We start from the raw sequence: 57,671 nt of genomic DNA, 5'->3' as shown, positions 1-57,671 counted from the left end.
TACTGTATAGCCGGATAACGCCAGTAAGAAATTTTCCTGCGGGCACATATAGCGTTCCACCACATTCTCTTAACTGGTCTGCAGCCGACTGCAACGCACGAGTGTTAAGAGTCATGCCATCTCCGATGCACCCTTGTTGAGAAATATCGATCTGCATAAAATTTGACTGAATTAATTACCGAGAAGCTTAAGCCAATTTGTGTATGTTCTCCTTTGTGATCGCATGCAGCACGGCTTCTCCTTTCAGAAAACGGCGACACTCCTCCATAGCCAAGCGCCCCATACGGCGGCACTCGTTACCCATCGATCCAGCGATGTGTGGCGTCAGGAAAACATTAGGCAAAGAGTATAATGGAGAGTCCGCAACTGGGGGTTCGGGCTCCACGACATCGAGGATTGCTGTCAGATCCGGACGCGCCGTCAGCACTTCGATCATGGCAGGTTCGTCCACAACAGCTCCGCGTGAGGTATTAATGAAAGTCGCACCGAATTTCATGGATTGAAAATGCGACAGCCCAATCATCCCAGAGGTATTTTCGAGCAAAGGCGCATGCAGGCTCACTACGTCGCAAGTTGCAAAAAGCTCATCGAGTGCTGCTTTGTGCGCCCCAACTTGGAGCATGTCCTCGTCACTCACAAATGGATCGTAAGCATATGCCTCAAGATCGAGCGTTTTGAGACGCTCACAGACCATACGTCCGATCGCTCCAAGAGAAACGATACCAACCTTGGCCCCGTAATAGCAGCCGGAAACATCAAGATCCCGCTCCCAAGCCTTATTCTCTTTCAGCCTGAAAACATACTGCCAGGTTCGTTTGAGTGAGAGTATAATTTGGGCAAAGGTATATTCGGCCACCGGTCGACCGTTTGCAACATAAGAGCTGGTCAACAGAATCTTCCGGCTCCACAGCTCCTCGGACACGATGTTTTTCACCGTGCCTGCTGCGTAGAAAATGGCACGTAATTTTGGCAATCGGTCCAACAAGACTTTATCGAATTTGGGTGCACCCCAACCGGAAAAAACGATTTCCACATCGCTGAGATCGACGTCAGGACAATGAGCAAGGTCGACAGGATCCGGATGGATATTCGCCAGCTTAGCGATGGCATCGCGCTCATCCGCGCCATAGATTTTATTGAAAGACTCGGCTTCAATTAGGTAAATGGCCTTTGGTTTTTTCATAGTGACGACAGAAGAGTAGATTCGGCCAGATTTAGCCCTTTGGGCCCGATTGCTCTCCGATTCTCCAAGAATGGTTTCGGGCAGTTACTGGACTTGTCTTCACATTTGAAGATCAGGATGGATAAATCAAAACCCGCGAATTTCTAACATTAGAATGCGCCTACGGGATCCTAAACAGGAAGTATAACTCAACCGATTTCGAACTACAACCTTCTCGTAATTATATTGATAGAATTATGGGGAAAGTAAATTCGTTCGCGCCGAGGTTCTGATTCTTACAATCATGCAAAACACATTTCCAGCCTAGCTGACGTCGAAAAGAAACTTCACGTGCATTCCCCAAAAGCTGGAGTCCCCCCCCCCTCACGCACTTTTCTATCCAGTCTAGATGCAACCCCTTTCAACGAATGAATCCCTCCACCACCGAATCAGAGCAAACCACAAAAAAAGTGCGTTGGCGCGTCGGCACACTTTCCTACACAACAGGAGGCATCGTTGTCCTGTTTTTCTGGTTACTTCTGGGTGACTTCTCCTGGTCGATGCGAGACCGCTCCGTTGCGCCAATGGCACAATGGTACCTCGACCACCTGAATGTTTCGAATCTGATTTTCGGACTATTAATCAGTTCATTTCCAGCGCTGGTTGGTTTAATTTTAGGGCCAATCATCAGTGTCCGGTCCGATCGCCACCGTGGCAGGTGGGGGCGCCGCATACCGTATTTGCTCATCACAACACCACTAGCGGCAATGGGGATGCTCGGGCTAGCCGCGACTCCGTTGGTCGCAAAATGGGTCCATGGATTCATGCCCGAACAAAACGAGCAACTCGTTGCCCTAGTTTGTTTTGGGTTCTTTTGGGCTGCCTTTGAATTTGCCACCATTGCAGGACAATCGGTTTTTGGCGGTTTGATTAATGATGTAGTCCCATCGACATTGCTTGGACGGTTTTACGGTCTCTTCCGAGCGATCAGCCTGATTGATGGAATGATCTTTAATTATTGGATCATGGGCATGGTACCGGACTATTTCACCCTCATCCTCTTAATCGTCGGCTTGTTTTATGGGGTCTCCTTTATGATCGTTTGCTTCAAGGTGAAAGAAGGCGAGTATCCCGCCCCACCTCCGAAAGATGAGTCCGCCGTGGGTGGTTTGAAATCCTGGTGGCGCGATATACGCCAATATTTCCGGGAAAGCTTCACCAATCGGTACTACCTATCGATCTTTCTAATGCTGATGCTTTCGCTTCTGTCGTTCTATCCGGTAAATATCTACGCCCTCCCCTATGCGCGCAGTTTGAATATCGATATGGGCACCTATGGCAAATTCCTCGCATTGACTTACTTAATCTCGCTCTGCTTGTCTTACTTTCTTGGTTGGATTTCGGATATATTGCATCCGCTCCGGGTCTCCATGGTGGCACTGTTGGGATACTTTCTCGTCTCGGCTTGGGGGATGATCTATGCGAAAACGCCCGATATGTTTCTCACCGCCTGGGTGGCTCATGGCGTTCTGTCCGGCTGCTATTTCACTAGCTCGGCATCGTTGACCATGCGGCTATTTCCACGGAATAAATTTGCCCAGTTCGGATCAGCTGCGGCGATCTTTGCGGCCCCGGCCACAATGGCAATCGCACCATTAACCGGTATGGTCATTGATGTTTCGGACGATAGCTATCACTTGGTCTTTGCGCTCGGAAGTGCCCTGGCACTCAGTGGATTCCTGCTTGGCATCTATGTTTATATTCAATTTAAGCGGCACGGTGGTCCAAAAAATTATGTGGCCCCAATGGTGCCCGATGAGTTGCCCTGAAAAAGCTAAACCCATACCGCATGAAGTAGTTAATGATTTGATATGGGTTAAATCCGAAGTCAGCCACGAGGACTTCTATTGTTAGAAAATCGACACGGTTGCAAAAGAACCAATCAGCGAAAAGATTACCAAAAAGATAACTTCACCCCAAACAAAATAGCACTATGTCCAAGTTACCAATCCTACAATATCTCTCTGCAACCGCATTGCTGACAGCGCCCCTAATGGGAACAACATTAGTCAACGACAACTTTGCGAACGTCACGGTCAATGGATCGGGAGCGACTCAAACGGCGTCCTCATCCGGCTATACCTACCAACAGGTCTCTGGCAGCAACCTCTACTCGAATACAGTGGATGACAGTGGCGCATTATCCATAAGCGGTGCGAATAATATCGTCGGATATATGTCCTTTCAGCAAATCACACTCGCCGAAACGGGCGATTACATTAGTTTGAGCTTTGATATTAACTATCCGGCAGGTCCTACTGATACTAATAGCGGTTTGCGCTATGGTCTTTATACAATCCTGAACAGTATTGACACCGCGATGGGCAGTAATGTTACGGCCAGCCCCGATTTTGACACAGCCACCGGCTACTATCTCTCGATGAACCCTGGTGGAACAGGTGCCGCATGGTCTCAAGGCTCTTCAAATATTAACAAAGACCTCGGAAATCAAACGAGTGCATGGATTGCCGTGACAGGGGGGAGTGGCACGACTACCGTCGGCAGTCATGCGTCCGCGACCACTTTTGGAACAGAGACTCAAACGGCAAACTTCACCGTTACCCGAACCGAGTCAGGTGTGACCATCTCCAATAGCATTGTTGGCGAGTTTATTTCAAACAACGATACGTCAGGGGCATATTACACTTACGATACGTTTTTCTTTGGAACGGGTTCTTCCAGCGGTGCCTGGGATATGGGCAACCTAACGATTGAAACCAATGTCTCGATCCCCGAACCAAGTACTGTCGCCATACTGGCCGGACTAGCAAGCCTGTGCGTTGTTGTAATCCGTCGGCGCATTCGGTAACCCTCGGCAAATAGCGCAGGCAGCAAGGTATATTCGACGACGTAAACTAGTTCTATTCAGTTAAATCGATGCCAACCGATGTAGCTGTTGGCCACGGACTTGTTGCCTCAAACAGTCTCAACTGTTTGAGGCAACGACATTCTCCTTAAATAAAAACTAGAGAAAGTTTCATAGCACGTCTGAGCGTAGCACTGACATACACCATCAAATCTCAGCACAACTCCATCGCAACGATCTTTAGCTAAATTCCACGCAGCTCTATAGTTCTATCCACAGAATTCTGGTTGCATTGGTCTATGTAAGAAAAGATCACGAAAATATCCGACAATGAAAGATTGCTCACAGCTTCAGGCGAAGGACCAGTTCTTGCCTGTGAAATCTCCGCCGAAGCTTACACAGGGTGATACGATCGTGCTAAAATGGAAACACGGGAAACAAGCCGTTCTGATGCTATGCTTCGACGATAGCGCACCAACCCACCTAGACTATACCATCCCTGCGCTAACGCATCGAAGGATCACTGGCACCTTCTACATAAACCCAGGAAATGGCCCTTATCGCAGCAGACAGAAGGAATGGGATAGCGCAGCGAGCGCACCCGGTATTGTGCTAGCAAATCATACCTACAGCCATATCGGCGGCATGACGGAGAAGGAGTTTGAAAGAGAGATTGCTCTGGCCAACAATGAATTGGACCGGATCTATCCTACGTTGCCGAAAAACAGATTGCGCAGTTGGGGGCGACCAGGTGTCCCGGACGAGCAATGGGGTATTTCCGAGCCCCAAATCAATCGAATATTAAAGCGTCACCTGATGATCGAGCGTCCTCCGTTTCAAGGCCCTCCATTCACCATGAATGGCTTGGAGGAAATGGAAGCATTTATCGGAAAGCTACTGCAAGATAACGAAGCGAAGCCATTGGTCTTCCACGGAGTCGCGGGCGACTGGCATAGTGTTTCTCTGAATGATTTTCTTTCTTTGCTGGATTACGTAGAAGAGCGCCGAGACCAGCTCTGGCTCACCGATCCCCTAACTTGGCATTGCTACAAGACTGAACGTGAAAGTGCTCGAGTCGTGCTGCTGGATTCGCACTCCGACCAGATCAGATTATCCCTGATCTGTGACGAGGACACTAACTTGTACCATGAGCCGTTGACGCTCATGACCGGCCTACCAGAATTCTGGCAAGACGTGTATGTCTGGCAGGACGGACACCCGCTGTATCTCGAAAAAATGGATGGTTGCGTTCTATACGATGCCGTGCCCGGAGGAGGCGACGTGATACTGTCCAACCAACGACAAAATGACTGAAACCTTTAGGCCGTTCATTGCGATTGAATCCGTATCTTTATTTTTTACCACCCCATTTAACAAAGATGAAATACTTCACCAAAACCCTCACCGTTATCCTGTTGGCGACAAGTTTGAACGCCGCCGAAAAGACTTTGATCAATGACTCCTTCGACCAAATCAAGATCGTGGGATATGGAGCCGAGCAACAGGCGGAATCGTCTGGCAGCACCTACAAGGAGCTCGTCCAACAAAACCTTTTTGGCGCAGGCAGCGGTAGTCTGTCCTTCTCCGCACAAGACTACTCTCAGGCGTATGTAGAATTTCCCGAGGCCAGCCTGACGATGCCCGGAGATTACATTGAAGTCTCGCTGACAATACGTTTTCCGGATGGACCCTATGATAGCAACTCAGGCGTGCGTCTTGGCCTGTACGACATCAAAGGCGATATTGCTACAGCAAGCTTCTACAACCCCGACGTCAATTCAGTCGGGGATACGGCAACGGGCTATTTCATTTCATTCAATCCCGGTGCCTCCGGTCCGAAATGGAGCAACGGCAGTATCGGCTTGGGCAAGGACTTGGGAAACAAGGCCATTACACAGTATAATGCAGTCTTAGGCGGCCCCGCCAACGCAGTTAAATCAATGGGAAGTTTCGAACGGACAGGCACCTTCGGAACCGAAGCGCACACTGTCACCTTTCGCGTTACCCGCACCACCAGCGGCATCGAAGCCTCAGGAATGGTGGATACCGACCTCTTTAAAACCTCGGACGCCACGGATACCGTTCTGACCTATAACACGCTTATATTCGGCAATGGAAAAAGCCCAGGTCCTTGGGAAATCGAATCCTTGAAAATCGTCTGCGGCACGGCAAACTAAAGACCTTGTCTGACGTCTTTTCCAAGAAGCAGATAATCGATATATAACGGCTGGCCCGCCTTCCTAATGCCAGAGAGCTGTCTCGCGCCATGGGTGCTTCTTTTTGAAAATGGATGGTTGTGCCCTTCAGAGTTTCCTTGCCGAAACACAAAGACTCCACCTCCTTCTAACATTAGAAAGTTTTAATCTAACACGGCAATTCCCTTGAAAAAAGCCCGCACTACAACTAATAAAGCTAGTCATGGCGCTTAAAGGGTATGTTCGGCAAAAAGATATTGCACGTGAGGCGGGTGTTCATGTCACAACAGTTTCCATGGCGCTTAAGGATGACCAACGGCTCGCCGAATCGACCCGTAAGCGCATCCGTGCAATTGCCGAAAAGATGGGCTATCGGCCCGATCCGATGTTGTCGGCCATCACCGTACATCGAAACCAGAGCAAGCGGTCCCATCACCAAGGCACGCTAGCGTGGATAAATCCCGTAAGCAGCGAAAATACCGATAAAATCGCCTTTCCCGAATACTTTCGCGGAGCAAAAGATCGCTGTGAAGAACTGGGCTATAAGCTGGAACCTTTGTATTTTCCCGATCTCGGTGGCCAGCGCCTACATGGCGTCTTGAAGGCGCGTAACATACGTGGCCTGCTCATTCCTCCTCAAACGCACAGTCGCTTTCATCTCGAATTTGATTGGAGCGATTTTTCTTCCGTCTGCTTTGGCTTTACTCTGAGTTGGCCGCTCCTGCATTTGGTCACCAACGCACAGTACCACTCCACACGGTTGTCGATGCGTCTCCTGCTCTCGCGGGGCTATCGGCGACTGGGCTTTATCACATCACGTGAGACCGACGAACGCACCGACCAGAACTTTCTGGCTGGTTTCCTCGCCGAGCAGCAAAACCTGTCCAGAGAGCAATGCCTGCCGCCCCACATTCTGGAGGAAACAACCATCAACGAGGAGCCTAAGCGCATCCGGCAGTGGTTCGACAAGCATAAGCCGGACGCCATCATTTATCACTTCGACACCCTGCCCGTCTTTCTTGAAAAAGCGGGTATTTCCGAAGATGCCTGTGGTCTGGCCTCTCTGAGTCTGACCGATCGCGACAAGGGCGTGGCGGGGATTTTTCAGAACGATTTTCTTATTGGCCGCAAAGCCGTAGATGTTGTCGTCGATATGCTTCATCGCAACGAGCGTGGCATCCCAGAGCATCGTTTTCATTTTCTAGTCGAGAGCGATTGGGTGGAGGGGCGCACCATCCGAAATCCTTATAGCTGACGGCCTTCCCGATCATCAACTACGATGGTGCGCTGGAAGCTCATTATATTTGAATTTCAATTGATAGAATAGCCGACTACTTGCGGCCTTTGGCTCGTGAAAGCTAGCTTAGGACAAGAGTAAGTTTTCATCTACTCATCAACCCTTATTCCCTGTCTACATGTTGAAACTCCTTTGTCCCACCCTACTCATCTCAAGCTTTCTGGTATTGAATGCACAAGCCGAAACGAAATTAAACATCGTCACCGACCGTGCTGATGCCGTCTACGCCACGGGCGAAACAGTGACTTTTCAAATTTCCCTGCTACAAGACGGCAAACCTTCTGGCGATGAATCGGTCGACTGGACGATAACCAAAGACGGCGTGCCTCCCATACACAACGGAACAGTGAAGCTGAAGGACGGGCGAGCCACAGCCATCGGTACACTAAACGAGCCAGGATTTCTCCAATGCAAGGCCGTGACGCAAGTTGACGGCAAGCGTCTGGAAGCCACCGCCGGAGCGGCCATCGACCCAGAAGGGATTCAGCCGAGTATGGCCTGCCCAGACGACTTTGACGAATTCTGGAATGATCAACTCGCCCGCTTGGACAAAGTGCCTCTCAAGGTTAAACTGACGCCCGTCCCTGCACCGCCAGACAGGCCAGGCATCGAGTGCTTCGACATCGAGATCGACTGCATTGGCAAGCCCGTGCGCGGCTATTACTCCCGCCCCATTGGAGCAAAACCGGGCGAATGTCCCGCGCGTCTCTGCGTAGATGGTGCCGGAGTCCGCAGCACGGACTTACTCGCCTCCGCACGCTGGGCCCAGCGCGGAGTGATCTCCCTAGCCATCAACGCTCACGGCATTCCAAACGGTCAACCATCATCCTACTATGCCGACCTCAACGGTGGAGAGTTGAAAAACTACCGCATCGATGGCCGAGAATCTCGCGAGACTTACTACTTTCTCAATATGTTCCTACGGGTTCAGAGAGCCCTCGACTTCCTCTGTGAGCAGCCCGAGTGGGATGGCGATATCCTTATGATTGAAGGCGGCAGCCAAGGAGGTGCCCAGTCCATGATGGGCGCTGCATTTGATCCGCGCGTATCGTTCTACACGGCGATGGTCACGGCAATGTGCGACCATACCGGCATGGTAGCCGGACGTGTGGCGGGTTGGCCAAAAGTCGTGCCCATCCTCAACGGCCAGCCGGACACTCAAGTGCTAGAAACTTCCCGATATTTCGACATGGTTAATTTCGCGCCACGGATTCAGGCCGAAGGCTACTTCTGGGTCGGCTTCATCGACACCACCTGTCCGCCGACCGGAGTTTATGCCGCCTACAATCAATTGACGGCTCCAAAGACTATGGTCCACGCCACGACCAGCAGCCATTCGTTGGATGGTTCCAAGCTCTGGCCTGCAGTGGCCAAGGCGCAGCAGGATCACATCAACCAAATGCAGGCCAAACGCGCCCTGAACAAATAGGCCGCACTCTTTTCTCCCGCACTCATTCATTGTGCAATTTGTTTTCTATGAAACCTATATTCCCCCGATTCCTCAGCGTTGCTTTTCTCTGCACGCTGGGCCAACTCAACGTCGCTCAAGCCACCCTTGATTTTTCCAATGCAGGCTTTGAAGACAATTTAACAGGCTGGTATGCCAGCCCTGAAGATAAAAGCCTCGGGCTAAGCCAGCCCCTGCCCGAGGCCGCCCACAGCGGTGAGATCGGCCTTCGGGTTACTCAGCAGGGCACTGCGGGTTCTTGGCTGCAAAGCCCGCGCGTAACGATTCAGCCAAACCAAGATTACCGCCTTAGCTTTTGGGCGCGAATACTCGACACTAGCGGCATCGGCGTTTGGGTGCAATTCTACGGCGACGATGGCCGGGTTATCAAACCCGCTGGCGGCGACCTGTCCCTACAGTTGCCCCCCAAACCCTCCGACTGGAGCAAACACACACTCGATTTCCACCCACCGACCGGAGCCACTGCTATGACCGTAGCCGTCCACGGATACAGCAAGCATAAGGTAAAAGCAGATTTTGATGATTTCTCGATCACACCGGTTGATCCATCTGCGAAGCCCAAGCTCCACCACGCATTGATTCCCGATCCGGCTCGTGTCGATGCCATCGCCGCCAGCCTGCCCGCCATACCAGATGGCGTGGCACCGTCGATTGACGACCGGGCTCTCTGGGAAACGCTGAAAAGCGACGATCCGCAACTCGCCAAACGCATCATGACACAGGCCGAGCGCTTTTATCTACAGCCCCCCCCCGAACTCAGCCTCGAAGCTTATCAGGCTTCGGTTAAGAGTGGTGACCGCCAAATCGACAATGTGACCAGTCACCGCCGATATCGTTTGGTCATCCTTGTCCTAGCCGAGGCCATGGAAAACCAGGGGCGCTTTTTGCCTGCGATTAACAGCGAAATCAAAGCGATTTGTAGCGAACCCAGTTGGATCCTCTCTGCCCATGTTCCGTTTTCAGGTGATCGCAACGACTTAGGCACAGCCATGACCGCCTGGAACCTTGCCACCGTCTATGATATCTTAGGCAACCGCCTCAATCCCCAGACACGGGAGCTTATTAAAAAGGAGGTCAAGAGCCGCGCGCTCTCGAAGTATCTCGCGACTGTCCGCGGTGAAGCCAAGCCGGAATGGTGGAGCCTCGATCCGAACAACTGGAATGCCGTCGTCCACGGCGGACTGGTCGGTAGCGCCATCGTTTTCTTAGACGACCCACACGAACGTGCCGAAGTCATCGCTGGGGCCGAGCTTGGAGTGAAGCGCTACATCAATAGTTTCCCTCCCGACGGCTACTCACTCGAAGGTATGGGATATTGGAAATATGGCTTCGGGCACTACATCCTGCTGGCTGAAACGGCGTATCAATCGACCAACGGCCTAGTCGATCTCTATACCCCGGAAAACTGTCGCCTGATCATACTCTTTCCCTACCGCTTCGAAATGGACCAAGGGCTCTTCCCTGCCTATGGCGACGCTATGCTCACTGAGCCGTCCAGCGGATGGCTGAACCACATCATTGACAAGCGCTTCGGCTTGGAGGCAGGCACCGAGCGAGTCTGGGCACCAGACCCAACCTATAGCGCCTTCCTCTACAGCTACGGAGTCAACCTTGCCTTTGATGACAATGAGCCTCCCCTAATCAAAGCCGACTCCAGCATGTTGAATGGACATCGCCTGCACGATTGGTTTGATCTCAGCCAAATCTACGTCGGTCGCCTGCCCGAGGGCGTGGACGGCCTCAGCTTCTCCTTCAAGGGAGGCCACAATGGCGTCAGCCACGGCCACAATGACATCGGAAGTTTCGTGGTTGAACTCGGAGGTGTGCCCGTATTAGTCGACCCAGGTGTGCCAGTTTACAACGCCGCCTCAATGGGTCCAAACGCCTACCAGCACCATGTAAAAGCTTCCTACGGGCACCCCGTGCCATTAGTCGCCGGCCAGTGGCAAAAGCACGGCTCCGAATACAAGGCAATGGTGCTCGAGACAGACTTTGATGAAGCGGGCGACCACATCGTCTTGGACATCGCACAAGCTTACAGCTTACCAGTAGTGAAGAGCCTGATCCGGAGCTTCGACTTCGACCGCACTGGCGCGGGTAAAATCACTGTGACCGATACAGTCGACTTCGACAGCCCTCAAAGCTTTGGTACCGCCCTCCTGACCTACGGCGAGGCCAAGGAAATCTCTCCAGACGTATGGGAAGTCAGCAACAAGGGGCAAACCGTACGAGTCCACATCGAAAGCAGCGCCGCCTACACCGTAACCAACGGCTGGCTGAAAGATGAATCCCGCGAAGGCAAAGTCCGCCGCTTAGGTATCGACCTCAACGAACCTGCGACGGCAGCCACCATTTCTCTGAAAATCACACCGGTTACGCACTAAGTTGTGTCTGATTGATTCTGATGGTAACAGCCCAATCAGATTCTCTCCTGCAAAGGAAATATCTGTTACCGCTCCAAAGATACTGGTAGTGAGGTGAGATAAACAACGACTGTTAGTTTGGATTTACTGAAACGAAAAGACGCCGAGGAGATATTCCCTCGGCGTCGTTCGTTTGCCAGCCTGTTTCATCCAGCCGTCAAAGGCAAGTTTACGGGAACCAAACCTGCCTGGTCTGTGAGTTTAGCCCGGGATCGGTAAGGTTGACGACATTGCCATACTGATAGTTCGAGTTGGGATCGTTATCATAGCACCAGTTGGCATAAGACCAGTTCGTAAAGCCCGCATTGTTCCAATTGGAACCCAGGATACCTTCGTCGTCACAGTCATGCACGATGTTCGACTTTACATAGACGCCGCTACCAAAAAATACGATGCCTCGATTTTTACCCGTCAACCCACCAGAGATGTTATAGACTAGGTTATTCTCGATCCAGATATATTGCGGAGCCGGCAGCACATAAACAGAAGTATCGTAGCCATTCACCACAATAGCGCCCTCGTTGGATTGAGTCGAAGTGCCCGGGGCAATGTCATGAATCACACAACCACGGATCGTAGAATGACTAACGCCAGGCTTATAATCGACGGCCTCTCCGTTACCAGTATTGTAGATTTCGACGCCCTCGACCCAGATATGACTACACAAATCGTAGGCTGAACCGGAACCCGCATAAACGCCTTCTCCCCACTGAGGATTCAACAACCCGGTATTATAAATCTTACCGCCGCGAACATCCACATAATGTGAACTGAGAATATGGATGCCTTCTTGGCCAACCCCCGTGAATGTGCAGTTCTTGAAAATGATGTGATCGCAGTCGACGACAATTGCGCCTCGCATGCCACCAGTAAAAGTGAAGACATCGAAGACAATGTAGTCGCAGTTTTTCAGCCAGAGGGCGTTCTCATAGGGTTCGTAGCTCTTGATCGTGGCTCCGCCCATAGAACGAATGATAATGGGGTCCGTTTCCGTTCCGTTCTTATCGGCCAGAACCACGCGACCATACTCGCCGGGATAGACCATAACGGTATCCCCAGGATTCGCACTGTTGAGTATCGCACCTAAATCATCTCCAGGATGAACGTAGGTAGTAGCTGCCGATAGGGAGCAAACTCCAGTGAAAATTAACAGGACCAACAGGTTCCGGACAACAAGCGTTATGCATTTATTCATATATCAATGTATTTGGGGTTAATCCATCCCAACGCCCAAGCCGGGTCTAAAGGCCGTTCTTGAGTGCTGGGCTGGTAAGTAATGCAAGGACACCAAGAGAGAAGCGCCTTTGCATTTACACATTCTGGCAGCTTGATCGATACATGATAAGCCCAGTGACTTTCTAACAATTGAACTTGGAAACAAGTGTTTCGTTTTTCAGTTAGAAAGAGTTAGTCCGATCCGGATTAAAGCAATCAGTGAATAACTTATCCCTCACGGACGATCACGACCTCATCGCGCTCCGGAACACGAACTGTTACGCGCCGGAGCAAGGGCTCGAAGTGGACGAAGCCGGGCTTCCCCGGGCATTGCGGATACAAACCTAAGCTGGCCCAAATATACCATGCCGCCATTTCCCCGTTATCCTCATCACCCGGGAAGTCATCGATGCTGTATAACTCACGGCAAACGCGATGTACCCAATGGCTGGTTTTGGCCGTATCCCCCATCAACGCATAAAGGAAAAGATAGGCATGCACAGGCTGATTGGAGTGGGCGTATTGACCGAAACCAGCCAGAGCCATCTCCGTGGCCTCATGGATTTCAAAGCCATAGTGGCCAGCCTCATAGCGTGGCTCCATCGTCAACATCGTATCCAGTTTTCCACATAGAGCGGCGGGCCCACCATACAGGGCTGCTAAGCCTTCAGGATCGTGTGGCACATTAAAGGCATGTTGCCAGGGTCCGCCCTCGACATAAGGCCCGCCCCACCCAAATTCGCGAAACGGCTCGACCCAGGAACCGTCGGCAAGGCGCGGGCGCATAAATCCGGTTTTCGAATCGAAGACATGGCGATAATTACCCGCTCGCTCAAATAGCTGCGCCGCCTCCTTTTCCTTACCGAGGAAGCGTGCCACTTGCGCCACACAGAAATCGTCATAGGCGTAATCCAATGTGCTGGATAATGAATACACCGTTTTGTCCGCCGCCACGAAGCCCAGCTTGAGATACTCCTGCAGACCTTCGCGACCAAAACAGGGATTATCCGAGAGTTCAGTCGCATCTTTCCATAGGTAGGTGAAAGCGGCTTCTACATCCCAATCGATCAACCCCTGACTAATCACATCTGCCACATAGATGTCAAAATGCGTCCCGATCATACAATGCCGCGGCCCCGGACTGGGCCATTTCGGTGACCATCCAGACTGACGGCAGGCGTTCAGCCAGGCATCCATCATGCGGCGGGTTATATCCGGATAGGCCCAGGTCAGCAGCGGAAGCTGCGTCCTATAGACGTCCCAGAAACCGCAGTCCGCGCAGAGACTCCCCGAGTGAACCTCTCCATCATAGGGGCTACGGTGGCAAATTTTCCCGTTTTCTCCGATCTCGTCCAGAAAGCGGGGAAAGAGCAGGCAGCGGTACAAGCAGGAGTAAAATAAGCGGCACTGCTCTGGGCTGTCGGCTTCAATTTCAAAGCGCCCCAGAAACTTTGTCCAAACCTGCGCTCCCTCCTCACGGATCATTTCCAGGGAGCGATTATCGAGTTCTCGTCGGAAGGTCTCCGCAGCGATCGCGTCGCTGATCAATGAGCCAGCCAAACGAAGCTCCACACGGGTGGTTCCTCGAGCGAACTCTACATACCCCCCCAAAGGCATCCGCGTGACGGATTCCACCGGCGCGGAGAAACGACCGATAAACGACAGGCCATAGTCTTCGGGCAAATCGCTATTCCGGTTCAACGAACGTCCACCGACTGACTCCGGAGCGATTTGCCTCAGCTCATGTTCGCCGTCAAAATAAAAGCTCAGTCGCGGGGTTTCATCTGGGCGGAAGTGCATGACAAGAATCGCCCCACGCTCGGTCGGCGACATTTCCATCGTAATGCCGTAGCGCATCAATTTGACCCGAAGGTAGTGAGGATTCAGGACCGAGTCCTCCAGTGAATAGGCAGAAGCCTGTAGCTCTGGAGTTTCCAGCGCCGGGCCAGTAAACGGCAGCAGGGTCAGGCTGGCGTAATCGAACATCCAAGGGCTGGGCTGATGCGTCAGCCGGAGGCCTCGCAAACGGCGATGACGGGCATTGAAAAGCCAGGGTGCCTCTGCCGTCTGGAGTGTCCAGTGATGCAAAGCCCAAGGGCGGGCTACCAGAGGCAGAGTGTTACCAGTGGAAAAGTCGAAAGTTGAATCGGTGCCTTGAAGTAAGTTTATCGTTTCGGGGAGATTCATAATCATAGGGGGGGGTAATCAGTTGTAATCAAAACAAGCGAACCCTTGCTTGAGCGGTGCCAGCAGTGAACCTTTGGCGAACTGCAATAAGGCTTCGTTTCAGCAAGCATCGAGTCAATGCGATCTCGTTCAAATTCTATTGATAGAAGGATTCAGTCATTGCTCAAATGAGCGGTTGAAACGATGATGCTTAATAGATACTCTAACCATGTAATCGAAGAGCAACACCCTTCCCCACTGATGCCCTCGCCCCCCCCCCCACGATCGACCTCAAGCCAACAAGGTTTCGCCCTGATAATCAGTATGACGCTGATGGCGTTTATTCTTCTGTTGTCGCTATCCCTCACGACCTTGACCAGAGTGGAGGTGCTTTCCACCACGCAATCTCTGAATAGGGTGCAGGCACAGCAGAACGCACTATTGGGCCTACAGGTCGCCTTAGGGAAAGTCCAGCAATTGGCCGGGTCAGACCAACGAGTGACAGCGCGGGCGGATTTAGTCGCAGATGTGGCCAATCCATACTTCACCGGTGTATGGGATACCACCTCGGGTCCGCTCGATCCCGCGATCCCTCTGGCATGGCTGGTAAGCGGCCAAAGTGACGCCGCCGATAACTTGGGGAATCCATCCACTGACGACACGGTTGTCTGGATGCTGCACGAGTCCGTCGATGCCAGCTCGCAAGTCAAAGTCCTCAGTGAATCCATCGGTGATGGGAATGGACGCTTTGCTTACTGGATTGGGGACGAAGGCACCAAGGCCAATGCCAAGCTGACTGACCCTTGGGAAAGCCCTGACCCCACAGTCCTGAACACCACCGGAATCAGCAACGACACGGCCAAGCAATATCGCTACATCAGCAACGCTCGCAGTGGGATTGAGGGTATGAGCGATTCCATCGGAAATGACTTGGGCACCGCCTACGACGCCGATGATCCGGATTTCAAGAGCTCCCTCAATAATGTGCAATCGCTCAGCCAACTACCACTATCCGCCAACTCAGTCATCGCCGAGAAAACTCTACATGACGCACTTGCATACCGATTCCATGACTTGACCACCACTTCGCGCGGCGTATTGGCTAATGTTGTCGATGGAGGGCTGAAAAAGGACCTCACAGCATGGCTGGCCCAACCTGACTCTGCTGCCAACCCTCCACGCGACACCGACTACATCACCGAAGCGGACACCTATTTGCCCACTTGGGGTATGATTCGTGAGTATGCCGAAATCATCGGCGACGGAAACGCCTACGCCCCCATTGCGCCGGATCGCATCGCCACCTCATCGAACCAGTCCACAAAAGACATCCCCGCATCGAGCTCAGGCCTGCACCCCTATATTACCTACACTCGGATCGGCTTCAACGTCTCCAATTCCGGGGAGGGACAGCCCATGAACCTCCACATTTTTCCCGTCGTCGTCCTGTGGAATCCCTATAACGTGCCGATCGCCGCCCATGATTACACCATGCTTTTTGATACGCGAGACAACTACTTCACGATTATCGTCGGCAAGGAAAGCGAAGCCGTCGATGCGGTAGGCCCATATATATCGCATCCGATCCTGCGACGCGCTACCAGCGACAAAGCACCGGGGGGGAGCTACGACTCGCAGGCCTTCGCCACAGGCTACCTCAACTATCCGATTTTCAAGGGAGTCGACGACCAAATACCCGCCGAAGAAAGAGAACTTCGCTTCCGCCTCAATTCGCCTCAAATCGAGCCTGGCCAGAGCTTGGTATTTACCCTCGATACGTCGGAAGCATACAACGAGTCCCACAATGTCTTATCGCCCAACCAACCAATCCGGGCCGACAATTCCGTGACATTACCCGGTCCAATTATGAGCGCAGAGGACCTTCATACTACGAAGACCGATGACACCACCGAGCCAGTCGCCTATTACATGGGTAACGGCCCCGGACAGATGGTGATCTCACTTCGCGATGCCGACGACGAAGATGTCATTTACCAACACATACAATCTCCAGGTTCGACAGGAATTTATAGTCACTCGCCAGTGAACAGCCCCTTCAACTTTGAAAATCGCGACCCTGGACTCATCTTCGAGCCGCTGCTATATTGCCGGATCGAAATGCGCTTCTCTGAGGACACTTATGGTGCTTTCGGACAGCATTCCCGCTGGATAGCCCTCTTTAACCCGATCGCCCCAGACTCCCTCCGCCCCAGAGGCACCGGCAGCCATGTCTATTACATGGACATACAGGGCAGCACCCACCCAGGCCCAAGCTTCGGCAGTAACAACCGTGGATCGGTCGGGCCGGGACCCGATGTCGGACTGGATGAAAACGGCAATCCCGTCGACATGGTGGTCAAATCTTTTCGACCAGCACAAACGCCCATTTTTTCCCTCGCCCAACTGCAGCACGCCAACCTCTCGCTCATGACTTCTAACCCGACCTACGCTGTGGGTAACTCCCTCGCCGATCCCTGGGTTCCCCGCGAGCAAACCGTCACTTCGCTTTACGGCGCTGGAGTCGACAATCGTCCGCAATATCCCCCCTTCCGCCAGTTGGAAAACATCTACGACCTTTCCTACACTCTCAACGAAGCGCTCTGGGACGACTACTTCTTCTCCACCGTACCCAACGAACTGACCACGGACCAGATTCTCAATCCCTCTTACTTCCTGCCAAATGCGCGCAACACCATCCTACAGGAAGGTGGCAGCGAAACCGAGACGATCCGTCAGCGTCTGACCAAACCAACACAGGCCGCCTCGGCCCTCATGGTGGAAGGTGCCTTCAACGTCAACTCCACCTCCGTGGAAGCATGGAAGGCGCTCCTGCACAGCCGAAACGGCATCATCGCATCCGACTCGGACACCGAGCTCACCCACAGTTTCCCGCGCTATCTCGATTCCGACACCAACATCAGCACGAACTCCATTTGGAGCGGCAATCGTGCGTTGACTGACGCCCAAATCGACCATTTAGCTGAGAAAATAGTCGAGCAGGTGCGTTTGCGTGGGCCATTCTCTTCGATGGCCGACTTTGTTAATCGACGGCTTGCCAACGACGAAACTGGCCTGAAAGGCCCGCTTCAGGCCGCGATCGATTCGGTGGACTCTGATCCAGGAATACCCAACGAAGAGCGAATCAATGGACAGGAAGATTTCACTGATACTGACAAGCAGATTGATGTGACACAAAACGTGATTCCCGCCGTCGTAATTCGCTCTCACTGGATAGGCAGCGATAACGACGATGACGTCGACAAGCCCTTCGCTTCGCGAGCAGCCTTCGCTCCCGGTTACTTGACCCAAGCCGACCTGCTGACCACGCTCAGCCCTGTTCTCACCGCCCGCTCAGACACTTTCATTATTCGCTGTTACGGCGACGTACGAAATCCAATCAGTGGCGAGATCGAAAGTCGCGCATGGTGTGAAGCAACCGTCCAACGCCTACCATATTACTTAGACGATAATCTTGATCCTTGGGAAACCCCACAAGATGACACCACGAATGACCTCTTTGGGCGCCGCTTCCAACTGGTGTCCTTCCGCTGGCTTGCCACCAATGAAATCTAAATAATTATGTTCTTAGCTTGGCGCCTCATTTTCACCGTACTCCTCTTCACCCCACTTTGTGGTTTAGCGCTTTCCCTGCGTTTCATCAGCCTAAATGGTAGTATCCACGACGACCTGTATATTGTCAGCGGAAAAAACAAAGTGTATATCCGTGCCGACGAAAATGTCTTTTCATCCATCTATGATTACGATGAAGAAAACATGCTCAGCCTCTACCGAGATGTCCCTGACGAAAAGGGAGTGCTCCATCGAAAAAAAGTGCTAGGGCTTTCCCTTCCGACTGATTTGGAGCAAGGGCTCGTCATTCTGAATCGAAATCCAGCTGAAGATGTCACCGCCATCTGTCTACCCGATTCCTCGATAAGCCGACCAGAGGAGACTGTGTTCGTGATCAATCTATCCAATGTAGACTTGGCCTTTCGCTTGAGTGAGGAGGATTTTCAGTTGTCGCCAGGTCAGAGTCATCATCTCAATTTCGACACCGAGCGTCAGCGGGTGGTCATCAGCCTGGCCGCCCACACGGATGACAAATGGTCACTGATCTTCAGCAACCCGATAGCCCTCCGTCCCGGCCTACGCGTACTCTTGTTGCTACGCGATGGTCGCCCCGTTCCTGGGCGGGACAAGGTCATCGTCGACATGCTATCCTTCTACGATCGACCTCCACCAAGTGAATCAGAAGACCAGCAATAGACATGTGGGCAATCAAAATTCGCTTCTTAAGGGTGGCTAATTACAACTGTCTGTAACGCCTGACCGGGGATCGAACACAACTTTTGACTAGCACCCATTTTCAACTCGTAGTTAATACTCTCTTCAGACGTGTTAAACACAGCAACGGCAATTGAATCATCAGGATTCTTGAAAGCAGTCGCCATTAAAAACTGGTCATGGCCGGTCAAATCAATGCGCTTGGCACCGGGACGCATGTAGCGACTGAAATGGGCCACTGCATAGAACAAGGGAGTACGGTAGAACTCATCCTTTCCACTATCCACCAGAATTGGGGCTAAACAATAATTGCGCGCATGATTTGGGCCGCCACGAGTGTTGAGAAACATATTCCAATCAACCCAGCCAACAAGGTGGTGATTAAAGCCGCCAATCAAGTCGCGAGCATAGCGGTAAAACGGACGATACTTGGGATGGTGCACCTTATTTTCGTCAGCAGCCCAAGTGTAGCCCCAATCAGTCGCTTCAGCACGCCAATACCAATCGTCTTCCAGCCAGACACCAATTTCTTCATCGTCTCCTATGGCGTCAATGCATCCTTCGGAATGCAAAATCTGTTTGTTCGGAAATTCCTCATGCACTTTGTCCAACGACTCTGCGTCAATGTCGACTGTACTTTGGTACCAATGGATCGCCATACCTTCGACATACTTGGCCGACTTCGAATTGCCCAGAATCGCCTCCGCCCACTCGACAAGGTGATGGCCGCGGTTTTGATCGTAGGCCCATATTTTGACGGCCGGCGCGTGCTTTTCGAGTACGGGCCCAAGGTAGTCCCCAATGTATTCACTCATCTCCTGAGCAGAAAAATGAACACTCTCCCAATTCGAACCATTGCCCAGTGGTTCATTAGCCGGCGTGATGCCCCAGATGGGGATTCCCTCAGCTTCATATGCCTTAATGTACTTAACAATATAATCGGCGAATGTCTGATAATGCTCACGCTTAAGATGACCTCCATTCCAATCATTGTTAGTTTTCATCCAAGGCGGTGGCGTCCATGGCGACGAGAGAATACTAAATTCCGCGCCTGCAATTCCCTGCGCCTCCTTGATCATGGGCAACAAATATTTGCGGTCCGGATCGATTGAGAAATGCGCCAATTCGTTGTCTCCCGGAACCGGCGCATAGGTGTAGTTGGTTACAGAAAAGTCACTGCTTGCAATGTGAGTACGCGTGAGCGTGTAATGAGCGCCAGCTGGCGAGAAATAACTTCGCAGCGCAAGCTCACGCTTCGTCTTGGAAAGTTCGCTGAGAACCTGGCCCCCAGACTCCGTAAAAGAGCCACCGATACCAACCAGCGTCTGATAGGTTTTTTCAGGATTCAACGTCAGTGTGTAGGTAGAAGGGCCGGTTGCCTCCGCATCTACTTTGTCCAAGCGATCGCCTTGACGAGATGTCTGGAAAATTTCGAAGGATGCAACTGCGCTAGCAGGGCCAATTAAGACTGACGCCGATAACGCCATGAGAGAGGTCATTTTCATCATAATTTAATCTTATGCAGGGTTACTAAGTTCACGGCGGACTTTCAGTTCGGCTTCGATGCTTGAAACGTCGTCGTCCGAAAGGGGGTACCAAATAAGTATTATGCCATTGGCGATGGCTAGCACACCAGGCAACACCGAAAAGAGCAATCGAATGCCATTAATAGTCTCTGGTGTCTGTTGCTGGTTGGCGACATAGCCGAAGTAGCCTAACAGCCAACCGGATAAGCCACCGCCAATAGCGAGACCCATCTTCTGGGCGAACATCGCGGCAGAAAACACCAACCCGGTTGCACGACGACCAAAGCGCCATTCACCGTAGTCAGCAACATCAGTGTAGATCGCCCAAACCAATACCGGCGTCGGCCCAGCAAGTAAACTTCCCAGCGCATTCACGGTAAGCATGAGATAGAACGCATCCGGTGGAATGAAATAGAACACCAATAAAGTCGCACCATTTAACAGTGTTAACGCCATCAGCGAATTGCGCTTTCCGAAGGTCTTACTGAACCAACTGGTAAAGAATATCCCGATAATGAAAGCCAATGAGCCAGAAGTCAGCATCAGCGATGTCTTATCTAAGAACCAAAACACTGACTGACCGTCGTCACCAACGTAGTATTTTAGAAAGTGAGCCGTAACAGCGCCGCGCACCGCAACATTGGACAGTGTAAGAATAGCCGCAATGACCATAATAATCCAAGGGCGATTTTGAAATAGAAACACAATATCCTGCTTGATACTGGTATTTTCATTACACTGTGGCTTCACACGCTCTTTGGTCCAGGCAAACGTAAAAAGAAAAAGAGCAACAGCTACAATGGACAATAGTCCCATTGTTAATTTGAAGCCAAGCGCCTCATCACCACCACCCAACTCACGCACCAACGGACGCACCGCCAGCGATATCAATAGTGTGCCTGAAAATGCACCAACAAAACGATAAGTCGCCAACTTGGTGCGCTCCTTAGAGCTTGGCGTCATCACGCCCATCAATGCCGAGTATGGGACATTGATCGCGGTGTAGACCATCATCAGCCCAATATAGGTTGCGTATGCATAAATGAGTTTTCCAGTTTCACTGAAATTCGGGTTAGCAAAGCATAGATAACCTATGAGTCCAAACGGCACTGCCATCCATAAAAGATAAGGCCGGTATTTCCCCCAACGGGTGTTGGTTCGGTCCGCGACTACGCCCATGAGTGGGTCGTTGATCGCATCCCAGAAACGCGCCGCCACAAACAGAATACCAGCAGACGTTGGAGCGAGGCCAAAAACATCTGTATAATAATACAGGAGGAAAATGTTCACGAACTGGAAATAGATGTTCGATGCAGTATCACCGAAACCATAACCAACTTTTTCCCGAAATGCTAGTTTTTCGCTATCACTCATCGTAAATCATTCGATGCAGATAGTCTGACGACGAGATGGTCGATGCTCCCCATTCGATCGATTATCTCAGCAGTTATATTACTCGGCAGTTTATCATCGTCAATTATGGTCACTGTTCCATGAGCATCATAGACTTGGATCTGCGTAGTATCCCTATCGGATAACTGGTATATTATTGGCGTTTGCGCTAACGTAAATAGAAGCCCGCGCTCAGGAACATTCAATTCGCGTGACGTGCCATCTTTACTAAGAATTCGACAGCATGTATCCTCTTGTAGAAACTCCTGATCACGCAGTAGACGTGGCTTAAAACGAATTCTGCTACGAACAAAACTCACCCCCAATTCAGCGAACCGGGCTAAAATACCCTCCTTCACCATGCCAGTCAAACCCGGTTGCTGCGCGCCAGCATGAGCAGGTGTATGCGAGTAGGCGTCAGGAGGAAAGGCTCCATACTCCTCAGATGTCTTGCGGAAACCTAGTCCATCTTGAACCGTATAATAGTGGGTTCTTAGCTTGAGGTAGCTGGCGTCGTCAGATTCTGCTGCCTGCAGCGCGATTTCTGCGACAGCAAGCATCAGCTTCGAAACCATGTGCCAATATATGCTCCCCAGCCCTTCATAAGCAAACATCGAGCCACTGCGACCAGTGAAGCTCTGATGGTTGAAAGTGGCCTCATATATTTGATGGATAGAACCACGATCCTTAGCGATGAGATCAACCAACTCACTGTTCGATTCAAAACCATCAAGGACTTTATCTAATTCAAAACGATTCGCTAGGTTAGCGTTAAATCGACAGCAGCCCTCACTAGGCGAATACTCGATCAACGATGTGTCCCCCTGCTCCAGCAATCTAGCCAAAAGCGGAACCGCTTTCGCTGTCACCATAGGAACTCGTCCCATCTCAAGAAACGCAGGCAACTCTTTGTCTGGATATAGCACATAGCTATTTCTCTGAGGACAATACAATTGGCTGGACCGAAGCGCTTCAAGAACAGCTATCGATTCAAGCGGAGACAAAATACCCGAGCTCAACACGGCGACTTGGCCTTCCAGCATCTCCCCCAAATGTTTAACTCTAGCAGACTTGGATTCTGCATCTATGCACAGTGTGTTATATGAATGAAAGAGACCATCTGAGCGTTGACTGGAGACAATCGTCGACTTGACATGTTCAAGAGCCGACTTAATCCACTCTGAAATTTCAGTGGCTCTTATTTTACTTTGTGATCCAAATTTTTTAGCGTAAACACGTTCACGATATTGCTCACCAGACAGTCCCAATTGACTGAATAAATTATAGCACTCATGGCGGCACAAACAGCTTAACTCAGGCGATGCTTTAAAAATCCGTTGCTGCGCAGATAGGAGCTCAAGCACCGACTCACTACACTGGAAAGAAATATCCTCATCCACCACCAAGCTCTGAAGAAAGCATAGATATCGGTATAGGTAAGAAGTGGTGACCATCGACAAGCCCCACCCTGCTAATGCATTGTTCGCATCGTTCCACTCTGGGCGTTGCGTATTCATCCAGATTCCACCACCTGGACAAAAATTACTGAGCTTAACCAGCGCCGGTATGAGCAGCTTCTCCATCAAGCTAACTCGATGCAAAGCGCCGGTAACATCGTGCAACAGCTTTCCATCGGCTCCATATTCAGTCACCCGATCATTAATTAGGCGATCATGCTCTTTGTTAAACCGAATTGACTGCTTTGGATCCTTTACGAGCTCAGTGAACGATTTTACTTCATAAGGCACATCAGCAAAAACAAAACTCATTTCGTGCAACATCGAGCGAAATCCGTTGGGATTGAAATGCTCGGAAAACTCCAAAAACTTGAGCAAATATATAATCTGATGATCCCCCCAATAGCCAATAGACGCCCAGGGGTCATTTGGGTCTGGCTTTTCCCAATCCACCCCGCGTGACGTGATACGGTAAGGATTATAGCCGTCTGCCGTAGACGCGTTTAAAAACTTGTTTAGAAATGCATCGTTAAAGCGCGGAAAACTATAGGAAAGTGCTTCCCAATTTTGAAAAATGTCCCGCCAATTGCCTTCAAACCCAACAAGATCACGCCCTTGAAAATCTTTGGTCTTAATATTGAATCGGTTCCAAGGTCTACTCGGATCCCCATGGCGTCGACTGAAAACCAACGGCAAGTGCTCTCGGCAAAGTCGAACAATATCTTCACTGTCTTGTTGACGCGCCTTCACAATTAATTCCGGATAGCCAATCTTATCGGGCAGTGAATTTAGCCATTTTTCCTCCTCAATTCTCAAATTCTTCTTGAACACGCGGATCGAATTAATCAAAAGCTCGCGGTCGATAGAGTAATTATCAGCAAATACACCACCGCGCATAATATTGAAAAGGACATTAGATCGGTGATGGGCGCAATAAGGGGTATCTGCTGTTAACTGACAGCCATCCGATGACGCAAGCAGTCCTTCAAGCCTTTCACTTCCATTGTCCATATCGGCACAAACAGCTTCCCAGAGCTTATCTGGCTCTGTTAGCTGATTGCTCAACAAGGCGACATTGGACTGAGTCTGGAGAATCTCTGCCACCTGTCCCCATTCCTTCTTCGCACGGGGTTGTAGTATAATACGACCAGCGTTGTAATACGCACCGCGAGCGGCGCGTATTCGATCCGTCTCACTCAAACCCAGTCCATCTAAAAATGCCATGGCCGAGCTGCGCTGCCCAAGCACTCTGCTTTGAGGCCAGCCATGAGACCAAACTGTGGTCGCCAGCAACACCTCCATCGGCACAGCTTCATCCGTTAGCCCCGATGCCATCCGGTGAACCAACAACCCACATCCAGCATCGATTTCGGTCTGCTTATATGCATCACCAAGGCAACTATATACGTTCTGCGTACGCTGGTCGAGACCAGCAGGCAGAAAATTCTCCAAACCATCTACCACATCAAGCGCCTGCTGCTTCTCCGATAAATTTTGCAGCATCACGGTGCGAATAAAGCCAAAACGCTCTGACGTCCGCCAGCGATAGGTGAAACGTAGTTGCAAGCTCAGATTGGTCTCTTCAAAAATGATGGAATCACTATTGATGCTTTTTAACAATCGACGCTGAATATCAAAATGCCGTTCGGAATAGGGCTTAAAAGGTTCCCAACGAGAACTGCCCGCCTGGATGACTGTCTGCGGGCCGGTCACATTCCAGTTGTCCATAATCTTGTCGACTGTATAGTAGGGAAACAGTGCTGTATCAGGAGACCCACGACCCGCCGTCAATGCGCCCTGGCTGCTGACGAAAAACCAGTGATTCGTCGCGCTAACCATTGTCAGGAAAAATGACGCCATTAGCTCTGCTCTTTCAATAGCGATAAAGCGTTCGTCATTCACCATTACGGTACTAGACTCGTCAGCATCAGCATGCCAACTTTGTTTTTCACTCCGAATTTCGGTGCCGGAAATACTATCACTAATCATAGCCTAATCAGATTTCTTACGTAATTTTACTCGACGTAGAATGGGAAATTCGCTGTAGCTGCGCCACCCGCGTTATCGCGGATATAGACAAAAAGTCGATAGGCACCCGATTTCGAGGGGGCGTAAAATTCAAGGCTTTCGTCACCATTGCTAACGATTAGACTCGGATACGAGGGCGGCACAGACTCTTTGTCACCACCAACTTGACGATCGGTGCTCTCAGCAGTAACTACCCAGTCGATCTCAAGTGGATCTCCTTCAGCGTCCTTCACTTTAACATGCGCCTTCTGTAAACTATCTCGCTTTACTTTCTTTTGATCAGCCGACGAGGACAGCGAAATTAATTTAGGGCTCCGATTGGCAGGAAACTCTCCGCTCCAAGCGTAGCCCATTGCGTCAACTGTACCGAGTTTTTCACCGGTTGGTAGAAACATTCCATACCATGTAGACGTAGTTTCCTGCTTGTGGCTCCAGAGGAAAGCAAAAGTGCCCAAACACATCCCCTGCCCGTCCTCAATCACGCGTTTCTGCGTTGCGAAATATGACGCCGCCTTCTCTCGGCTAGTGGGCTCAATCGGTGCACCCCATGAGGTATGACCAACTTCCCAATGACCGCTGGGCCCAAATTCGGTCAGCATAAACGGCTTCTTCCAACCCTGTTCCACAAGACCACCGCCTACGCCTGGAGCACTAGCGTAGGCGTTGACGCCCAATACGTCGATTTCAGGGTAATGCTTAATAATATTCTTCACCTTCTCTCCACCGATGCCCGCGATGACAGTCATTACTGGATGACTGGGATCTTCTTTTTTAACAAGCTTAGCTAGATGGTTCAACTCTTCCCAAATACGAATTTCACTACCACCCGAGGCTGGGCCTTCCATTTCGTTACCAAGTCCCCACATGAGAATCGCGGGATGGTTTTTGTATTTGCGCACGGCACCCTCGACATCCCTGCGCTGCTTACGTAATTGAGCCTGATCCATGTAGTCAAAACCATGCCGCTCGTGGCCAATCCAAATTCCAACGACCACCTTAAGCCCCAAATCATGAGCATAATCCAAGAGAGGTTTGCCATCAATACGCTCCTCAAGCGATTCAATGCCCCAAGTGCGAAAGCAGTTGCCTCCCATCTCTTTAAGCATTGGTAGATTGTTATAACCGCCAACACCATTAGCGAAAAAAGGTTTACCATCGACCAGCAGCTCAAATTTCTGTGGTCCCGTTTCTTTGATTTGCACGCTGCTTGCAGCAACGAGCTCACCAGCGAGGAACAGAGCAGAGAATACCAACAAAGCTATCAATCGCCGAAAAAACACCCAGGGTAATAAGTTATTTCTCATGCATAAATTGCATAATTTTGCAATGCCCATTGTCAAGAGCAATTTATGATTTTGTTGCATTAAATCGCAAAACATTTAGGAACACTTTCTTACCAAATTATATATGAAACCAGTAAACCAGCAAGCGATTGCCGACGCATTGAATTTGTCTCGCGCAACAGTGTCCCGTTGTTTCACAAACCACCCAGGCATCAACCCCGAAACTAGGGCGAACGTGTTCGAAATGGCGTCACGCATTGGCTATAATCACATCTCCATGCGTAGCTCCAATTCCAGCACTAAGCGCACACGCCCGATTTTCGGCGTACTCATCTGCTCCAAGGAAGAGGAATACCACCGCATGGATTACGAGAGCCCCGGCAAACTGCTACTCAAGGGCGTCTCCGAATACTGCCAACTCGCCAAGGTTGGCATTTCCGTGCACTTCGTTGACCCAGATGTGCACTCGATTCAACATCCAGAATACAGAAACCTACTCACCACGGTAGGCCGCACATGGTCCGGATTGCTCCTGCTCTATCCATTTCCAAAACCCGTAATAGATGAGCTATTGATCCGCATGCCGTGCGTATCATTAGTGGAACAACGTAGCTCTGGCGATCTGGACTGTGTCGACGTCAACCATTATCAGGGCATAGCTCTCTTGATCAACAAGTTGCATACACTTGGCCATGATCGAATTGGCTTTTACACCAAGGCCTACCAAACCGAAGCCAGTTGGTCCCTACGGCGCTTCGGTGCCTACACCGAAAAGATGACCCAGTTGGACATCCCGATCCTAGAACGCGACCTGATAAACGCACAACCCCGTAACATAGTTTCCCTCAATGACAGTTTCGATCTTGCTGAGGAGCGGATTCGCGATGGCGTCACCGCCTACGTCTGTGCCGCAGACCATCAAGCCTACGACCTCATTCGCGAATTAGAAAAACGCGGTATACGCACCCCCGATGACGTATCCATTACTGGATTCGACGGAATACCTGCCCCCAATGGCAAACCGCAACTAAGCACCGTGCAAATCCCCTACCGCAACATTGGCTACGCCGCCGCAAAGCGCCTGAGCGACCTGCTTAAAAAGCGCTTTGGCCCCTCGCAGCACATACTCATGAGCTGCCAGTTACTTGATGGACAGACGCTGAACAAACCACGTCCCGGCCCCCTCGAATAAAAAAACGGACAACAGGGGGGGGGGGGGGGGGCAAAGCCGCTCATCGAATCAAAATCCATGCATACACACCCAGAAGGCCCTATCTCCGAACACGGATATCGCCATCAACACGCTAAAGGATCCCAAAAAGCACACCCCCAAGGCAACTAAAAATTCAGAATTTAAATTCATTCACTGCCATTTAAATATCAAAAATTGCATTTATTTGCATTTTTAAGATTGACCCTTAAACCTTCATAATTCACAGTTAATTCCATGAAACGCAGTTACCAGATCAAAACACTCCTGATGCTTACCCTCACAAGCGCACTGCTTGCCTTCAGCGCATCGGCCCAAGATGCCCCAACCCCCGAGGCGGACTATGGCAACTTCAGCTCGGAAGCACTGACCGGCAAGGCATGGGATGCTATGGGCAAAAAGCAATACGATCTCGCAATCGACTATACCAGCAAGTGCATTGAAATGTACAGTGCCGAGGCAGAGAAAATGCAATCTGCAATGACTGAACCAGCACCCAAAGAAACTGCTTCAGAGATGTGGGCGCTCAACGATGTGGGCACATGCCTGTTCATTCGCGGCCAAGCCTACGAAGCAAAAGGGGAATCAAAACTTGCGCTGGCCGACTACCAAAAACTCGTCAATGAGCTATCTTTCGCCCAGACTTGGGACCCAAAGGGCTGGTTCTGGCGACCATCTGATGCCGCCAAGCAACGCATCACCGTTGTTGAATTCGAGGCGCTGTGATCGCAACTCCATTTGGGGCTGCTTGTCGGTTACATTTTTTTGCCGACAAGCCACCCTATTTCGGTTAGTTCTTTAAGGACAGCCTGTCCCGGCAGCGCCCTGCCGAGTGATGAAACCGAACCCCTACAGCAATCTCAAAGCCCCAATCCCCATGGACGCAAGAAGCCAAAATGGTGGGTTCGCCTTGGCAATCGCATTGACCCTAATGTCAATGATGATCCTGCTCGCGCTATCCATGGCAACCCTCGTGCGTGTGCAGACCAGAAACGCAACCCACACCAAGGACCAATCTCTTGCGCATCAAAACGCACTCTTCGGTCTGCAAGTTGCAATTGGTGAATTACAGCGGCACCTTGGCCCCGACCAAAGAATATCAGCCAACGCCGCAATCCTCGACAGCAATCCCGAGACCTCCGGATTTGAAGATACAGATGGCACGGCCAACGTTAAACAACCCTACTGGACTGGCGTTTGGAATAGTCTGGATTGGGATGGCGCGTCCGACCGTCAAGATAACCCCACATTAGCAACTGCATCGGATGGCAAACCAGCTAATTTCCGCGGCTGGCTTGTCTCCGGTTTTCGTGACACGGAGTTGCAAGGTACCGATATTCTGAAACTCGCCATAAACTTCGATACCACGTCCGACGAAGCCGTGAAGCTCGTCGGCGAAGGCAGCATCGGAAACTCCGTAGACATGGAGGATCACTACGTTTACGCACCTCGCGAAGCCATTCAAAGTGACACTGAATCTTGGCAGCAAAACGGCTTCGCCTATTGGGTCGGCGATGATGGCGTGAAAGCAAGCGTTCTAACGGAAACACCGACGGCTGCTTCTCAAAACATTGACAAAATCAACGCGATCTCCTCGAACAGCAATGCGAACTTGCGCGCGGTCAGTGACTGGGAAGACCTGAACACGGATGACATTGATCAATCGATCATTTTTAGCCACGACATACTCAAGCTGACCACCATCCATCAGCTAGGAAGAGACGATGCTTATGAAGGCAAATTCCACTCATTGACTCCCTACAAAAAGGGGATGCTCATCGACGTTAAAAATGGCGGTTTTCGGAAAGATCTTAGCCTCGCACTATCACAAACGACACTTCCGAGCTCATTCCTCGATTCAAGCAACCGACCAGATGCGCTGTTCACCCTGGGCCCTGAACCTAACCCGATTGTCAATGGCCCCACTTGGGATTATGTACAGCGCTTCCACAATCGCTACCTAATGCTCGATGAACAGTCTAATGGCGCACCAGTCATTGATTTTCTCGATGTAAAACCGGAAACATTCGACGATCTTGCGCCGAATAAAAAGGGCGACGCCCCACTGCCTGTCGCGGTCCGCTATCAATATGTTTTCTCACTTTACAAGGGCTATAACACATATGACGGCCTACCCTACTTGCAGTCAGACCAACGTCTCGACGGCAAAAACGGAAACGAACTGCCCAACACCGATTACCAGAGTAATGACGAGATCGTTTACTTGATGGTGACTCCAATTATCTACATCTGGAATCCCTATAATGTCACCATCCACATGGCTAGGGATAAGACGGCCGCCATTAATCTGCTCGCGTCACTGCCAGACATCGATTTCTCCTTCGACAACGGTAACAACTACAAGAGCCTAGACAAAATTTTATGGTTCTATGCCGGCGAGCTGATCTCACTCAACAGCTCTAACTTTGAACTGGAAGAAGCCATAAGCATCCCACCGGGCGAAATGCGCCTGATAACGCTCAGACGCATTCCTGATAAGAAGAATGAGTACAACGAGAAACTGTGGATGGACTGGCCGGAGCGCGATATCTTCTGGGGAGACGCTGCTGGCGGCACCGCCGGACGCTTGCAGCAAGCAACTCGAAACTTCAGCGAGGGCGCAATGGGCATCTTCTCACCATGTCTACTCACTAGTGTCGAACAGCCCAATCAAAAATCATGGCCAGACACTAAGCTACTCGCAACCGGAGGGGGGAAAATATTCGTCAAATTATCAGATGAAAACAATCAATTTCTTTTCAAATCAAACGCAGGCGGAGAATATGGTGAGCGCCAGCAGGCGGGGGTATTCCACATCAACAGCGAGGATGCTCTGAACGCCTCCTACCTGCCAGATAAATACGAGCACGAAGAAACAATCAACTTCGCCAGCTTACCCAACATGCTCACACCCAATGGCGATTTCACCGGTCTAGCACCAGTCTTTACCTTAACCTTCGACATCCGTGCCTTCGATGAAAACAAGGGCCTAGGTAAGCCTGGCCTCTTCACTGATCCCGCTAACGCCTATTACTACACAGAGGATGTCGACGAGGCCGCTCTCTCGGTCGCCCCCTTCCGTTTTGAATTCAATGGCGAAGTCGGGTCTGGTGATTATCTTCAGTATGACCCCAATACCTTGCGCGCGTTTTTTCGCTCCGGCTCAGACCTCGTTTATTCAAATGTCGCCAAGGAACTAACGGTTAGTCCCCCGCTTTCTCTCGGTCAATTGGAGCACGCACCATTGGGTCGAGATTATGATCACCTCGTCTACCAATATACCCAATTTGCCAATGATAAGACACCGCCCAGTGAGCTTCCCACCAGTGACCCACGCCGCCGCAACATGGGCCCGGTCTATAACCGAGCCGTGGGCAACAGCTACCTCCACCCCATGCTCGCCGAAAACGAAGTTTGGGATGGTGCCTACAATGTAGACCGATCCTACTTTTTGAACAACGCCCTATTCGACAGTTATTACTTCAGCGGCCTAGCAAACAACGGCGGGCCATTCGCTACAAATAGCAAAGTTGCAAAGCAATTGCTGGAAGACCTACTCGAGGGCGACGATAGCCTCCTGAACCCTGCCTATTCTATTAGTGAGGAAGAAAGCCTCACATCGATAACCGCTAAGGTCCAAGAGACACCCGGCGAGGAATACTTACGATTGGCCGCCTACCTCTCAGTAGACAACGCTTTCAACATCAACTCAACTTCGGTGGACGCTTGGGCCGCCATGCTCTCCGCCTCACGCGGCAAGGCCGTTACCTATAACGATCTGAGCATAGGTAGTCTACAGGAAGAAGTTAATGCGGATCGCACACCAATCATTTCCAAAACATTTCCTGCTGGCAGTTCGGCCGAAGGCCAAGCCGGCAATTATCAATCAGCCAACTCAGCACTGTGGAGTGGCTTTAGAGCGCTAACCGATAAACAGATACAAGGCTTGGCCGAGAAAATAGTCGCGCAAGTCAAGGCGCGCGGACCATTTCTTTCACTAGGTCAGTTCTTTAATCGTGAGATCTCTACTCGGAACGCAATGAACCGCACTGGGGCAGTCCAAGCTGCGATAGACGAAAGCGGCATCAACACAGAATCCGATGATGCAGCCCTCAATGAAGCACTGAGCACCCGCTTTGGCTCAAACACAGTCACCAGCAATGACATTGTAAACGCAGTTGGCCTAGCATCACCTGAAAGCCTACTAGGAGACCGTAACGAGGGCCTGCCGGGCTACATCACCCAAGCGGAATTACTCAAACCAATCATACCAGTCCTGAGCGCACGCTCAGAAACATTCACCATACGCGCCTACGGCGATGTTCGAGACGTCAATGGCGTCGTTGCCGAGGCATGGTGCGAAGCGGTCGTCCAGCGCAAGCGTAACTACGTCGGCTCAGATGATAACAATGGCCCACAGCCTTGGGAAACGCCTGAGGCAAATTCTACAGCTGATACTTTTGGTCGAGAATTCGAAATCGTCAGCTTCCGCTGGCTGACTCGAGATGAAGTCTAAATCGCCAAAGTCAAAATGAAGATTCAAAAAATAGCATGTCTGTTCGCCTATAGCCTAATCGGCCTGTGCTCATTAACGTTTGCAGACAATTTTCGCGTTGTAAGCCTTACGCAGATCCCAGGCCTGACAAGCCTGGAGTATGTCAGTGAAGGGAAGGTGATTACCGTACCCGTTTCGATGTCAAGTTTCTCTCAGGTTCACACAATCCCAACCACGCGCCAGCTCGCTCTCTATGATAAAGCGCCCGTGCCCGAGGAACAGAAACAACCAGTATTGAACCTACAGTTCCCTAAAGATCCTGGTGATGTCATCGTGCTTCTCAAATCCGCACGCACTGCAAATGGACTCACGTATCAATATGAGCTTCTAGACGACTCGAGCACCGCCTTCCCTCTTGGATCAGTCTATATTTGTAATTACATGCAAGAATCTGTAATCATCCGCCTTGGGGCGGAACGGATACTGGTTGAATCAAAACAGCGAAGCGTGGTGCCGCTCACTAAGCAGGAAAAGCCGTTCAATGACGGGGTGGCCTTTGCAGCAGAAATTAACGGCCATGGTCGCGTTTTCTCCACCAGCTCATGGTATCTTTCGCCATCAATGAAAATATTCTGCATCATCTATAAAGATGACCGCGGCAACCCGCAAATCCGCCGCATTCGTCTAACCTAGCTGGCGGCAATTGGTTCAAAAGACCAAAGCCAATAACGCCAATAACGAATGAAAAAGAGCATTACATCAATGCACTCATAAAAGACAATCGGGCACTCACTGAATGCGTGCAAAGCAGGGGCCATCGAGGCTCATTAAACCTCGCTCCTGCCCCATTTGAGTCAGCAACTCCGCCTCAAACCCTGGCAGTAAAGGAGTCATTTTAAAAATCGGCAAAATTGGACGCGCATCCGGCCCCAGCGGATACTCCTTCCCTTCTTCCTCTACAAGCAAATAGGTGGAAAAGTGCCCACCCGGCCGTTCACCAATGAGTATCTCAATTTTCAGCTCACGGCCTTTCTGGACATTGATCCAGTCGCCTACCGCCAAGGCCCCATTGCCGATGCTATGCTTACGATTGAGATCTCCTGCACTGGAGCGCCAGTCAGTATATTCGCCCTCATGAAAGGAGCCATCAAGCACCACACGACTATTGACACGGACAATGAGCACATCGTCGGCAAATCCCCAGAAGCGAAACTTACCACTAAAAGGCGGTGTAATCTTACCCTCATAATGGGCCAGCCATTGAGACGGTTTTACCTCACTGGCGACACCAAATGCCGCCGGAGCCTGATCAGCCATACGATGCGGTATGAGCAGTGTTGTCGCATAAAGCTTCCGGTCCGCCTGATAGAAACGCTCCAGTTGCGACATCGACCATGAACCCGAGGTATATCGGCGCAAAAAGTCTCCATAATCGACCTCTTTGGGCTTACGAGCCGCCGTCTGCTTAAGATCAAAAAAGGCCCCAACGAGTTCAACCCCTGCCGACTCAGTGTTGCCGAAGAGCGACTCCAGACTCAGCTTTGGCATATTATTCTTAATATTCAGCCCATCACCACCAAAACCGCCAAAGCCAACTCGGCCACTGGCCACTGGTATGCTGAAATCAAGTGACTCAATGTCCTTCATTTCAATTTCCTTTACCGCGATACGAGACCTCGTTGCACGCGTCGCTTCATGGTCTAAAGAAACAGCAAACTGCCTTGGAGGGGGGGGGGGAGGAATGGGCGGCGCTTGCAATTCAGGCGTGGTACGGATTGTCCCGACGCCGAACACCAATGTGCCCAATAAAGTCAAACCGATGAGGTGCAGGAACAGACTAACGGTTAGAACGAGAAATAGCTTATTGCGATTACGAGGCTTACTCATGGGGGCACTGTTAATACAAAAAACACACAAGTTGGGGTCAAATGCGCAGGAGCAACGAGTGAGTCACTCTTTTTAAATCTAAATTAACACTACAACAATCTACCAAGAGTGCAATTCATAAGTGCAATTTTATGCAATTAAATTTACCCCCCCCCCCTTTTTTTTAAGGCAGTCAGAATTTTAGATCAAAAAAAGGAGCCAACACGCATCGCGGTTGACTCCTTTTCTTACTATTCTTTTGGCCCAATAGAATCAGTGGGCGTTTCTCTCGAATTCTTAATAGACTTCAAACTCCCAGAGTGAGTAGCCCCATGGCGTTGCACGAGTGATTCCGAGCATCCGCACATAACGTCCCGAGCCTGAGAGCGTCAGGTCATCCTCACCACCGTCACCATTGACGACCTCGATAAGATCGGTCCAGCTTGTGGCGTCGTCCGAGGCTTGAATCTTGTATTCCTCACCATAGGCACCTTCCCACTTCAGAATGACCCGAGAGATCGCTTGCACACTGCCAAGATCGACATAGACCCACTCAGCATCGTTGAATGAACTTGACCAGCGCGTGCCACCATTGCCATCGAACGCAGCGGCAGCAATGTAAGTGCCATCAACGGAAGAAGCGATCGCCGTTTGTCCCTCCGCCAGATTGACTAGAGGTGGTGTGCTGCTTTGAGCATAAATTTCAAACTCCCATAAGGAGTAACCCCAGACAGTAGCTCGGGTTACACCCTGCATACGCACATAGCGGCCACTAGCGCCGACGGGCAAATCGTCTTCGCCCCCATCGCCATTGGTAACACTAACCGCATTGCTGTAATTGACCCCGTCATCGGACAGCTGAATGTGATAGTCCAAGCCGTAGGCACCCTCCCAGCGAAGAATCACCGAATCAATGAACGTCGGCGAACCGAGGTCGATGGTAAGGTGCTCATCATCGTTGAAAACAGAGGACCAACGAGTCGAGAGGCTTTCATCATTAGTCAATATAGCCTCCATACCAACATCTTCTTCAGATGACGCAGTCGCTACGCCAGTTGGAGCCACATTCACGAAATAGCCACCTCCCGATACGTTAACGGTTGCCGTGGAATCAAGTGTTCCCCCACCGTCAACCACACCAGTGAAATCTGCAGTCACCGTAAAAGGGCCGCCGATTTCCGTAGCTGTATAGCTTCCGTTTCCGTCAATCGAACCGGTGTCCGCCGACCAATTTATCTGGCTGCTCTCGCCACCGCTCCAGTTCACGTCGAAGACATACGCATCGAAATCCGTAGACATACCATTGAGTAAATCGACATCTGTCGGATTAATGAACAATTGCGCGCCCTCGATCGAAGCGACAGACAACGAGCCATAGACTTCAAACTCGTAGAACGAATACCCATAGCCCGTGCCACGGGTTATGCCCTGGAATCGCACATAGCGGCCAGTAGATTCGATCGTCAAATCGTCGTCGTTGGCATTGGACTTTTCCACCGTCAATACGGTGCTCCAATTCGTGGCATCATCGGACACTTGTAGATTGTATTCACCGGCGAAGGCACCTTCCCAGTCGATGAATATACGCTTAATGTCGTAGCTCGAACCAAGGTCTACATAGAACCACTCGTCGTCGTTACCATGCTCGCTTTCCCAGCGAGTGGCACCATCAACATCGACCGCCAAGCCAGCCAGACCCGGCGCACCGTTTTCACTGGAAGCGAAAGCGGACTTGTTGGCAGCCACGTTCTGCAAAGGCGGATGCACGGCGAATAGAGCCGTTTGCGAGGCATTTCCATTATCGGCGATCACATAGTAAGCACCAGTCGTTCCGTTGGAAGTGAAGGCACCATTCGCGTCAATCGAACCACCTCCATCAACAGCCCAGACCAACGTAGCAAGCGCGAAATCATCACCATACTGGTCAAGTCCTTGCGCCGAAAACGCCTGTGTGGCTCCGGCTTCGATACGAGCAAATGACGGATCAATCACGATGTCCGCAAGATAAGGTGCGTCGCCCGTGCGGAAGGAATAGGTCTGCTCCTCGCCGTCTGCACTAACTGTCACGATTACCGGATCAGCATTCGTGGTTGCGCTAAACAATCCACTCGGACTGATCGTACCACCGGTATTGACGGACCAGCTAACACTCGTCAGCGGGTGCGTGGCACCATATTGGTCATAACCAACTGCGGTGAACTGAACCGTCGATCCGGGAACAACTGTAGCGGATGAATTGGACGCAGTGATCTCGACGGTGCTAAGAACTTCGTCAAGCTTGTGCTGAACGACTTTCCTTGGTGGAACCGGGAATGAGCCAATGACCACGCCAGTTGTCGAATAAACAGTGGCCGTCTGTTCAACATCACTCGGATTGTATACTGCATAGCTGTAAACGTCCGTTGCAGGATTGTAGAAGACCTGACTCGTTGGAATGTCGGTGTAACGGTCGTAAACAATGTGCCCCAAAGAGCGTAGTGAATGGGTATAAAAATACGTGAGGCCCGAGGTATCATTGCTAATGCCAATCGGATGACCATCGTCGTAAAATTCATCCATTAGTTCGGCCGCCATATCGGCGTCGTAGTGAGCGATGTAGCCGAGGATTACATTACCGAGACCGACACCCCAGTCACCAATGACTTTTTTGGCCTGCTCGGTATCAACGCCGCTTTGATAATTGAGCACCTCGAAATGCCACTTGTCCTCCAGATAGCTAGCATCGTAATCATAGTTAACATAGAGGTAATCATACAGAGGCCAGCCATCGAGTGGTTGACCAATAGCTGGTGGGACAAGGTCCGGATAGTTAGCCAGAGTCGCTGCGCTCCAAATAGCTGGGTCCAACGTAATAGAGCCATCGACCTCAACGGTGAAACTCAACTGTCCATTCACATAAAGCGGATTGCCTGTCAGAGCTAGCGTGTAGGTCGGATTATGATCATTAGCCAACTTGATCGCACCCCTGAATTTCTCAAGCGCACCAACCGTATCTCCCGTATGCCACTCAGTCTGAGCAGGGGCTAAGTTATAATCACGAATAACGCCACGTGCAGCACCCGCCATCGTCGGCACTCGATCCTGAACCATGGAATTCATCTGCGCCTTAGCGAATGCGGGGTCTTCGCCCATATATGCAAGGCCGGGCTGAATAGGTAGCCATTGAATGCCATACATCCAGCCTGGATCACCACTAAAGAAGGTTGCATAGGCGGAACCACTATCGAACACGATTCCCGCAAGCTCATGGCCATAATTCGGCGACAAAACGCCCCCATCACCGAGGACTGGATTCGTCGCAGCTGGATTGCCGTGATAATCGTTCCAATATTCCTTAATGGCAAGGCGCTCAATCGCATACCCCATCGCACCGGCAGCGGTCATATCAGAATCGCTCATCGCTTGGCCCAGAAGGAAAAGCCCACACCAAGACTGTATCGATTCAGAGCTCGATTCCTGGTTGTTGCCATTGCCCGCGCTGGTTCCACCCGCATAGGAGTGACCATGCCATGGGTCGAACGTGCGCAAGAATGGAAAGTTTGTATCGGTGCGGTCCCAGTTCGCATATTGCTTGGCGACGAGCTTCACCATCTCTCCGTAGTCAGCCAAGAACTGCGGATCCTGGAATCCAAGCAGAGCTGCTGCACGTGTGAAATAGCCGTAGTGAAAATGGTGGTCAGTAAACTGAGACGAACCATACGATTCATTAAAGCCAACTAGGGCTTTATAATTATCATAGCGTGCGAAGTATTTTTCAGTCTCGACCCCGTCGTAAGTGAACCAATCTGTCAGCGCAGTTGTCAGTGATGCTTTCAGCGCAGCGAGGTTATCCGAATCGAGATCTCCGGCGATAGTCATATAATCACCAAATTGAGTGAGGCTCTTTCCTCCCCAGTATGTGTCGCCGCCATAGTCTGTCCGCTCTGCATATTGATCGAGATAAAAGTCCATGCGCTCAGGCGAATAATCATGCGCACCTCCAATTTGGCTGGGAGGAGGCAAATTCGGAAGGATGCCCATGAAGGGGAAATCAATCTCCGCCGTGTTCGACTCGCTGAGCTTTAACTTACCTCGCGGTGTAATGTAGCTGTATCCAGTGAATAACAGATCGTTACTGGTCTCACGATAGTGGTGCGGGATCCAACCCTGTAGCACCGTGGTATTCACTCCCTTTAACGCCTCGGCGACAACGGTCCAATTTGTACGCACATAGCCATCTGATGCATTGTAGGACCAAGACATCATGGTATCACGAGGAATGGCGTATGCGTTGGAATCAAAGCTGATCAAGTCACTCCACACTGGCAGTGCACTAATCACCAAGTAGCTGTCCAGACCATTGAAGTCCACCAGCAAGTCGCCATTAGAATCCTCAAAAGTTGTGCCGTCGGGGGTGTGTATACCAAAGGCCCGCCCCTGCACTTCGACTGACAGCATGGAGCCAGTGTATGGTAAGCTAATCACAGCACCAGAAGAGTCGCGAATAATTGCCGAAGCATCAATAGTCAGCAGTGGGCTAACACCAGTGACTTCCACCCAGACATATGGTAGGCCATGGCCCATCGTAACATCATAGTAGGCATTGGCGTTTTGCTCTAGGCGCATCGTAACATGCCAGTCGGACCAATCGAGCGCAACCGCACTGGCTGGCGCAAAGTCTGTGCTGAACTTGACCGCAGGAGCGTCATCGTTAGTCATAACGATCTGGTCAGCCATAATGTGCCCCCAACCTCCAGTGACATTGTCAACGACTTCAATGTAAGCGTCCTGTCCATCATACTCGGAAACGTCCCAAGTCTGCCATGCCATGTTTTCAGAGTTATTACCGGTTGCAGTGCGAACAGTGGCGGCATCAACCACTAACCGAACTTCCGCGGTGCCAGGGTGATTTCCTCCGCCTACTAACGCGTGAATGTATTGCGCATTCACGGTGAAGGTCGGCGATGTGAGCACCCCGATTGACCCATCACCACCATGAAAGGAATTCGCGAGCCCGACGCCATTGACGTTTGTCACTAAAGATTGACCGGAAACCGCACCTGCCACTGGGCCACTGCCAAAGGCCGTGCCCGTTGTGCTCCAACCGACTGGCCAACCTGCGTCTTCAAAGCCCGCGAGGATCGTGTCGTTCGGTCCGAGGACAATTGCCACCTCGCCACCTACCGAAATAGGATACTCAGTAAGCATGTCCGTTCCCGAGGCGGAAAATTCAACGGGGAAGTACACATTAACGCCCGCAGCATTGGCCTGAACCGATAACGGATACGCCCACATGTTTCCCGAGTATTGGTTAAAAATCAAATCCGTCCACCAGTCATTCGTGGGGACTGGTTCCCCCGCCTTGGATGGATGAATGTAGAGTTCCCTATTCAGGAACGAGGATACCATTCCGATGTCTTCTCCGCCGACGATATCTTCATGTGCGGGCGTATATTCAGCATAACTACCTGCACCAACAGGCACCGCCTGTTGTGCGTGAACACAGGATAGCTGAACTAATGCAAAAGCCGTCACAGACGTCGTGAGGCGAGCGAAAAAACTCCGATAAGGAGTACACAGTAGTCTTTTCATGGGTTTCATAGGTATTATTGGTTCAGGGAGGATACGTGATACGTATATTGATGCAATTTAATGCAACCTATTGTGGAAATTGATTGTGTTGTCGGTGTATAGAGTGTGCGCCTCGTATAATGGTCAGAAAACCGCTTATTCGCTTTCTGCGACGAATCGGAAAAACAAACCACCACCAATGGAGCCATCCGGCGGCATTAGCAGAAATTCTCCGGTTTGTGGGTCAGTAGATAATTCGTACCCAGGCGAAAGCGTCCAGGAGCCAAAGGCCGGACGGCTCGCGACTACAGACCACGAATCAGGACTTAAATCCACAGAAGATTCCCAAGCAATCGAAACGTTGGTCAATGGCTCGGCTATGCGCAGAGAAATACCCCCCTGCCCTGGCTCAATGCGGACAAGGGCTATCACGCCATTACTCGCGGCATCAGAACGTAGAGTGTACTCCATCAGATTTTGCATGCCATCCAGATCAAAATCACTATCAGGCTCAGCCTCACTCGATCCAGATTCAGCGCCAAAAGTCTCGTCTCTCCATACCTGATAAGGAGACAACTGCCTGATCCAATCGCGAATGATGGCTTGGTCTTCCAGTGGCATTGGATCATGTGGGCGCATACGGTCACCCACCTGTGGCTGGTCGGAGTTAATCTTCTCCATCAGATAGCTTAGTCCCGGTGAGCCGGGCTCAACGAGTTTAACGCCGGGCGCTTCGACACTATAGCGATTCACCAGTTCAATAAAACTTGCTTCTGGTTGTAGATCTAGTCCGCCGCTGTTCGTTGCGATATCGTTATGGCAACCGATACAGTTCGCTGAAAAAATCGTCTGTATATCTTCAATGTAATCGACATCAGGCGTTTCGGCAATGCCAGACAGATCATCCGTATCGATACCGCCATCGAAGAGTCCAAGAATAATAACGCACTGCGCCAGTTCTCCCCCTGAAACCGTTTCACTTGTGAGGATACGTCCGTAAGTAGCAGCTCCAGTATCGCCTGGCGTGTCTAAATGAAACTCTGAATTGGCATCGCTCGATGCAACTGGGAAATAGAAATAGCCAAGATCGTCCACGTCGAGTCTATGGTTAATTCCAGTCGGTGCAAAGGCGGAGCCGATGCCAAAATCACGAGCACCAAGAGTACCGTATGGTATCCGGTTAGCACCACTGGAAATACCGATGTCGACCAACGCCGGATCAGATCGAGTATCAAGCACTCGGCCAGCCAATGCCGAATCAGAAAAGTACAAGTCGAGTGTAAGCGATGCGCTATTCGTTAAATCGACGGCATAGCCATGTGTGATGGAAGCGAAGCCCTGCGGATCGTCAACAGCAGCAACAATCACAACACCTGTGCCCGTTAGCTGTGCGTTACCAGAAAAATTAATGTCATCACCAGCGCTCACGCTGAGCACGTTCAGTTCTGGTCCACTTCCGCCAGTCACCTGCGCAGAAGTCACACCATCCGACTGAAAAAAGCTTAACTGAATATCGTTGCCCATCGGTAACGCACTGCCACTGCGCACATCGAAAATCTCACCAGTGATAGATAGACTTTGCGATTCGTACACGGAAATGACCTGCTCCACAGAATCAGATAATCCAAGTGCATTAGTGACCGTTAAGCTGACGACATAAACCCCCGCATTGCTAAAAGTATGCTGAGGGTTTTGCTGGGTGGATGTCTCTGCATCACCAAAATTCCAGCTCCAAGTCGCAATCGACGAACTTGGCGCAGTCGAGCTATCCGTAAATGTAACAGTTAGCGGGGCAGCCCCCTCAATGCTGGATGAATTGAACAAAGCGACTGGTGGCTCGCCACCTTGGAAACGTATCCGGCCAATGTCGTAGCCATTCCCTAGAGAATCGCCCTGATTGGAATCAGTGTAGTACAAGGTCCCATCAGGCCCGAGTTCGAACGCCACCATACTGGCAGGCGGATTGGTCAGAAAAGCGCCACCGTTATCTGCACTAATTGGTGTCAACGTATCAAGCTCGTCCCCGGTGAGTGACCATCTTCGAATCTCCTGCCCATAACGCGCCTGATAGATAACTGGGCCATCTGGAGCAAATGGGCCTCCACGAATAATAATCACCCCTGTCGCCGAGGGACTGTGCGTCCGCAAAACCTTACGCTTTCCATCAGAGGAGGATACAGTGAATTCATCTGGCCAGCCGCCATCGGCTCCCTTTTCAATTCGGACCAGTCGGTCAGTGCCATCACCATTTTCGGAGAGATACATCACATCGCTGATCGGTGCAGCCGGATCGAAGACAAAACGAAATGCATTGCGAAATCCATGTGCCCAGACACGGGAACGAACCGAGGACGGTGTGCCATCATAAAATGGATTATCAGGAAGACCTAAGCCCGTGGCGGAATCAACGCGCAGCACTTTTCCATTATACACATTGAGGTCATCGACAAGGTTGCGGTTACCATCATCCCCCAACATCACATACAGTGAAAAGGGCTCATTCGGATGAAACTGGATGTCACCTGCATTGTGGACATTCGTTGTGTTCGGCAAACCCGACAATAGAACGATCTGAGACCCGGGGGCCATCTGCGTGAAAGTTTCGTCCAGTGTAATGCGTATTAGACGCTGATCATTTGAGGTCGAGTAGAATAAATACACATAGCGGTTGTTGGCGAAATCAGGATCAAGCTGCATGCCAAGCAAACCTCGCTCGCCATCTGCATTCACCTCAGAAGTGATGTCTGCCACCACAACAGGAGGCGTAAAATCACTAGAGGAGCCACCAAGAGGCTGACGCACAATCGTTGAGCTCTCCCATTCAACTACGAGACTTTCACCGCCGCCATTTTCAAAGAATTCAACAACAACAGTATGCTCGCCAGCGCTTAAATTGATCGTCCCGCTTTCGGTAATGCTGCCATGCAATCCATCATTATCAACGACTTCAATGCCATCCACGAGTAAGCGGCTTCCGTCATCCGAAGTGGTATAGAAGGTGTAGTCGCCAGTATTTAGAATGTCGAGGGACGCAGTATAGCGGAAGGCAAAAAAATCATCCCTTAAACGTGGGTCCAGATCAAACCCATCGACCAGCCCACTTGCAACCGGAGTCAAATTGTCAAAGTTTGGCAACTCATTCCAAGTTCCTTCAAAGTATTGATAACTAATCTGTACCGTAGGCCCATCATTAGGTTCAAGGACAAGTAATCGTCCTTGTTTTTCAATCACATAGAGCCGTCCCTCATCGTCAAATTCCAGTGATATGACGCCATTGCCACTGTAAACCGTTTCGGTAATAAAGTTAGCGTCAGAAAAAGCACCGTGAAGTGAGGCATAGCCAAAACTGAATACTAAACAAAGGCCGGCTAAGAGTTTTATGAGAGGTTTTTCCATGAGATAATTAAGCAGTATAATCCTGTGAGGCTATCGTCGGGTTTTTCAATATACACTCAGCAATGTAGATAATTCGTTCGGATTAAGATCGGTAGTTTTCTGGTGTAACAGACAGCAAAGACCATCAGTAGGTTAAACATTAGAGATAGAGAAAATATCGCTATCCGGTTCGCCCATAAAGATTGGGATGACGAATGACATGGCTGGTGTTGAGCTCCGATTAAAAGTGATTTTCCGTTGATGTAATTCAAATATCTCAAGCCATGCAATTAAATGCAACTTTAAAATCAATTACATACAGTTCTCATGTCATCGTGATTCGCTAACTCAGTCATAAATCGCAGGATACAAATCAAATTTTCCTAAAAAAAAATAAAACCACAGCTGAAATTTCCATAAATCTCACTAGAAATCTTAATTCTACGCCTGACTGAAATTTCCAATTAAAGGATCAATCAGCATCTCGAAAGCAGCAGATGGTTTCTATGAGCTGAGGATCGGGCGATGGATGATAAATCATACTCACAACACATAACATAAAAAGCACTAAGACTCCTCTACAAATTCAAGGTTCATCGCCTCTCAATCTACTTACACGCTATTTATCAATGATGACCGGTTGAACTTATAGTCATGTTGGCTTATAATCTAGGGCAATCAATGCCATTACCATAAATGGACCAAACATTGATATGACATGGCGACAGGAAGCACATACCGCCCGACACAACCCATCAGAATTCCAGCAAGATTGGCAGCACCGACAAAAGTTGAACCCACTATTCCTTTTTGAGTATTCGTGCCGAATCGGGATTCTTTCAAAAAATATTGTTGACCATTTCAATTCTCTGCAATTATATGCAACTTAAACTATACTCCTTGCATCAATAACCTATGAATACTCCAATGAAAATCCCCGTACTAACAGCAGCCGCCATCTTGGCAGGCAGCCTCTCAACTCAAGCTGCTACAATCTCATGGGATGGTGGTGGTGGCGACAACCTTTGGTTCACTCCAACCAACTGGGACACAGACACAGTTCCAGTATTAAACGGCACTGATGATGCGGTCCTGAATGCCAGCGCGCAGTATGATCCAGGCGGTGACTTCGTCCTCCAAGGCGGAAGCACCCTCACCGTTCAAAACGGCGGACATTGGGAACAAATCAACGGCGTTGCATGGATTCAGGGTGTCGGCGGTAATCTGGTCGTTGAAGCAGGAGGCATTTTTGATACGGGAACTGCCGGAAACATGATTCGCGATGCGGGCACATCAATATCCGTAGGCGGAACCTTCAGCTACAATGCTGGCAACTTTATTTATGATCCCGTTAATTTCGGTTCTTTCGCTCTAAGCAGCGGGGCCAATTTAAACGTCAGTGGCGAGTTCCAACCATTAACAGCATTCAGCTTCAATAGCGGCGTTAGTTTTGTTGGCGGCAGCGTCATGGCTACCACCATCAACACGACAATCGTAACCGTGGATGGTGCTTCCGTTTCTCTCGTGGACAACGGCCCATCCATTGCAGGCCTATTCGGTTTTGACGGCACGAATGGCTATGTGGATTTCACCTCTAACGGTGGAAGTATTTCGCTATCCGACGTCGACAGTCCGACTGAAGTAGAAACTGCGATTAATACTGGCCTGTATCGCTATGAGGGCGCAATTGACCCAACAAACATCACCTTCATAGACTTGGGTGGCGGCGACTACCAAATAAACGCAGCCACCGTCCCAGAACCAAGTGCTTACGCGATGCTCACGGGTCTAATAATACTCGGCGTGCTAATCACTAGACAGCGCCGCCGGTAATCCAAAAATTTAGCTTCTTTTACAAAGCCGCCTGAACCACAGGCGGCTTTTCTTATTCAATTGATGTGCCGCCCCTGGATAATTTTGAGGTATCCCCATTCCGGATATCAATGCGAGAGTAGCAGCAAGCCCTTCAGCTACGCCCGCCAAGACTATGTTGCCAAAATGACGGCACAAGCAAACGAGCCAAACCTGGGGTGACCGTCGTCCACAACCCTGAATTAGTTATCCTCGATTCTGACTAAGGTGCCAAAGTGCCCAAACGGCGCGCGCGTTGGTCTTGGAAAAGCGACACCGGATACAATTCACTTCCTTGCCCAATACCCTCAACGTGATCAACGGGATCGCTGACTTTGGCGCGTTCAGGATAATCGCCATTCGTACGAACGTCACTAGCCGCCCCTTTTGTCCCAATCACATACCCGTATTTTGCTTGCATGCTCCAGACGGCATAGGGCCGGTCCCTGTTCGAACGTCCTTCTGAATTCCAAAAAACCGTGTGGGCTGAAGTTGTATTATGCTTCGGCTTCGACATCCGTTCGTAGTAGCGATCACGTGCCTCAAACCAGCTATTTTCGGCAACACAATTATCAAAGAGATTGGAGTGGCTGAAATACATATGGTGATCGCTTCCCTTACCCTGGGTATGTCCACTGCCAGAAACCTGATGACCAGTTTCAATATCCTGACAACGATACAGGACATTACCAGAGCTCGCCATTCCGCTGATAGAATACCCGTGACGTGCAAAGGCGGCAGTGCAATTCTCCAGTAGGCATTCATTGCAGTTGTCCAGGCGGAACATGTAGCCATTGCCCCCGCCCCCGCCATATTGAGGATATCGCATGATGCAGTTGATCACCGAGATGCGCTGGCATTCCTTCAACCGTATTCCATTGGAAAGCAATTGAACATCCGTTCCGTTCTCATCCGGATGATATGCCTGAACATTACGAATCCAGGAATCGGCGACGCCAACCATCGTTATCGCATAGGAAAAATGAACATCAGCGGCGCTCTTGCGTTTCTCGGCAAAGTCTGCGGGCAAGTTGTAGCCCTCGGCTAAGCGCTTGGTGTATTCACTGTTCGGCGTTGCAAAGTCCAGATTCTCCCAACCGTCCTTGCCGGGATGCTCACGATTGCCGATGGAAAAGTCTTCCAGTCCGATCTCTCGGAGGATCCCCGTTTTGGGATAGACGCGTGCATTGTAGCTTTGCTTGAGCATGTAACGCGTTGGGATGTCGATCGTCAGCACGTTCTGCTCACGATCAATTGCCTTTATGCGGCGAAGATAAAGCATACTGCCAATCTTCTCTTCATAGCCCAACCAATCGGTTTCGTGGTGATCTTCAATCCACTCTACCGTCGGGTCTGCCCGAATAATGATATCCTCACCAACTTGGAACTGCGTGCTGTCTGCAATTGGTATTTCTATTGTTGGATTCGGCAAATCCTGCACAATTGGGACCACAGCCCCTTCCTCATTGCTCCAAGAGGCAGCACCAGGCGCAGCAATGTGAATGATACTCTGACCACGCATCTCGTAGCTATCATTGAAAAGCCGTGTTTTATCCACGCCCGCACCGCGTAGCACGATGTTGCTTTTGCGGATAATCAGGACTGGTGCCTTTGCTCGTTGCGGTGATATGCGATAGGTGCCTTCCGGCATATAAACGACAACGGGTTGCCGCAATGAAGCGGCGCGGTTGATCGCGTCCTGAATCGCCTTTGTGCTATCAGCCTCACCGGTTGGATCAGCGCCAAATTCTGTTACGTTAATAACCGGTGCCTCTGCGAGCGAAGGTATTGGCTGCTCGCCGCTTGCATAACCCGCATAGGAGAAGTCTTGAATGATCCTATCCGACTCAAAGCTAAGGCTAGGAAACGGCTCCCAATTCTCCGAATATAACTCGCTCTGCCAATGCCCTTCCGGGATCGAGCTAGAAACGTTTTTTGGCTGCGTTGTTTGCATGTCGATTTGTGCTGATTTGTCTTTAAAGCAGGCGGGCAATATCGATAGCGACGCCATGGCACCTATTAGAAATAAGCTTCTCATATATTTCTTCCCATTAGCGAATAGGGTCGTCGTGACTACACACGCCGACCCTTTGGCCAGAGTCACGATTTAGCCAACCCGGTGGCTGCAAAGACAGCCAAAGGCCATGCTAGTTGGAACGGCGACGCTTAATGAATGCTGCAGCGATAATACCACCCAACCCCATCAATAGCACCGACGTTGACGGCTCTGGGATACTTGTTCCGGTTGCCTGAAAAGAGCGCACACCCAATCCGTAGGCAGTGCTGGAAGCATCAGTTCCGGCCCAGGAGTTTTCTTCAAAATAGAGCCCAATCGCAGTTACGCCTGTCAGCGACAAACTATTGAAGCTTGCGGATCCTTCGTCAAAATCCAGATCGATAGAAGGATTATATACTGCCCAAAGCTCGTTTTCCAGTGTGGTGCCACTGATTGAAAAACTTCCATTATTTTGGCGCAAATCCAATGTCGTTTGGGAGAGGTAGTAGTCCCCATTATCAATCTGAACAACATAGCGGCCATCAAAATTGATAGTTCCATCTGCAGAGTTGATGAAGCCGGTTGTGGAGAAAGAAATTCCGTCAAGAGCGACCGAGCCAGTGTCGAGGCCGCCACCGAAATCGTCCTGCTTGAAGATATACACGCCAGCGAGCGAAAGATCGCTCCCGAGCCAACCACCAGAGTTAAACGATTGTAGGTAAATTTGATCCGTCGTGTCCGGGCTGGCATTATTGCGAATCTGCTGACGGCTGAACCCTTGATCGATACTTGAAGAAATAAACTGATACCCACCGTAAAATGTCGGGCCGCTGTAAGCAGAAGTCGGGCTCAAAGGATCAGCACTGGAATCATTAAAGCTACGGCGGAAAATGAATGGGCCAGTGCCAGTGCTACCTGCGGTGCGGGCGAAATTGACATCCCCGCTCACGTAGCTACTGCTGGGACCATAATCAATAAGGGTTGTTGCGCCGAGAGTGGACGCACCAGTAAGAACGGCCATCAATGTGCCGAGCGTCAGGAGGTGTTGAGGGGTGCATGTCTTCATGGATAACTTTTGTTTGGGATGAATCAGTGTTGAAGTCTTTTGCTAGTTGTTACGTCGATAACCGCAATTGATTAAGCATTCAAACATTTGAAACAATGCCATTAATGAAAATACCGCTTTGACTCGTCTTGGATAAATTCATCATTCAAAAGTTTGAATCGCGACTCTATTGCCATTTTTTTTGACCAGCTCAAATTCAACCACTATGCATTCGATACGCATTCGTTTACCCCTCAAAAGTCGCTTACCTTTGATCTCACCCCAACCGCGTGGTTTTACTTTAGTTGAACTTCTATCGGTCGTGGCCATTATTGGTATTCTTGCAGCCATCCTGATCCCAACTATCGGCTCGATTCGCGGGAACTCGTTTTTGAGTAAAAGCATGAGCAATATTCGCCAACTGCAGATTGCGAACGCACTTTACGCCAGTGAGCATGCGGGCCAGTATGTTCCAATTCTGTCGCGCAACGAAGAAGGGACGCTGACACGATGGCTGGAAAATGAAGACTATCGAGCTTTGCTCGGAATCGCCAAAGAACAAGCATGGCCGGATGAGCTTATTTCGCCCAATGCAAACGTGCTAGCTAGCGATGGCGAGCGGCGCTTTGACCGATCTTACGCCATGAACATTACAGGCTTCACTGGCTATTCTGACGCAGGCAATGCTTGGCAAATTAATAGCTACAAGCTGGAAAACCCAAGCGATGTCATCGCGATGACTGATGCGCTGGACTGGATTGTCTCCTATTATGGATCGGCAAAATACAAAGGAGCAGAAGAGTCACTCAATAGTGCAGTGGCCTATCGCTACAATGAGAAAGCCGCAGTGGCCTACTACGACGGACATGTCGAATCACATGATATGTCAGATTTATCCGATGACATTAAGCCTTGGCTAATTCCCAACTAAGTAGGCTGATTGGATTCTTCTAAGCCTGTGGTCTACGGATGGTTTCGCCCTCATGGAATTCGCCTTCAATCATTAGCGAACGTGGAGTTTCGGGCAGTCCATAAGCATGCTCGTATATTTGAGAGACTAGAAACGCCACTGCATTTTCGGCCAACATCTCCGGTTTGCTGTTAAATCCTGCAATGTGTTCTTGTGTCCGCGGTTCGTAATCTTTCCAGCCAATCAGCGTGAAGCCGATGTCTTCCGGTATACGCAAACCAGCGCTTAGAATAAGCTGATAATGGTCACGATGGCCAATGACAGCATCCAGACGCTTGCTGGTGATCCAGTCCCGCATCTTCTCCGGACTATCAATGTCTCCGCTGTTGGGAGGGATACGCGCCGCGCGATTCTTGACTTGGTCGTAGAGATAGGCGCTGTGCAAAATGCCATGCGTGCGGTTGCTTAAGTTTTGCGATAAGATCATCCCGATTCGCTGATAGGACCGACTGCGGAGAATCTCCAAATGCGTGAGCATGTTATGATAGTGGTCCAGAACAGCGCGCGAGAAATGGGGGCTGTCCACCGAATAGCCGTATGCCACCACGATAAAGCGATCCCAATCGTCATCCAAACAATTCCCAGAGCCGAGGAACGGGCCTACCATGACTCCACTGATACCGGTATTCCACCAAATGGATTTAAAATGCGCCAGCCGGCTGTCGGCGTCACTCAGGTTATACTGGATCAAATCGTAGCCCAGGCTGCTGGCTTTATTCCGGGCCCGCTGATAAACCATACTGCCAAAGGAATCATCACGCGGCATATTGGTTAAGTAGGCCAAACCACTGCGGATGGGCTGGAGTTTGTTGCTTTCACGATAGGCGCACAGGGCCTTCATCGCAGCACTGGGCACGTAACCCATTTCCTCGGCCAGCGCCTGAATTTTATTGCGAGTCTCCTGCGCCAGCCGGGGGTCGTTTCTCAATGCCAGAGAGACCGTGGAGTAGTGAACCTCTGCCCGATTCGCGATGTCCTTGATCGTTACATATCTAGCCATTTCAACTGTTTGAATCCAATAAAGGCTGACGTCAAGTAGTCATCTTAAATACTCAATTTCAAGTGCGAGGCCTCCCTCCCCGCATCGATGTATTATGAGTTCACGAAAGCAATCGCTCCCCCATTCATTTTCCAATAAACAGTTCGACACAATCGTGATTGGGTCCGGCTACATTGGCTATGCGGCGGCTGAGCGATTGGTTAGCAATGGACAACAAATACTGCTGATTGAGCCAAGTGGTCAGCTCTTGTGGGAATCGACCTCCTGCTTGATCAACGATGCCACAGACCAGCAATATTCCGCGGCATGGCAAAGCTGGCTATCCCGCCTCCAGTTGATCAATCGCACGGCCAATAATAAGTTTGACCCAGTCGTCGCTGAAATTCAGGCGGCGAAAGAACTACGTTCTCGCATGGAGTCCGGCGAATGCCAGGTGCTTTTCTACGCCTATCCAGTTAAGGTCGAATACGACGATTCGAACATAACATCATTGCTTTTAGCAACCAAGGCCGGGCTGCGCCGTGTATTCGCCCGCCAATGGATTGACACCACGGAACAAGGCATTTTGATGCGCTTGGCAACCGGGGAAAAACAGACTCGCCGAACCGTCCGACAGGGTTGGAGTTGCGCCCTGCAATCCAATCACTGGGATGCGCTGGAGGCACCGCTGAGCGATTTTTCCAATGCCCATAACATGAGCCTAAGCGCTTCGACCAAAGCAGGTGAACGGTATTTATCGTGGGATGATGCTCAACTCCCTTGGCATCAGACGATGATGAAAAAGCTCCGTTTACTGCGCACGTCTTTTACTGAAAATCAGGATCTACTTGTCAGCCACTGCGCATCACAGCCCTATCCGATCTACGACTCAAGCCATGTGCTTCCATTGAGTGATTCTCAACCGGGTAACCTGCAATGCCTGTCGCCAGCTTATTGCTCCACTGATCTTCATACGTTAGCCGATCGCTACAACTGGGGAATGTCCGCACAATGCGCAACGCCCAAAACAGCGAGCATGACGCTGGCAAATATTCCATCGTCGGCCGATTCCATTGATCCACATTGCCTCACCTTCGATGAAGAATCGCAGTGCGAAGTACTCGTCGTCGGCACAGGAACATCGGGTTCAGTGGCCGCCATCACCTCTGCCCGTCAAGGCGCTCAAACGATCGCAATCGACTTTGCCGACTTCCCTGGTGGCGTGGGTACTGGTGGCGGGATTACGGGCTATTTTTTCGGCATCGGCAGTAAAGAAATGGAAAGCATTGATGCGCTCACTGATGAGATCAATATTCTGCTCATTGGCGAGTCTCCCGATAAAGACGCCTGGCATCATGAAGCCAAGAAATTGGCGATCATGCAGCTCTTCGATGAACTCGGCGTTAGCTTTTATGGCAACGGATTATTGTTTGGCGTAGAGTCTCATCAAGGCCAAGTCAATGCAGCCTTGGTTGCCTTTGGAGACAAGCTGGTGCGACTCAAGGCCAGCACCTATATTGATAGCACCGGTGACGGTGATCTCTGCGCCTTTGCGGGCGCAGCATATAAAACCGGGCGTAGTGGTGACGGGCGAACGCTCGCTTACTCACAAGCCGCGCTAACAATTAATTACGAGGACCATCGGCCCAAGCTCAAGGCGATCAACTTCGACGCGGGCTGGCTTGACCCAAACGACCCAGAAGACTTGTCTCGCGCGCGACTAGTAGGCATCCAGCAGTATCATGAATCAACCGCTATTCAGAAAAATAAATTGCTGATGATTGCTCCGCTGCTGGGCATTCGACAATCACGTCACATTCAGACGGACTACATTTTGCAGCTCGATGACTTGGTCGCTCAGCGACGCTTCGAAGACTGCATTGGCGAAGCAAGTTGCCACGCCGATTCTCACTCCGTTGACTTTGAGTTCGAAGATGATGAGATGGTTTTTTATTACTGGGCCTGCCGACTTTTTCGTCACCCGCTGCATACCCAGCTACCGTATCGCATGCTGTTGCCCAAGGGCTTGCACAACGTCTGGATTGCCTGCCGTGCCGCTGGCATGAGTAACAACGCATTCTACGCGATCCGAATGCAACGCGACATGCAACACATCGGCGCAGTCGCTGGCGCATCCGCTGCCAACATCGCGATGAAGGGGCTCACCGCCGCACGTTCCGAAGACAACGATGTCCTCCACCACAGAATTGAAAATACGGACTCCACCAACCATGCCAATGAAGTCGTATGCAACCCCATTGATTCGCTGAAACAAGGGCGCTCCGGCATCGCACTTTGGCGGGTGTCGCAAGATCGCAGTCGATACAACGAAGAAGTACGAAACGTCCTTCATTCACAAAATTCGAAGGCCAGTTTTTACGCCGCCTGTGTCTTGGCTATGTGGGCCGACCCGATTGCGGAACCTCGCTTGATTGAGGCATTGGTTGGCCGTGAAAACGGCGCAGTGGACCCGTTGGAAAACCAAGGCGCTTACGGTCAGGAAATTGATGTTCCTTTCTGGCTCATTGCGGTCGTGATGCTTCGTTGCTGTGGTAGCAATGCCTGTTTGCCTGCATTGCGTACATGCGCCCTGGAGCCGGAAATCCCGCTTAACGTCCGTACATCCATTGCCTTGACGGTCGAGCGTCTCGCACAACGAAAGGCCATCAGTACCTCGGAATCTCTGGAGCTGCTCGACAATTTGATCGCCTACGAAATTCCGGATGCACAGCAGATGCCATCCAGATCCATTGCCCGAAAAATTCGCAACGAAAACCAATTAACCCTACCCAATGATTACGGGGTGGACACCAGTCAAGATCATGGCTGGCAATTACACTTAATCATTTGTCGGGTGCGCACACAGCTCGGATTTGATCCGCAACCACGCGCCTATGACTACAGTCAGGACCCACGGGCATACGTTAGCCAGAGCTTCATGGCTTTCTTTTGAGCGAGACACACCGAATTCTTGAACGTGGGTGCATCGATACCGCGAGCCGCATCACTTCACTGAGGCAGCATTAATCGCCACGGTTCACCTCAACAATGCGCTCCATAGTGCCGTCGAGTTTGTCGAACCACTGCGGATTGGTGCGCATGATCCACACCGCCGCCAACACTCCCACAATTACAACGCCTACCCATCCCGTCTTTTTGACGAATAGGCCAACAGCGATCACCCCGCCGATGACCGCAATCACCGGAATATATTGTTGCAGGTCAGCATTCACTAGCGGCAACTCTCCCACCAAAGCCTTAATGAGTCAAGATTACCAAAACCTCATATTGCGCACTCAGGTAAAACCTGTATACAAAACCGGGAGTCATTTGCCCCTCAATAAACGCCTAATGAGCTGGCGCTGACACAGCATTTCGCAACATCACTACCTCTCAGAAGGTAGCGCAGGCGAGTCCTTCAAAAGCACAAATCCAAACTCAAAGCACCTAAAAAGACGGGGAAATGAATTTCCTACCCCGCTTCCAGCAAAAGGCGGCTTGGGCTTGAAATTCGATCGTGGATACGTCTGAATCAGCAATTTATTCCATGGTCTTTAATTTAAAGAAAATCCTGCGCGCCTTATTGCTTTCGACTTCCGAACCGCTGTCCATCCGTGACATCCAGGCAGTGATAACCCGCTATCATCAGCAGGCCACTGACGAACCCGAGGAGGCCAGCGCCCCTGCCCCCGGCTCGCGACCGCCCTATGAGCCAGAACAAAGCGAGCTCAACGACATTATGGACCAGGCACCAGCACTCCTGACCGCCACCCAGATTCGTGATGCCATGGACGCCATTTCTACCGAACTCATCGAAAAGCGTGAAGTTTACCGCGTCATCCAAGGACCTGCGGGCTACCGCATCACCACGGCTCCCGACTACTCGGACTGGGTTCGCCTGCTGCGCAACGAAGCCCGACCAATGCGCCTGTCTCAAGCCGCAATGGAAACCCTGGCCATCGTCGCCTACCGCCAACCCGTTACCCGCGCAGAGCTGGAGGCCATTCGTGGCGTCTCCGCCGATGGGGCCATCAACCGACTCCTTGAGCACGAACTGGTCGTGATTATCGGCCGCGCAGAGCTGCCCGGTCGCCCCATCCAATATGGCACAACGGACAAATTTCTAGAATTCATTGGCATTCAATCGATCGAAGAGTTGCCCGCCTCCGATGTCCTTTCGCCCAGCCAGATCAGCGAATGGATTCGCCAAGCCACTCAGGGCGATCAGGATGTTTCCGAGGAAGAAGTTGGCCTACCCACCGAGGAAAATAGCCAGCCGGAACTGCCCACCGAAGACCCCGAGTTCGACGCCGAACCCGCAGCACAAGACGAACCTGAGCCAGCCGAAGAAGAGGACGAGGACGACGAAACACCGCCGCTTGCGTAGTCTTTCTCTAAAAAGCTTCGCGATAAATGCCGCCACCCAGCGAAATCAGGAATATCAGCGCCACGGCCACGAGAAACAGCTTGTGGAACATCTCAAGCCTCAGCCTTTGAATCTGACTTTTCAGCATAAATGAGCCGAAAAACAGAACTACGCACAGATAGGCCAAGCCAATCAGGGTCGCGTTCACCCCAGTAAAGTGGTGCGGGCCGCCCAAGCGCCACAGCATAATTGCCTTCCCGAAAAACAGCCCGCTAATCGCCTGCCAGATAACAAAGACGCCCGCTACGAGTAAGAAAACTGGCAAAAAGATGCGCCCAAACCACCGATTAGCCAAGCGATCCTTTCTCCAGATACTTTTCTTCTTATCAACGTGAGTTAAAATGGAGGGCATGGTGAACTTTTATATAACCTGAATTTGCGAGAAAGCGAGGGATGTATACGTATTAAGAGCGTGTCAAAAAAGTATGACCACGCAAGCCGTTGATCTCCAGTGTGGATTACTAACGAATACTAGTGATAATATTTTCATTATATTCTTGTTCACTCTCATTACCATGTCAGAATATAGGCTTTAGCAAGGATTCATTCATCCACACCCCAAATATCCCACGCCCCAGACAATCTCCACTCATTAATCTCATCCTCTACCCATTGACAAACTGGCTTGCCCCTAGGGGCGTTATTCCCCAGAACTCACCGTTTCCCCATGTTCACGTTTTCACAGTTGGCGATTGAATCGCTGGCCTACGCCGAACCGCCCGAAGTCTGGACTTCGGACGCGATTGAGGCGCGTCTGGCCCCCCTCTACGAGCGAATCAAGCTGCCCGCCGGTCGCCTGGAGCTAATGACTGGCATCCACGAACGACGCTTTTGGCCCACTGATCATGCCCCGTCCGCCGCCTCCGCTGAGGCTGGTGAACGTGCGCTCGCCCAGTCCCAGTTTGCCCCGGAAGACATTGACCTGCTCATCCACTGCGCAGTTTGCCGCGATCGGCTGGAGCCTGCCACCGCAAGCGCCGTCCACGCCGCCCTTGGCTTGGGCCAGCATTGCCAGCTCTTTGATTTGTCCAACGCCTGCCTGGGCTTTATCAACGGCCTCATTGTGGCAGGCGGGCTAATCGAAAGCGGCCAGGCCCGACGCGTCATGCTGGTTTCCGGCGAAAATGGACGCCCCCTGCTGGAGCACACCCTCCGCCTGCTCCTCGAAGGCGATCACACGCGCCAAAGCGTGAAACCTTACTTTGCCAACCTCACCATCGGCGCTGGTGCCGTGGCTGCAATTCTCTGCCGAACCGACGAAGCCCCCCCCCCCTCCCCCCGAATTATCGGCGGCGTCAGCGGCAGCGATTCCTCCGCCAATCGCCTTTGCCAAGGGGATTCCTCCGGCGGCGAACTGGACATGCAAACCGACTCCGAGGCCCTCCTCGAAGCCGGTGTCGGCCTTGCCCGCGCCACCTGGAGCCGCTTTGAGTCTCACACTGGCTGGGACGCCCAAACGCCCGACCGCATCATCTGCCACCAAGTCGGCCGACGCCACCAGCGTGCCCTCTTTGAGGCACTTGGCCTACCACTGGACAAGGATTTCTCCACCTTTGAACAATGGGGCAATGTCGGCTCCGTCTCCCTCCCCCTAACCCTCGCCAAGGCCCGTGAAACCGGTGCCCTCCCCCTCGGCTCCAAGGCCGCCCTGCTCGGCATTGGCAGCGGTCTCGTTTGCGCAATGCTCGCCCTGGAATGTTAGCCATGATTGTCCGCCCCCCAGTCACCGATCCCGAATTTGCCGCCTATTATGCCCTACGCTACGCCGTGCTGCGCCGCCCTTGGGGCGAGCCCAACGGCTCCGAACTCGACGAATTCGAAGACACTGCATTCCACCTCACCGCCATTGAGGACGACACCGTAGTTGGTGTCGGACGCCTGCATCCAATTTCGCCAACCGAAGGCCAGATCCGCTACATGGCCGTCCACGAAGATTTTTCCGGCCGAGGCGTTGGCACACAGATTCTGAATGGTCTGGAAGCCGGTGGCCGTGAGCGCGGCTTCACCTCTATCATGCTCAATGCCCGCGAACATGCCGTTGGTTTTTATGCCCGCAATGGCTACGAAACAATGGGCGAAGGCCCGCTTCTCTGGGACGAAATTCGCCATAAGGTAATGCGCAAGCAGTTGGCTGCAACGGAGGCCCCTCATGGCTGATTTACCCGCCGAAATCCGCGCCCTGTATCCCTTTAAATCCCATTGGTTGGACATCCCCGCCGGGCGACTGCACTACGTGGACGAGGGTCAGGGAAAAGCCGTGATTATGCTCCACGGCAACCCAACCTGGTCCTTTTTCTACCGCGACTTGATTAAAGACCTCCGCGGGACACATCGCTGCATTGCCCCAGACCACATTGGCTGCGGCCTCTCTGATAAACCGCAGGATTGGACTTACCGACTCCAAGACCACATTGATAATGTCGTGGCGCTGGTGAATTCCCTCGGGCTGGAGTCGTTTTCCCTCGTCGTGCACGACTGGGGCGGCGCAATTGGCATGGGCCTCGCCGAGGCATTGCCCAGCAAAGTCAAGCGCTTCGTCATCCTGAACACCGCCGCTTTCCGCTCACAGCGCATCCCGCTGCGCATTGCGGCGTGCAAGGTCCCCGTTTTTGGCGAATGGATTGTCCGCGGTTTAAACGCCTTTGCGGGCCCGGCGGCGAAGATGTCGGTGAGCACCCCCCTCCCCCCCCCCGTCAAGGCAGGATTTTTATTCCCCTACGACAGTTGGGCGAACCGCATCGCCACGCACCGCTTCGTGGCAGATATACCGCTCAAGCCCGAACACCCAAGCTACGCGGCGCTCCTCCGCGTAGAAGAAGGTCTTGCGCAGTTTCAGGAACGCCCGATGTTGATCGTCTGGGGGCAGCGCGATTTCTGTTTCAACGACCACTTCCTTGCCGAATGGCGCAAGCGCTTCCCCCAAGCTGCAACGAAACTTTTCCCCAATGCTGGCCACTATGTCTTGGAAGACGCTGGCACCGAGGCCCGCACGGCCATTACTCAATTTTTAAACGACTAAGATTATGCTCACGACTCCAGTCATCGTTTTCCTCATCCTGCTCATCGCCAAGACCGCGATGGAGCGACGCTTGTCATCCCTGAACCGTAAAGAGGTTCTAGCCAACAAAGACGCCGTGCCTGCAGTT

At 51.2% G+C, this 57,671-nt stretch carries 37 protein-coding genes and 1 pseudogene (2 of these 38 cut by a window edge); 22 read left to right on the top strand and 16 right to left on the bottom strand.

All coding sequences use genetic code 11. The features are described from left to right. Together IE065_RS10390 and IE065_RS10385 are read right to left on the bottom strand one after the other, a co-directional pair. Positions 1-157: the start of a glycoside hydrolase family 28 protein gene (locus IE065_RS10390; RefSeq protein ID WP_189514730.1), read on the bottom strand. The gene continues 1,172 nt to the left of window position 1, outside the view; 157 of the gene's 1,329 nt are visible here — the first part of the coding sequence; the start codon lies at positions 155-157; its stop codon lies beyond the left edge, outside the window. A gap of 30 nt (positions 158-187) precedes the next feature. Next, the gene (locus IE065_RS10385) at positions 188-1,183 is read right to left on the bottom strand and encodes a hydroxyacid dehydrogenase (protein ID WP_189514728.1); all 996 of its coding nucleotides are present in this window, start codon (positions 1,181-1,183) and stop codon (positions 188-190) included. Between the two features lie 407 nt (positions 1,184-1,590). Between IE065_RS10385 and IE065_RS10380 the strand changes: the two genes are divergently transcribed. From IE065_RS10380 to IE065_RS10350, 7 genes are all read left to right on the top strand, one after another. Then, positions 1,591-2,991 carry an MFS transporter gene (locus IE065_RS10380; RefSeq protein WP_189514726.1) on the top strand — a complete coding sequence of 467 codons (1,401 nt, stop codon included), beginning with the start codon at positions 1,591-1,593 and terminating at the stop codon, positions 2,989-2,991. 164 nt (positions 2,992-3,155) lie between these two features. Then, a complete protein-coding gene (locus IE065_RS10375) occupies positions 3,156-4,031 on the top strand; it encodes a PEP-CTERM sorting domain-containing protein (RefSeq protein ID WP_189514724.1) in 876 nt (291 codons plus the stop codon). Between the two features lie 327 nt (positions 4,032-4,358). Continuing rightward, positions 4,359-5,342: a polysaccharide deacetylase family protein gene (locus IE065_RS10370; RefSeq protein WP_189514721.1), complete on the top strand. Its 984-nt coding sequence runs from the start codon at positions 4,359-4,361 to the stop codon at positions 5,340-5,342. A gap of 65 nt (positions 5,343-5,407) precedes the next feature. Continuing rightward, on the top strand, positions 5,408-6,205 hold the full coding sequence (locus IE065_RS10365) for a hypothetical protein (protein ID WP_189514719.1): 798 nt from the start codon (positions 5,408-5,410) through the stop codon (positions 6,203-6,205). A gap of 241 nt (positions 6,206-6,446) precedes the next feature. Beyond that, on the top strand, positions 6,447-7,478 hold the full coding sequence (locus IE065_RS10360) for a LacI family DNA-binding transcriptional regulator (RefSeq protein WP_189514717.1): 1,032 nt from the start codon (positions 6,447-6,449) through the stop codon (positions 7,476-7,478). 160 nt (positions 7,479-7,638) lie between these two features. Beyond that, positions 7,639-8,949: an acetylxylan esterase gene (locus IE065_RS10355; RefSeq protein ID WP_189514715.1), complete on the top strand. Its 1,311-nt coding sequence runs from the start codon at positions 7,639-7,641 to the stop codon at positions 8,947-8,949. Positions 8,950-8,996: 47 nt separating this feature from the next. Then, positions 8,997-11,372: a carbohydrate binding domain-containing protein gene (locus IE065_RS10350; protein ID WP_189514713.1), complete on the top strand. Its 2,376-nt coding sequence runs from the start codon at positions 8,997-8,999 to the stop codon at positions 11,370-11,372. A 208-nt stretch (positions 11,373-11,580) separates the two neighbouring features. On the opposite strand, the gene IE065_RS10345 is transcribed toward IE065_RS10350, so the two are convergent. Beyond that, complete coding sequence (locus IE065_RS10345) at positions 11,581-12,606, bottom strand: right-handed parallel beta-helix repeat-containing protein (protein WP_189514711.1); 1,026 nt, start codon at positions 12,604-12,606, stop codon at positions 11,581-11,583. A gap of 248 nt (positions 12,607-12,854) precedes the next feature. Continuing rightward, the gene (locus tag IE065_RS10340; RefSeq protein WP_189514709.1) at positions 12,855-14,813 is read right to left on the bottom strand and encodes a GH92 family glycosyl hydrolase; all 1,959 of its coding nucleotides are present in this window, start codon (positions 14,811-14,813) and stop codon (positions 12,855-12,857) included. A 240-nt stretch (positions 14,814-15,053) separates the two neighbouring features. On the opposite strand from IE065_RS10340, the gene IE065_RS10335 reads away from it, so the two are divergent. Together IE065_RS10335 and IE065_RS10330 are read left to right on the top strand one after the other, a co-directional pair. After that, the gene (locus tag IE065_RS10335; RefSeq protein ID WP_189514707.1) at positions 15,054-18,365 is read left to right on the top strand and encodes a hypothetical protein; all 3,312 of its coding nucleotides are present in this window, start codon (positions 15,054-15,056) and stop codon (positions 18,363-18,365) included. A 6-nt stretch (positions 18,366-18,371) separates the two neighbouring features. Next, positions 18,372-19,058 (top strand): hypothetical protein, encoded by a 687-nt coding sequence (locus IE065_RS10330; protein ID WP_189514705.1) that lies wholly within the window; start codon positions 18,372-18,374, stop codon positions 19,056-19,058. Positions 19,059-19,084: 26 nt separating this feature from the next. Here IE065_RS10330 and IE065_RS10325 read toward each other — a convergent pair whose 3' ends face one another. The 4 genes from IE065_RS10325 to IE065_RS10310 are packed head-to-tail and all read right to left on the bottom strand — an operon-like array spanning position 19,085 to position 26,783. After that, the gene (locus IE065_RS10325) at positions 19,085-20,584 is read right to left on the bottom strand and encodes a glycoside hydrolase family 30 protein (RefSeq protein WP_200163408.1); all 1,500 of its coding nucleotides are present in this window, start codon (positions 20,582-20,584) and stop codon (positions 19,085-19,087) included. Between the two features lie 9 nt (positions 20,585-20,593). Next, positions 20,594-21,976: an MFS transporter gene (locus IE065_RS10320; protein WP_189514704.1), complete on the bottom strand. Its 1,383-nt coding sequence runs from the start codon at positions 21,974-21,976 to the stop codon at positions 20,594-20,596. Beyond that, positions 21,973-25,440, bottom strand: coding sequence for a hypothetical protein (locus tag IE065_RS10315; RefSeq protein WP_189514702.1), 3,468 nt, complete (start codon positions 25,438-25,440; stop codon positions 21,973-21,975). Before IE065_RS10315 ends, IE065_RS10320 begins: the two co-directional genes overlap by 4 nt. 26 nt (positions 25,441-25,466) lie before the next feature. After that, complete coding sequence (locus IE065_RS10310; protein ID WP_189514700.1) at positions 25,467-26,783, bottom strand: glycoside hydrolase family 2 TIM barrel-domain containing protein; 1,317 nt, start codon at positions 26,781-26,783, stop codon at positions 25,467-25,469. Positions 26,784-26,886: 103 nt separating this feature from the next. Here IE065_RS10310 and IE065_RS10305 point away from each other — a divergent pair, with 103 nt between their 5' ends. The 4 genes from IE065_RS10305 to IE065_RS10290 all read left to right on the top strand — a co-directional run bounded on the left by IE065_RS10305 (position 26,887) and on the right by IE065_RS10290 (position 33,160). After that, positions 26,887-27,954 carry a LacI family DNA-binding transcriptional regulator gene (locus tag IE065_RS10305; RefSeq protein ID WP_189514698.1) on the top strand — a complete coding sequence of 356 codons (1,068 nt, stop codon included), beginning with the start codon at positions 26,887-26,889 and terminating at the stop codon, positions 27,952-27,954. Positions 27,955-28,209: 255 nt separating this feature from the next. Beyond that, a complete protein-coding gene (locus IE065_RS10300; RefSeq protein ID WP_189514696.1) occupies positions 28,210-28,698 on the top strand; it encodes a beta-glucanase precursor in 489 nt (162 codons plus the stop codon). A 151-nt stretch (positions 28,699-28,849) separates the two neighbouring features. Next, positions 28,850-32,488, top strand: a complete 3,639-nt coding sequence (locus tag IE065_RS10295) for a pilus assembly PilX family protein (RefSeq protein WP_189514694.1) — start codon at positions 28,850-28,852, stop codon at positions 32,486-32,488. 177 nt (positions 32,489-32,665) lie between these two features. Next, positions 32,666-33,160, top strand: a complete 495-nt coding sequence (locus IE065_RS10290; protein ID WP_189514692.1) for a hypothetical protein — start codon at positions 32,666-32,668, stop codon at positions 33,158-33,160. Positions 33,161-33,256: 96 nt separating this feature from the next. On the opposite strand, the gene IE065_RS10285 is transcribed toward IE065_RS10290, so the two are convergent. From IE065_RS10285 to IE065_RS10275, 3 genes are all read right to left on the bottom strand, one after another. Beyond that, a complete protein-coding gene (locus IE065_RS10285; RefSeq protein WP_189514690.1) occupies positions 33,257-34,354 on the bottom strand; it encodes a hypothetical protein in 1,098 nt (365 codons plus the stop codon). A 276-nt stretch (positions 34,355-34,630) separates the two neighbouring features. Next, the gene (locus tag IE065_RS10280; RefSeq protein ID WP_189514688.1) at positions 34,631-39,904 is read right to left on the bottom strand and encodes a discoidin domain-containing protein; all 5,274 of its coding nucleotides are present in this window, start codon (positions 39,902-39,904) and stop codon (positions 34,631-34,633) included. A 135-nt stretch (positions 39,905-40,039) separates the two neighbouring features. Further along, on the bottom strand, positions 40,040-43,279 hold the full coding sequence (locus IE065_RS10275; protein ID WP_189514686.1) for a PQQ-dependent sugar dehydrogenase: 3,240 nt from the start codon (positions 43,277-43,279) through the stop codon (positions 40,040-40,042). A gap of 906 nt (positions 43,280-44,185) precedes the next feature. Between IE065_RS10275 and IE065_RS10270 the strand changes: the two genes are divergently transcribed. Next, the gene (locus IE065_RS10270) at positions 44,186-45,091 is read left to right on the top strand and encodes a PEP-CTERM sorting domain-containing protein (RefSeq protein WP_189514684.1); all 906 of its coding nucleotides are present in this window, start codon (positions 44,186-44,188) and stop codon (positions 45,089-45,091) included. A 241-nt stretch (positions 45,092-45,332) separates the two neighbouring features. Here IE065_RS10270 and IE065_RS10265 read toward each other — a convergent pair whose 3' ends face one another. Together IE065_RS10265 and IE065_RS10260 are read right to left on the bottom strand one after the other, a co-directional pair. Beyond that, positions 45,333-47,063 carry a glycosyl hydrolase family 28-related protein gene (locus IE065_RS10265; protein WP_189514682.1) on the bottom strand — a complete coding sequence of 577 codons (1,731 nt, stop codon included), beginning with the start codon at positions 47,061-47,063 and terminating at the stop codon, positions 45,333-45,335. A 193-nt stretch (positions 47,064-47,256) separates the two neighbouring features. Then, positions 47,257-48,171 (bottom strand): PEP-CTERM sorting domain-containing protein, encoded by a 915-nt coding sequence (locus tag IE065_RS10260; protein WP_189514681.1) that lies wholly within the window; start codon positions 48,169-48,171, stop codon positions 47,257-47,259. Positions 48,172-48,376: 205 nt separating this feature from the next. Between IE065_RS10260 and IE065_RS18375 the strand changes: the two are divergent. Both IE065_RS18375 and IE065_RS10255 read left to right on the top strand, forming a co-directional pair. Next, positions 48,377-48,502 (top strand): annotated as a pseudogene (locus IE065_RS18375) (type IV pilin protein); the annotation flags it as partial. Between the two features lie 51 nt (positions 48,503-48,553). After that, positions 48,554-49,081 carry a hypothetical protein gene (locus IE065_RS10255; RefSeq protein ID WP_229792092.1) on the top strand — a complete coding sequence of 176 codons (528 nt, stop codon included), beginning with the start codon at positions 48,554-48,556 and terminating at the stop codon, positions 49,079-49,081. A 19-nt stretch (positions 49,082-49,100) separates the two neighbouring features. On the opposite strand, the gene IE065_RS10250 is transcribed toward IE065_RS10255, so the two are convergent. Next, complete coding sequence (locus IE065_RS10250; protein ID WP_189514677.1) at positions 49,101-50,120, bottom strand: LacI family DNA-binding transcriptional regulator; 1,020 nt, start codon at positions 50,118-50,120, stop codon at positions 49,101-49,103. A gap of 94 nt (positions 50,121-50,214) precedes the next feature. Between IE065_RS10250 and IE065_RS10245 the strand changes: the two genes are divergently transcribed. Further along, positions 50,215-53,052: an FAD-dependent oxidoreductase gene (locus tag IE065_RS10245; protein ID WP_189514675.1), complete on the top strand. Its 2,838-nt coding sequence runs from the start codon at positions 50,215-50,217 to the stop codon at positions 53,050-53,052. Between the two features lie 70 nt (positions 53,053-53,122). On the opposite strand, the gene IE065_RS10240 is transcribed toward IE065_RS10245, so the two are convergent. Further along, on the bottom strand, positions 53,123-53,332 hold the full coding sequence (locus IE065_RS10240) for a hypothetical protein (protein WP_189514673.1): 210 nt from the start codon (positions 53,330-53,332) through the stop codon (positions 53,123-53,125). Between the two features lie 314 nt (positions 53,333-53,646). On the opposite strand from IE065_RS10240, the gene scpB reads away from it, so the two are divergent. Continuing rightward, a complete protein-coding gene (gene scpB, locus IE065_RS10235) occupies positions 53,647-54,486 on the top strand; it encodes an SMC-Scp complex subunit ScpB (RefSeq protein ID WP_276529935.1) in 840 nt (279 codons plus the stop codon). Between the two features lie 7 nt (positions 54,487-54,493). Here the strand turns inward: scpB and IE065_RS10230 are convergent, their stop codons facing one another. Then, positions 54,494-54,877 carry a hypothetical protein gene (locus IE065_RS10230; protein ID WP_189514671.1) on the bottom strand — a complete coding sequence of 128 codons (384 nt, stop codon included), beginning with the start codon at positions 54,875-54,877 and terminating at the stop codon, positions 54,494-54,496. A gap of 315 nt (positions 54,878-55,192) precedes the next feature. Here IE065_RS10230 and IE065_RS10225 point away from each other — a divergent pair, with 315 nt between their 5' ends. The 4 genes in view from IE065_RS10225 to IE065_RS10210 are tightly spaced (at most 4 nt apart) and all read left to right on the top strand, a layout consistent with a single transcriptional unit that may run on beyond the window. Next, entirely contained in the window at positions 55,193-56,227 is a 1,035-nt protein-coding gene (locus IE065_RS10225) for a 3-oxoacyl-ACP synthase III (RefSeq protein ID WP_189514669.1), read from the top strand. A gap of 2 nt (positions 56,228-56,229) precedes the next feature. Beyond that, a complete protein-coding gene (locus tag IE065_RS10220; RefSeq protein WP_189514667.1) occupies positions 56,230-56,682 on the top strand; it encodes a GNAT family N-acetyltransferase in 453 nt (150 codons plus the stop codon). Beyond that, the gene (locus tag IE065_RS10215; RefSeq protein WP_189514665.1) at positions 56,675-57,544 is read left to right on the top strand and encodes an alpha/beta fold hydrolase; all 870 of its coding nucleotides are present in this window, start codon (positions 56,675-56,677) and stop codon (positions 57,542-57,544) included. The genes IE065_RS10220 and IE065_RS10215 overlap by 8 nt, the downstream gene beginning before the upstream one ends. Positions 57,545-57,548: 4 nt before the next feature. Then, positions 57,549-57,671, top strand: partial view of a M48 family metallopeptidase gene (locus tag IE065_RS10210; RefSeq protein WP_189514663.1) — the start only. 1,140 nt of this gene lie beyond the right edge of the window; 123 of the gene's 1,263 nt are visible here — the first part of the coding sequence; the start codon lies at positions 57,549-57,551; the stop codon falls past the right edge of the window.

It is taken from the genome of Cerasicoccus arenae (genome assembly GCF_014651635.1).
In the GTDB taxonomy this organism is placed as follows: Bacteria; Verrucomicrobiota; Verrucomicrobiia; order Opitutales; family Cerasicoccaceae; genus Cerasicoccus; species Cerasicoccus arenae.
The sequence above is the reverse complement of the archived record's forward strand: the minus strand, read 5'-3'. Positions and strand labels throughout refer to the sequence as shown.

Excerpts from the sequence above, each read along its gene's own strand:
- IE065_RS10385 (WP_189514728.1), bottom strand. The coding sequence starts at position 1,183 with ATGAAAAAACCAAAGGCCATTTACCTAATTGAAGCCGAGTCTTTCAAT.
- IE065_RS10380 (WP_189514726.1), top strand. The coding sequence starts at position 1,591 with ATGAATCCCTCCACCACCGAATCAGAGCAAACCACAAAAAAAGTGCGT.
- IE065_RS10375 (WP_189514724.1), top strand. The coding sequence starts at position 3,156 with ATGTCCAAGTTACCAATCCTACAATATCTCTCTGCAACCGCATTGCTG.
- IE065_RS10370 (WP_189514721.1), top strand. The coding sequence starts at position 4,359 with ATGAAAGATTGCTCACAGCTTCAGGCGAAGGACCAGTTCTTGCCTGTG.
- IE065_RS10365 (WP_189514719.1), top strand. The coding sequence starts at position 5,408 with ATGAAATACTTCACCAAAACCCTCACCGTTATCCTGTTGGCGACAAGT.
- IE065_RS10360 (WP_189514717.1), top strand. The coding sequence starts at position 6,447 with ATGGCGCTTAAAGGGTATGTTCGGCAAAAAGATATTGCACGTGAGGCG.
- IE065_RS10355 (WP_189514715.1), top strand. The coding sequence starts at position 7,639 with ATGTTGAAACTCCTTTGTCCCACCCTACTCATCTCAAGCTTTCTGGTA.
- IE065_RS10350 (WP_189514713.1), top strand. The coding sequence starts at position 8,997 with ATGAAACCTATATTCCCCCGATTCCTCAGCGTTGCTTTTCTCTGCACG.
- IE065_RS10345 (WP_189514711.1), bottom strand. The coding sequence starts at position 12,606 with ATGAATAAATGCATAACGCTTGTTGTCCGGAACCTGTTGGTCCTGTTA.
- IE065_RS10340 (WP_189514709.1), bottom strand. The coding sequence starts at position 14,813 with ATGAATCTCCCCGAAACGATAAACTTACTTCAAGGCACCGATTCAACT.
- IE065_RS10335 (WP_189514707.1), top strand. The coding sequence starts at position 15,054 with ATGCCCTCGCCCCCCCCCCCACGATCGACCTCAAGCCAACAAGGTTTC.
- IE065_RS10330 (WP_189514705.1), top strand. The coding sequence starts at position 18,372 with ATGTTCTTAGCTTGGCGCCTCATTTTCACCGTACTCCTCTTCACCCCA.
- IE065_RS10325 (WP_200163408.1), bottom strand. The coding sequence starts at position 20,584 with ATGATGAAAATGACCTCTCTCATGGCGTTATCGGCGTCAGTCTTAATT.
- IE065_RS10320 (WP_189514704.1), bottom strand. The coding sequence starts at position 21,976 with ATGAGTGATAGCGAAAAACTAGCATTTCGGGAAAAAGTTGGTTATGGT.
- IE065_RS10315 (WP_189514702.1), bottom strand. The coding sequence starts at position 25,440 with ATGATTAGTGATAGTATTTCCGGCACCGAAATTCGGAGTGAAAAACAA.
- IE065_RS10310 (WP_189514700.1), bottom strand. The coding sequence starts at position 26,783 with ATGAGAAATAACTTATTACCCTGGGTGTTTTTTCGGCGATTGATAGCT.
- IE065_RS10305 (WP_189514698.1), top strand. The coding sequence starts at position 26,887 with ATGAAACCAGTAAACCAGCAAGCGATTGCCGACGCATTGAATTTGTCT.
- IE065_RS10300 (WP_189514696.1), top strand. The coding sequence starts at position 28,210 with ATGAAACGCAGTTACCAGATCAAAACACTCCTGATGCTTACCCTCACA.
- IE065_RS10295 (WP_189514694.1), top strand. The coding sequence starts at position 28,850 with ATGGACGCAAGAAGCCAAAATGGTGGGTTCGCCTTGGCAATCGCATTG.
- IE065_RS10290 (WP_189514692.1), top strand. The coding sequence starts at position 32,666 with ATGTCAAGTTTCTCTCAGGTTCACACAATCCCAACCACGCGCCAGCTC.
- IE065_RS10285 (WP_189514690.1), bottom strand. The coding sequence starts at position 34,354 with ATGAGTAAGCCTCGTAATCGCAATAAGCTATTTCTCGTTCTAACCGTT.
- IE065_RS10280 (WP_189514688.1), bottom strand. The coding sequence starts at position 39,904 with ATGAAAAGACTACTGTGTACTCCTTATCGGAGTTTTTTCGCTCGCCTC.
- IE065_RS10275 (WP_189514686.1), bottom strand. The coding sequence starts at position 43,279 with ATGGAAAAACCTCTCATAAAACTCTTAGCCGGCCTTTGTTTAGTATTC.
- IE065_RS10270 (WP_189514684.1), top strand. The coding sequence starts at position 44,186 with ATGAAAATCCCCGTACTAACAGCAGCCGCCATCTTGGCAGGCAGCCTC.
- IE065_RS10265 (WP_189514682.1), bottom strand. The coding sequence starts at position 47,063 with ATGCAAACAACGCAGCCAAAAAACGTTTCTAGCTCGATCCCGGAAGGG.
- IE065_RS10260 (WP_189514681.1), bottom strand. The coding sequence starts at position 48,171 with ATGAAGACATGCACCCCTCAACACCTCCTGACGCTCGGCACATTGATG.
- IE065_RS10255 (WP_229792092.1), top strand. The coding sequence starts at position 48,554 with ATGAGCAATATTCGCCAACTGCAGATTGCGAACGCACTTTACGCCAGT.
- IE065_RS10250 (WP_189514677.1), bottom strand. The coding sequence starts at position 50,120 with ATGGCTAGATATGTAACGATCAAGGACATCGCGAATCGGGCAGAGGTT.
- IE065_RS10245 (WP_189514675.1), top strand. The coding sequence starts at position 50,215 with ATGAGTTCACGAAAGCAATCGCTCCCCCATTCATTTTCCAATAAACAG.
- scpB (WP_276529935.1), top strand. The coding sequence starts at position 53,647 with ATGGTCTTTAATTTAAAGAAAATCCTGCGCGCCTTATTGCTTTCGACT.
- IE065_RS10230 (WP_189514671.1), bottom strand. The coding sequence starts at position 54,877 with ATGCCCTCCATTTTAACTCACGTTGATAAGAAGAAAAGTATCTGGAGA.
- IE065_RS10225 (WP_189514669.1), top strand. The coding sequence starts at position 55,193 with ATGTTCACGTTTTCACAGTTGGCGATTGAATCGCTGGCCTACGCCGAA.
- IE065_RS10220 (WP_189514667.1), top strand. The coding sequence starts at position 56,230 with ATGATTGTCCGCCCCCCAGTCACCGATCCCGAATTTGCCGCCTATTAT.
- IE065_RS10215 (WP_189514665.1), top strand. The coding sequence starts at position 56,675 with ATGGCTGATTTACCCGCCGAAATCCGCGCCCTGTATCCCTTTAAATCC.